General features: G+C 72.8%; 47 protein-coding genes and 3 pseudogenes. 18 read left to right on the plus strand and 32 right to left on the minus strand.

What is annotated here, in order from left to right:
* The 7 genes and pseudogenes from ACFW01_RS05660 to ACFW01_RS05690 all read right to left on the minus strand — a co-directional run.
* Positions 1-535, minus strand: a 535-nt coding sequence (locus ACFW01_RS05660) for a glycerophosphodiester phosphodiesterase family protein (protein WP_384502460.1), incomplete at its 3' end; no start/stop codon positions are given.
* A gap of 58 nt (positions 536-593) precedes the next feature.
* Entirely contained in the window at positions 594-2,819 is a 2,226-nt protein-coding gene (locus tag ACFW01_RS05665) for an alpha-N-acetylglucosaminidase (RefSeq protein ID WP_234958675.1), read from the minus strand.
* Positions 2,820-2,898: 79 nt separating this feature from the next.
* A complete protein-coding gene (locus tag ACFW01_RS05670; protein ID WP_234958677.1) occupies positions 2,899-3,243 on the minus strand; it encodes an STAS domain-containing protein in 345 nt (114 codons plus the stop codon).
* A gap of 285 nt (positions 3,244-3,528) precedes the next feature.
* Positions 3,529-4,035 carry a DoxX family protein gene (locus ACFW01_RS05675; protein ID WP_384502461.1) on the minus strand — a complete coding sequence of 169 codons (507 nt, stop codon included), beginning with the start codon at positions 4,033-4,035 and terminating at the stop codon, positions 3,529-3,531.
* Between the two features lie 146 nt (positions 4,036-4,181).
* Positions 4,182-5,033 (minus strand): annotated as a pseudogene (locus ACFW01_RS05680) (family 16 glycosylhydrolase); the annotation flags it as partial.
* A 104-nt stretch (positions 5,034-5,137) separates the two neighbouring features.
* Positions 5,138-6,331 (minus strand): glycoside hydrolase family 64 protein, encoded by a 1,194-nt coding sequence (locus ACFW01_RS05685; RefSeq protein WP_384502462.1) that lies wholly within the window; start codon positions 6,329-6,331, stop codon positions 5,138-5,140.
* A 140-nt stretch (positions 6,332-6,471) separates the two neighbouring features.
* A complete protein-coding gene (locus ACFW01_RS05690; protein WP_234958681.1) occupies positions 6,472-6,879 on the minus strand; it encodes a hypothetical protein in 408 nt (135 codons plus the stop codon).
* Between the two features lie 262 nt (positions 6,880-7,141).
* Here ACFW01_RS05690 and ACFW01_RS05695 point away from each other — a divergent pair, with 262 nt between their 5' ends.
* From ACFW01_RS05695 to ACFW01_RS05705, 3 genes are all read left to right on the plus strand, one after another.
* Positions 7,142-8,017 carry a helix-turn-helix transcriptional regulator gene (locus ACFW01_RS05695; RefSeq protein WP_125491164.1) on the plus strand — a complete coding sequence of 292 codons (876 nt, stop codon included), beginning with the start codon at positions 7,142-7,144 and terminating at the stop codon, positions 8,015-8,017.
* Entirely contained in the window at positions 8,018-8,266 is a 249-nt protein-coding gene (locus tag ACFW01_RS05700; RefSeq protein ID WP_234958683.1) for a DUF397 domain-containing protein, read from the plus strand.
* Positions 8,267-8,336: 70 nt separating this feature from the next.
* Complete coding sequence (locus tag ACFW01_RS05705; RefSeq protein ID WP_161325927.1) at positions 8,337-9,152, plus strand: SAM-dependent methyltransferase; 816 nt, start codon at positions 8,337-8,339, stop codon at positions 9,150-9,152.
* 40 nt (positions 9,153-9,192) lie between these two features.
* Here the strand turns inward: ACFW01_RS05705 and ACFW01_RS05710 are convergent, their stop codons facing one another.
* The 4 genes from ACFW01_RS05710 to ACFW01_RS05725 form a co-directional block, all read right to left on the minus strand.
* The gene (locus ACFW01_RS05710; RefSeq protein WP_384502463.1) at positions 9,193-10,803 is read right to left on the minus strand and encodes a VWA domain-containing protein; all 1,611 of its coding nucleotides are present in this window, start codon (positions 10,801-10,803) and stop codon (positions 9,193-9,195) included.
* Between the two features lie 21 nt (positions 10,804-10,824).
* A complete protein-coding gene (locus tag ACFW01_RS05715; RefSeq protein WP_384502464.1) occupies positions 10,825-12,063 on the minus strand; it encodes an AAA family ATPase in 1,239 nt (412 codons plus the stop codon).
* 93 nt (positions 12,064-12,156) lie between these two features.
* On the minus strand, positions 12,157-12,759 hold the full coding sequence (locus ACFW01_RS05720; protein ID WP_234959103.1) for a TetR/AcrR family transcriptional regulator: 603 nt from the start codon (positions 12,757-12,759) through the stop codon (positions 12,157-12,159).
* A gap of 77 nt (positions 12,760-12,836) precedes the next feature.
* Complete coding sequence (locus ACFW01_RS05725) at positions 12,837-13,217, minus strand: MerR family transcriptional regulator (RefSeq protein ID WP_384502465.1); 381 nt, start codon at positions 13,215-13,217, stop codon at positions 12,837-12,839.
* Between the two features lie 122 nt (positions 13,218-13,339).
* Between ACFW01_RS05725 and ACFW01_RS05730 the strand changes: the two genes are divergently transcribed.
* From ACFW01_RS05730 to ACFW01_RS05740, 3 genes are all read left to right on the plus strand, one after another.
* Positions 13,340-14,413: an alkene reductase gene (locus ACFW01_RS05730; RefSeq protein ID WP_384502466.1), complete on the plus strand. Its 1,074-nt coding sequence runs from the start codon at positions 13,340-13,342 to the stop codon at positions 14,411-14,413.
* A gap of 160 nt (positions 14,414-14,573) precedes the next feature.
* Complete coding sequence (locus ACFW01_RS05735; RefSeq protein WP_384502467.1) at positions 14,574-15,899, plus strand: phosphatase PAP2 family protein; 1,326 nt, start codon at positions 14,574-14,576, stop codon at positions 15,897-15,899.
* 170 nt (positions 15,900-16,069) lie between these two features.
* Positions 16,070-17,854 carry an FAD-binding dehydrogenase gene (locus ACFW01_RS05740; protein WP_234958697.1) on the plus strand — a complete coding sequence of 595 codons (1,785 nt, stop codon included), beginning with the start codon at positions 16,070-16,072 and terminating at the stop codon, positions 17,852-17,854.
* 17 nt (positions 17,855-17,871) lie between these two features.
* Here the strand turns inward: ACFW01_RS05740 and ACFW01_RS05745 are convergent, their stop codons facing one another.
* Both ACFW01_RS05745 and ACFW01_RS05750 read right to left on the minus strand, forming a co-directional pair.
* Positions 17,872-18,603, minus strand: a complete 732-nt coding sequence (locus tag ACFW01_RS05745) for a hypothetical protein (RefSeq protein WP_384502468.1) — start codon at positions 18,601-18,603, stop codon at positions 17,872-17,874.
* A gap of 230 nt (positions 18,604-18,833) precedes the next feature.
* On the minus strand, positions 18,834-20,354 hold the full coding sequence (locus ACFW01_RS05750) for a catalase (RefSeq protein ID WP_384502469.1): 1,521 nt from the start codon (positions 20,352-20,354) through the stop codon (positions 18,834-18,836).
* An 869-nt stretch (positions 20,355-21,223) separates the two neighbouring features.
* On the opposite strand from ACFW01_RS05750, the pseudogene ACFW01_RS05755 reads away from it, so the two are divergent.
* The 3 genes and pseudogenes from ACFW01_RS05755 to mgrA form a co-directional block, all read left to right on the plus strand.
* Positions 21,224-21,569: pseudogene (locus ACFW01_RS05755) on the plus strand (darcynin family protein); the annotation flags it as partial.
* 174 nt (positions 21,570-21,743) lie between these two features.
* The gene (gene rox / locus ACFW01_RS05760; RefSeq protein ID WP_234958704.1) at positions 21,744-23,171 is read left to right on the plus strand and encodes a rifampin monooxygenase; all 1,428 of its coding nucleotides are present in this window, start codon (positions 21,744-21,746) and stop codon (positions 23,169-23,171) included.
* Positions 23,172-23,219: 48 nt separating this feature from the next.
* Positions 23,220-24,266, plus strand: a complete 1,047-nt coding sequence (mgrA, locus tag ACFW01_RS05765) for an L-glyceraldehyde 3-phosphate reductase (RefSeq protein WP_234958706.1) — start codon at positions 23,220-23,222, stop codon at positions 24,264-24,266.
* Positions 24,267-24,300: 34 nt separating this feature from the next.
* Here mgrA and ACFW01_RS05770 read toward each other — a convergent pair whose 3' ends face one another.
* Together ACFW01_RS05770 and ACFW01_RS05775 are read right to left on the minus strand one after the other, a co-directional pair.
* Positions 24,301-25,482 (minus strand): anhydro-N-acetylmuramic acid kinase, encoded by a 1,182-nt coding sequence (locus tag ACFW01_RS05770; RefSeq protein WP_234958708.1) that lies wholly within the window; start codon positions 25,480-25,482, stop codon positions 24,301-24,303.
* Between the two features lie 43 nt (positions 25,483-25,525).
* Complete coding sequence (locus ACFW01_RS05775) at positions 25,526-27,094, minus strand: sodium:solute symporter (protein WP_234958711.1); 1,569 nt, start codon at positions 27,092-27,094, stop codon at positions 25,526-25,528.
* Positions 27,095-27,266: 172 nt separating this feature from the next.
* On the opposite strand from ACFW01_RS05775, the gene ACFW01_RS05780 reads away from it, so the two are divergent.
* Positions 27,267-28,202: a MurR/RpiR family transcriptional regulator gene (locus ACFW01_RS05780; protein ID WP_234958713.1), complete on the plus strand. Its 936-nt coding sequence runs from the start codon at positions 27,267-27,269 to the stop codon at positions 28,200-28,202.
* Positions 28,203-28,214: 12 nt separating this feature from the next.
* Here the strand turns inward: ACFW01_RS05780 and ACFW01_RS05785 are convergent, their stop codons facing one another.
* The 6 genes from ACFW01_RS05785 to ACFW01_RS05810 form a co-directional block, all read right to left on the minus strand.
* Positions 28,215-30,059, minus strand: coding sequence for a Na+/H+ antiporter NhaA (locus ACFW01_RS05785; RefSeq protein ID WP_384502572.1), 1,845 nt, complete (start codon positions 30,057-30,059; stop codon positions 28,215-28,217).
* A gap of 28 nt (positions 30,060-30,087) precedes the next feature.
* On the minus strand, positions 30,088-31,287 hold the full coding sequence (locus tag ACFW01_RS05790) for an alanine--tRNA ligase-related protein (protein WP_234958715.1): 1,200 nt from the start codon (positions 31,285-31,287) through the stop codon (positions 30,088-30,090).
* A gap of 371 nt (positions 31,288-31,658) precedes the next feature.
* Positions 31,659-32,273, minus strand: a complete 615-nt coding sequence (locus ACFW01_RS05795) for a dihydrofolate reductase family protein (protein ID WP_384502470.1) — start codon at positions 32,271-32,273, stop codon at positions 31,659-31,661.
* A gap of 30 nt (positions 32,274-32,303) precedes the next feature.
* Positions 32,304-34,235: a hypothetical protein gene (locus ACFW01_RS05800; protein WP_384502471.1), complete on the minus strand. Its 1,932-nt coding sequence runs from the start codon at positions 34,233-34,235 to the stop codon at positions 32,304-32,306.
* Positions 34,236-34,447: 212 nt separating this feature from the next.
* Entirely contained in the window at positions 34,448-37,582 is a 3,135-nt protein-coding gene (locus ACFW01_RS05805; protein WP_384502472.1) for a discoidin domain-containing protein, read from the minus strand.
* 138 nt (positions 37,583-37,720) lie between these two features.
* Positions 37,721-38,125, minus strand: a complete 405-nt coding sequence (locus ACFW01_RS05810; RefSeq protein ID WP_384502473.1) for a hypothetical protein — start codon at positions 38,123-38,125, stop codon at positions 37,721-37,723.
* Positions 38,126-38,177: 52 nt separating this feature from the next.
* On the opposite strand from ACFW01_RS05810, the gene ACFW01_RS05815 reads away from it, so the two are divergent.
* Positions 38,178-38,630, plus strand: a complete 453-nt coding sequence (locus ACFW01_RS05815; protein WP_234958738.1) for a MarR family winged helix-turn-helix transcriptional regulator — start codon at positions 38,178-38,180, stop codon at positions 38,628-38,630.
* Between the two features lie 288 nt (positions 38,631-38,918).
* Here ACFW01_RS05815 and tnpA read toward each other — a convergent pair whose 3' ends face one another.
* On the minus strand, positions 38,919-39,335 hold the full coding sequence (tnpA, locus tag ACFW01_RS05820; protein ID WP_384502474.1) for an IS200/IS605 family transposase: 417 nt from the start codon (positions 39,333-39,335) through the stop codon (positions 38,919-38,921).
* Positions 39,336-39,360: 25 nt separating this feature from the next.
* On the opposite strand from tnpA, the pseudogene ACFW01_RS05825 reads away from it, so the two are divergent.
* Positions 39,361-40,559, plus strand: a pseudogene (locus ACFW01_RS05825) (RNA-guided endonuclease InsQ/TnpB family protein).
* 34 nt (positions 40,560-40,593) lie between these two features.
* Here ACFW01_RS05825 and ACFW01_RS05830 read toward each other — a convergent pair.
* From ACFW01_RS05830 to ACFW01_RS05850, 5 genes are all read right to left on the minus strand, one after another.
* The gene (locus ACFW01_RS05830; protein WP_234958755.1) at positions 40,594-41,241 is read right to left on the minus strand and encodes a dihydrofolate reductase family protein; all 648 of its coding nucleotides are present in this window, start codon (positions 41,239-41,241) and stop codon (positions 40,594-40,596) included.
* Positions 41,242-41,314: 73 nt separating this feature from the next.
* The gene (locus ACFW01_RS05835; protein WP_384502475.1) at positions 41,315-42,181 is read right to left on the minus strand and encodes a GNAT family N-acetyltransferase; all 867 of its coding nucleotides are present in this window, start codon (positions 42,179-42,181) and stop codon (positions 41,315-41,317) included.
* Positions 42,182-42,316: 135 nt separating this feature from the next.
* Positions 42,317-42,712, minus strand: coding sequence for a hypothetical protein (locus tag ACFW01_RS05840; protein WP_234958764.1), 396 nt, complete (start codon positions 42,710-42,712; stop codon positions 42,317-42,319).
* Between the two features lie 32 nt (positions 42,713-42,744).
* Positions 42,745-43,584, minus strand: coding sequence for a DUF4397 domain-containing protein (locus tag ACFW01_RS05845; RefSeq protein ID WP_384502476.1), 840 nt, complete (start codon positions 43,582-43,584; stop codon positions 42,745-42,747).
* Positions 43,585-43,660: 76 nt separating this feature from the next.
* A complete protein-coding gene (locus ACFW01_RS05850; RefSeq protein ID WP_234958768.1) occupies positions 43,661-44,305 on the minus strand; it encodes a sigma-70 family RNA polymerase sigma factor in 645 nt (214 codons plus the stop codon).
* 160 nt (positions 44,306-44,465) lie between these two features.
* Between ACFW01_RS05850 and ACFW01_RS05855 the strand changes: the two genes are divergently transcribed.
* The 6 genes from ACFW01_RS05855 to ACFW01_RS05880 all read left to right on the plus strand — a co-directional run bounded on the left by ACFW01_RS05855 (position 44,466) and on the right by ACFW01_RS05880 (position 51,345).
* Positions 44,466-45,458: a MerR family transcriptional regulator gene (locus tag ACFW01_RS05855; protein ID WP_234958775.1), complete on the plus strand. Its 993-nt coding sequence runs from the start codon at positions 44,466-44,468 to the stop codon at positions 45,456-45,458.
* A gap of 117 nt (positions 45,459-45,575) precedes the next feature.
* The gene (locus ACFW01_RS05860; RefSeq protein ID WP_384502477.1) at positions 45,576-46,823 is read left to right on the plus strand and encodes an NAD(P)/FAD-dependent oxidoreductase; all 1,248 of its coding nucleotides are present in this window, start codon (positions 45,576-45,578) and stop codon (positions 46,821-46,823) included.
* A 113-nt stretch (positions 46,824-46,936) separates the two neighbouring features.
* Entirely contained in the window at positions 46,937-47,647 is a 711-nt protein-coding gene (locus ACFW01_RS05865; RefSeq protein ID WP_384502478.1) for an SDR family NAD(P)-dependent oxidoreductase, read from the plus strand.
* A gap of 97 nt (positions 47,648-47,744) precedes the next feature.
* Positions 47,745-49,010 (plus strand): lycopene cyclase family protein, encoded by a 1,266-nt coding sequence (locus ACFW01_RS05870; protein ID WP_384502479.1) that lies wholly within the window; start codon positions 47,745-47,747, stop codon positions 49,008-49,010.
* On the plus strand, positions 49,007-49,741 hold the full coding sequence (locus ACFW01_RS05875) for a methyltransferase domain-containing protein (RefSeq protein WP_234958788.1): 735 nt from the start codon (positions 49,007-49,009) through the stop codon (positions 49,739-49,741). The genes ACFW01_RS05870 and ACFW01_RS05875 overlap by 4 nt, the downstream gene beginning before the upstream one ends.
* A 53-nt stretch (positions 49,742-49,794) precedes the next feature.
* Complete coding sequence (locus tag ACFW01_RS05880; RefSeq protein WP_384502573.1) at positions 49,795-51,345, plus strand: FAD-dependent oxidoreductase; 1,551 nt, start codon at positions 49,795-49,797, stop codon at positions 51,343-51,345.
* Here the strand turns inward: ACFW01_RS05880 and ACFW01_RS05885 are convergent.
* The 5 genes from ACFW01_RS05885 to ACFW01_RS05905 form a co-directional block, all read right to left on the minus strand.
* Positions 51,294-52,301, minus strand: a complete 1,008-nt coding sequence (locus ACFW01_RS05885; RefSeq protein WP_234958790.1) for a DUF5914 domain-containing protein — start codon at positions 52,299-52,301, stop codon at positions 51,294-51,296. The two genes, ACFW01_RS05880 and ACFW01_RS05885, sit on opposite strands and share 52 nt — an antisense overlap.
* Positions 52,298-53,293 (minus strand): phytoene/squalene synthase family protein, encoded by a 996-nt coding sequence (locus ACFW01_RS05890; RefSeq protein ID WP_384502480.1) that lies wholly within the window; start codon positions 53,291-53,293, stop codon positions 52,298-52,300. The genes ACFW01_RS05885 and ACFW01_RS05890 overlap by 4 nt, the downstream gene beginning before the upstream one ends.
* Positions 53,280-54,857, minus strand: a complete 1,578-nt coding sequence (gene crtI, locus ACFW01_RS05895) for a phytoene desaturase family protein (RefSeq protein WP_234958801.1) — start codon at positions 54,855-54,857, stop codon at positions 53,280-53,282. The genes ACFW01_RS05890 and crtI overlap by 14 nt, the downstream gene beginning before the upstream one ends.
* Positions 54,854-55,996 carry a polyprenyl synthetase family protein gene (locus ACFW01_RS05900; protein WP_384502481.1) on the minus strand — a complete coding sequence of 381 codons (1,143 nt, stop codon included), beginning with the start codon at positions 55,994-55,996 and terminating at the stop codon, positions 54,854-54,856. The genes crtI and ACFW01_RS05900 overlap by 4 nt, the downstream gene beginning before the upstream one ends.
* Positions 55,997-56,097: 101 nt before the next feature.
* Complete coding sequence (locus ACFW01_RS05905; protein ID WP_384502482.1) at positions 56,098-57,606, minus strand: cryptochrome/photolyase family protein; 1,509 nt, start codon at positions 57,604-57,606, stop codon at positions 56,098-56,100.
* Between the last annotated feature and the right edge of the window lie 65 nt (positions 57,607-57,671).

The raw sequence follows: 57,671 nt of genomic DNA on the forward strand, positions 1-57,671 counted from the left end.
TGCGCAGGTGGTCGGCGAAGTCGGTGGCGATGTCGGTGTAGTGGCCGCAGGGGCTTATTTCGGCGAGGAGTCCGGTGCGGGTGCGGTCGATGTGGCGGATGACGTCGTCGACGGTGATGAGGGGTTCGCCGGTGTATTTCTTGTGGAACCAGGAGCCTGCGTCGAGGCGGCTCAGTTCCTTCCAGGTGAAGTCGGAGACGCGGTAGCGGGGGCGGTCGGGGTAGAGGTCTTCGATGTTGGTGGTGCGTTCCATGGTGCAGTCGTGGAAGTTGACGAGTCTGCCGTCCTTGGTCTGCTGGACGTCGATCTCGACGAAGTCGGCGCGTTGGGTGACGGCGAGGTCGATGGCGGCGGCGGTGTTCTCGGGTGCCATGCCGGAGGAGCCGCGGTGGGCGATGACGTTTGGGTCGCCGGGCGCGGCGTGCGCGGTGGTCGTCGTCAGGGCCAGAGCCAGACCGCTCAGCACGGCCACGACGACACCCGCACGTCTGGCCGAGCGTCTGCCGTCCGGTTCCGGGAGCACGGTGAAGCGCATGCGCGGTCCTTCCCTCGTAGCTCGGTGCGGGACTGTTCGTGACGAACGTGACGTACCGTCAGCGGCTTGCGGGGGCGGGCAGGGCGGCGAGGACCGCGGTGGCCGCGGCCACGGGGTCGCCGGAGGGGTGGACAGGGTAGCGGTGCCGCTGCTGGTTCCAGGTGTTCTCCAGCGCGAACCAGTCGATGGCGGCCGGAGGGCGGCCGGTGACCAGCGCCGTGTCGAGGGAGTCGAGGTACGTCGTCCACCGCATCGCGTAGAAGTCGCGGACGAGCCCCGACCACTCCCGGTTGGCGTAGTCGCGCAGCCCGCCGGTGTCGCTGCCGGAGCGGTGCCCCCAGGTGGTGAGGATCGAACGGGCGTCGAACTCGGCGGCGGCCCGCTCGGCCGGCGTGCGTCCCCAGGACTTGGCGTCCTCCAGCCACGGCCCGAGGAGGAACCGGGTGTCGGTCGCCAGCAGCCGGTCGAGGAGGGCAAGGTCGCTCTTCCACTCCGCGGCCCGGGCACGGAAGCCGGACAGGTCCTTGGCGTCGTAGGCCGTCTTGATCTCCGGGAGCAGGGACCGGCTGCGGTTGGCCAGCGCCTGACGGGCGACGTCCACCAGGTCGAAGCGGTAGGCGTCGGTCGCCCGCAGCGCCGGCGCGACCTTCAGCAACTCGGCCAGCGCCTCCCGCACGGTGGCCGGGTCGTAGCGCATCGCGCCGGGGCTCCAGCTGGCCGCCCTGGTCGCGTCGAGCCGGGGACGGGCGGTGAAGAGGCTGTCCTGCGACTCGCTCCAGGTGCCCGAGGGCGTGCTGTACGGGCCCGTGCGCAGCAGCTCCCAGGCGCGGGCCGCGTGCGGGTCGGAGCCGCCGTAGCGGCGTGACGCGTAGGCGGCGAACCAGCTCCGCTGGTCCACCGGGCCGGTCCGCCAGGCCAGTTCGGTGAACAGCTCGTAGGCGACCGGGTTGCCGCCGGTGCCCTCGGGCAGGTAGGCGATGCCCGAGAGGGTGCTGCCGGGCTTGGTGCGCCACTCATCGAAACGCTCCGCCCAGACGCCAGTGTTGGCGCCGATGGTGGTGTGGCCGCCGAAGTTGGGGATGGTGCCGAACGCGTAGGGCGCGCCGTGCCAGGTGGTCTCCCGGTCGAGCCCGTCGTAGCGGTCGGACAGCCCGTCGACGATGAGCAGCCTGCTCTTGTCGACGGCGTCGATGATCTCCGGCGAAGGGTTCTTCTGCCAGCCGATCAGGGTCCACACGGCACCGGGACGGGCGGTCTGCAGAGCGTTCATCACCGCTCGGGCGGCGTCCCCGACCGGCACGTTCCCCGGCCGGCCGCCCTCGTGCAGCAGGTCCATCTTGAACATCGACGAGTCGCCGAACAGCTCCCGCTGGTGGCGGTAGAAGGAGGCGGCGACCCGGCGGAAGACCTCGCTGCGCGGATCCAGCCAGTCGGGCCGCTGGAAGCCGACCCACTCGCCCTGCGGGACGACCGGCCCGGTGGGGTTCCGTTCCGTGAACCCCGGGGGCACCGTGCCGAAGTAGCCGGGCAGCACCGGGGTCATGCCGAGCCGGCGCAGCCGGTCCGCGATCCGGCGTCCGAGGTCGGCGCGGTCCTGGAGGAGCCGCTCGGAGACCGGACCGGCGAAGCCGGACATGTTCTGCATCAGCCACCACGGCTGGTGCGCCGGACCGGGGATCCAGGACCTCAGCTCCTTCCCGGAGTACCCGAACTCCTGGAACGTCTCGTGGTAGACGGCGTCGGCGCCCATCTGCACGAAGACCTCGTTCACGCCGTGCAGGGCGAGCAGGTCGATCTGCCGTTCGTACGAGGCCCAGTCGCGGTAGGCGCCGGAGTAGCCGTCGTCGGTGTCGTTGAGCGCGAAGCGGTGCGGCACCGACGCCTGCCGGTGGACGGTCCCGGCGGGCGCCGGGAGCGTGCGCGGCAGCTTCGCCGTACTCCGCCCGGGCCACCCGAGGTCCACCTTCGCCGTGTGCTTGAGGTACCAGTTGACGCCGCTGAGGATCACCGCCGGGCTGGTGCCGCTGACCCGCACACGGCCCGCTCTGCCGGAGACGCTGAAGTAGTCGCCCGACGCGGGACGGGCGGCCGGGACCAGGCTGAACTGCGAGACATGGCGGGGGAGCAGGCGGGCGAGGGCCGCCCTGGCGGGGTGCGTGGCGAAGGCGGGCCCGCCGGCCGGTGGGGAGGAGACCGCGGAGGAGGTGCCGGGGGTGAGAGCCGTGGTGAGAAGGAGGAGGGCGGTGGCCGCGTGGACGGCAGCCCAGGGTCTGAGGCCTCTCACAGGTCACCTCTGTGGGGGTTGTCGAGGGGGTGCTGGTGAATATGGGGCCGGGGAAGCCCACCGTCAAGAAGACATCCGGTCATGACGTACGTCTCGCCTGGTACACGGAGTCGTAGATGGGGAAGACGTGGCGCAGCCCGGTCAGCGCGAAGAGCTGCTTGGTGTGGGCGTCGGTGATGACGAGTTTCAATTCGCCGCGGACCGCCTGGACCCGTTTGAGGGCGCCGACCAGGACGCCCAGGCCCATGGAGTCGATGAACGTCACCCCGCGCAGGTCGATGACGAACCGGCGGAGTCCGTCCGCGAGCCGCTCGATCATGTGCTGCTTGATCGTGGGCACGGTGTACACGTCGACCTCACCGCGGATCTCCACGACGGTCCAGCCGCCGGCATCGCTGTAGTTGATCTCGATCGGAGGTTCCATACGCACCCAACGGCGATGCCATGGGCAGAGGTTGCGCCGCACATTCGTTCTGCATATGCATGAACGGTTGGCCAAAGGATCACCTGAGGTGCAGGTGAGGGCCACGGCGCGGTGTGCGGGAAGGGGCTCCGGTCACCCTCGGTACGTACGTTCGAAATGCGACGTGATCGCTATGGCCCCGACCCCGCCGTGCGCGTTCCGCCATTCGGGGTCATCCTGGTAGCCGGGCCACGAAGCCCACAGACCGACCTACCGGGAGGTCCTGTGATTCTGCTCGCGCTTCTCCTACCGGTCGTGATGATGGCCTTCCTCTTCGCCGCCGACGCGCTCGAGGACCTGATCTTCCCGCCCCCGGCGGCCCCGGAGGACGACGCCTCGGGCGCCGCCGGGGCCACGACCACCTCGCCCTGACAGGGACAGGGCACCCGGCCCGAAGAAGACCAGCAGCAGGAAGCCCCAGCAGAACAGCGCCGGGGACAGCCCGCCGTTCTGGAGCGGGAAGAGCCCGTCCGGCTGGTGCTCGGTGAAGTAGGCGAACGCCATGATCCCCGAGCCGGTGAACGCCGCGCCGCGCGTGGCCGCGCCGACGAGGACGAGGGCGCCGGTCACCAGCTCGATCACCCCGGCGTACCAGAACGGCCAGTCGCCCACGGGACTGGCCGGCCGGTCCAGCAGGCCGAAGACCGTCGCGGCGCCCTCACTGGTGAACAGCAGGCCCAGGACGATGCGGAACAGGCCGAGCACCAGGGGCTGCTGCCTGGTCAGCCGGTCGTTCAGACGTGCGGTGCTCATCGGTGGGCGCTCCCTCGGGTCGTGCGGCGTGCGGCCGCGTACGATGCGGCCGCGGGGAGTACGGGACTCCTCCCGTACTCCCTACGTGCGCGCGCGGCGATCGGCTCAACGCCGGCCCCGAAAGGTGGAACCGTCGGGCGTCAGCCGTCGCTCGTGGTCACCTTCACCTCGTCGACGACCAGCTGCTGCGGGAAGGTGGTCGAGCCGTCGGGGTCGCCCGGCCAGTAGCCGCCGACCGCCAGGTTCAGGATGAGGAAGAACGGCTTGTCGAAGACCCACTGGTTGCCGTTCAGATCGGCCGGCGTACGCGTCTGGTACACGTTGCCGTCGACCGACCAGGTGATCTTCTCCGGAGCCCAGTCCACCGCGAAGGTGTGGAAGTCGTCCGCGAAGGCCTCGCCGTTCGGCAGGGTGTAACCCGCGCCGATGCCGCCCGAGCCGGAGTAGCCGGGGCCGTGGATGGTGCCGTGGACGGTCGAGGGCTCGAAGCCGACGTTCTCCATGATGTCGATCTCGCCCGAGTTCGGCCAGCCGACCTCGCCGATGTCCTGGCCCAGCATCCAGAACGCGGGCCAGATGCCCTGCCCGCGCGGGATCTTCATCCGGGCCTCGACGTGCCCGTAGGTGGCGGTGAACTTGCCCGAGGTGTTCAGGCGCGCGGAAGTGTACTCGCACGATCCGTACCAGCACTGGTAGTTGGCCGGGTTCTCGCGGCGGGCCTCGATCACCAGGTTCCCCTGGCCGTCGAGGGTCGCGTTGTCGGTGCCGGGCGTGTAGTACTGCCGCTCGTGGTTGTTGACGTTGTCGCCGGTCTCCAGCTGCCACTTGGCGGAGTCGACGCCGGACCCGGCGGGTCCGTCGAAGGTGTCGGAGAACGTCACGGCCGCGGCGGTCTCCGCCGGGCGGTCCGCGTGCGCGGGCGCGACCGCGGCGGCGGCCACCAGGCCGACCGACAGGGTGGTGAGCAGGCAACTGCGGATCAAGCGTGGGGAGTTCATGTCTCTCCCTTTCGTGGGCCCGCTCCCACGACGCGGGAGCGGGCACTCGGGTGGGGGGAAGGTGGTGCGGGGTCGACTGTCCGGGCGCGGGTGGGGCCGGCCGGTCAGTCGAAGGACTCCAAGGTGATCGACGCGTCCTTGGGGTCGCCGTCGTGCACCAGCGACTCATGGGCCCCGACGTCGTCGAACGCGAAGGCGTACGCCTTCCCGTCCTGCATCTGGGCGTGGATCAGGCGGGCGTAGTGGTTGGTGACGCCGTCCTGGTAGAAGCCCGAGGCGTCGGCGTCCGGCTGCTCGGAGTTGGTGAGCAGCGTCGACCGGTTGTACGCGGCGCACAGGGTCCGCGAGATGGGCCCGCGCACCTGGTCGTTGGGTGCGTCGAGCTTGTTGTAGCAGCCGAAGACGGAGTCGGAGTCCGGCTTCTCGAAGGAGGTCACCACGGTGCCGGAGCCGTCGGTGAAGTCCATCCGGTCCCCGTTGACCTTGCCGGAGAACTTCGTGTCCGGCTGGTCCTTGAACGGCGTGACCGTCAGCGTGTCGGTGGCGTACTTGCTCCAGACGCGGTCGATGTAGTCGTCCATCACTCCGGCGGGCAGGTCGCCGGAGCCGATGCCGTGACCGGGGGCGAGCACGCGCAGCGGCGTTCCGTCGGCGCGGCTTTGGACCAGGCCCTCCCAGCCGCCGCCCTGCTGGGCGAGTCCGTCGGCCACGGCCTTGTAGCCCCCGGGCTTCAGCGTCCCGGTGTGCTTGGCCGACCCGTCGCCGGCGGTGAGGCCGACGGAGTAGGGGGCCGAGAACATGTCGACCTGGGTGGAGTTGATCCACAGCCCGGAGTCGTTGAGCGTGTACTCCGTCCAGTTGAACAGGGTGTCGTGGTTGGGGTCGGCCGCGTTCTGCACGGCGGGCTGCACGAGCCCGCCGTCGGCCAGGCGGAAGTCCAGCTTCTTGCCGTAGGAGAAGTAGACGCGGCCGGAGAACTTCGGGAGCTGAACGGTCTTTGACCCGCCGTTTGCGGGGCCGGCGAACGAGGCGTCGGGGGCCGGGACCGGCGGGGCCCCGCCGGCCGGCCAGGCGTGGAAGGCGCCGCTCTCGTCGGCGTATCCCTGCTTGCCGGAGGCCAGTTCGGTGCCGATCACGTACACGTAGACCTGTTCGCCGCTGCCCGAGTCGTTGTTCAGGGTCAGCGGGATCGTGTCCGGCACGGCCGAGGCCGGTTCGGCCGGCCCTGTGACGACGGCGACGGCGCCGAGGGACGCCGCGACGGCCAGGGACGCCGTCAGCTTGCGTGGGGAAAGCACACGGTCCTCCTTGGTGTGGGGGGACTTGCAACGTTGTAGCGCTTCCCTGTACATGTCAATAAGATGAACGAAATGAATCGGAAGAAGGCGCTCCAGCTTCGGAAGATGAACCGGAACCCGGCCCGGCGGCCCGCACTCCTTCAGGGGGTCGGGGACCAGCGCGGCGTCACGCCGGTGAGCCGGCAGACGAGAAAGTACAGCGGTATGGGCGCGGTGTACGGCGAGTCGCCGTCGGGCCCGTGGACCATGCGCGGACCCGACGGCGGGGTCTGTGCCCGCGCGCGGGTCCAGGAAGGGTCGCCGCTCACGTAGAGGGTGCCGTGCGGCCACGCGACCCCGATGTCGGAGCCCGACGGCACGATCCACCACCAGCGTCCCTGGTCGGCGAAGACGCAGCCCGCGCGGGGCAGACGGGCCAGGATGCGCTCGCCGTGGTCCGGTGAGGTGCCGACCGCGTCGTGCCCGAGACCGGTGCGCAGCCCGGCGGGCAGGGGCAGCGGGGCGAGGGCCGTGGACGGACGTGGATCACGGGTGTGCTGCAGGTCCATGGGGGGTGTCCTTTGGCCGGGCGGGGAGCGCGGTCTGCCGACGCGCACAACCGGCGGATCACCAGGAGAACGTTGTCATGCGAGACCGACCCGGACGTGAAGAAAAGGGGCGGTGGAACCACTGTGTCATCCGTCAGCAACCGTACGCAACCGGCAAGTTGAAAATTGCAGTTGAGTGGATGCATGCTCCTCGGACGGGGACGCCCGCCGTGGCAGACTGCGCACCCGGGGCCGGGCGCGCAGCCGCGATGAAGGAGATGGTGTGACCTCGGAGACCGATTGGGGCGGTGCCCCCTCCGTGCTGCGCATGATCCTCGGCAGACAGCTGGAGGAGTTGCGGACCCGGGCCGGTCTGTCCTTCGAACAGGCCGCCGAGTCGATCGGGGTGAGCCACTCCACGATCCGGCGCATGGAGGCGGCGAAGGTGGCCCGCCTGCGGCTGCCGGACGTGGAGAAGCTGCTCCAGTACTACGGCGTCCGCGACCAGCAGGAGATCGACACCTTCCTGAAGTCGGCCCGCGAGGCGAACAAACGTGGCTGGTGGCACACCTACCGCGACGTCATGCCGGACTGGTTCGCCGCCTACCTCAGCCTGGAGCAGGCGGCCCTGCACATCCGCGCCTACGAACCCGAGTTCGTGCACGGACTGCTCCAGACCCCGGCATACGCGCGGGCCCTGCTGAGCGCCGGCAATCCGCACGCCTCCTCCGTCGCCACCGAGCGCCGGGTCGCCCTGCGCATGCGGCGCCAGGAGATCCTCACCCGCCCCGAACCGCCCCGGCTGTGGGTCGTCATGGACGAAACGGTCCTGCGCTGGCCCGTCGGCGGCGCCGAGGTGATGCGGGAGCAGGTGGACCACCTGATCGAGGTGGGCCGGCTGCCCAACGTCACGCTCCAGATCATGCCGTTCGCCCAGGGCCCGCACCCCGCGATGCGGGCCGGCGCGTTCCACGTCTTCCGCTTCCGGGCTCCCGAACTCCCCGACATCGTCTACCTCAGCGGTCTCGTGGGCGCCGTCTACCTGGACAAGGGCGACGACGTGGTGGTCTACCGCGAGGCGCTGGACCGCCTGGGCGCCCAGGCCGTACCGGCCCGATCCACCGAGGAACTCCTCGGCGCGCTACGCAAGGAGCTCTGAATGGACCAGCACCCGCAGCACTCCGCCGGCTCCGGGACACCGTCCCCGCAACCGGGCCCCCACGAGTGGGTCAAGCCGTGGAGCGACGACGCGGGCGGCGCCTGCGTCGAGGTGCGCAGGCTGGGCGACGGGCGCATCGCGTTGCGCCAGTCCTCGGACCCGGACGGCCCCGCGCTGGTCTTCACGCCCCACGAGATGACGCGTTTCCTGGACGGTGTGAAGGCGGGACAGGCCGACTTCCTCTACTGAACGCGCCGGTTGCCGTAGGTTCCACCGAGAGATCACTGGTACCGCACGACTTGACGGAGAGGGGCGGACGTTGTCCGACAGCGGATGGCCGGCCGACCGGATCGACACCGAGCACGCGCACTCGGCCCGGATCTACGACTACATCCTGGGAGGCAAGGACTACTACCCGGCGGACCGGGAGGCGGGCGACGCGATGGCCGCGGAGTGGCCCGCGCTGCCCGTGCACATGCGCGCGAACCGGGACTGGATGAACCGCGCGGTGCGCTGGCTGGCGGAGGAGGCGGGCATACGCCAGTTCCTCGACATCGGCACCGGCATCCCGACCTCACCCAACCTGCACGAGATCGCGCAGTCGGTGGCGCCCGAGTCGCGCGTCGTCTACGTGGACAACGACCCGATCGTCCTCACCCTGTCCCAGGGGCTGCTGTCCAGCACGCCCGAGGGCCGGACGACCTACATCGAGGCGGACTTCCAGCATCCGGAGGACGTCCTCGACTCCGCCGAGTTCCGCAAGACGCTCGACCTGGGCAGGCCGGTCGCGCTGACCGTGATCGCGATCGTGCACTTCGTCCTCGACGAGGACGACGCGGTCGGTATCGTCCGCCGCCTCCTGGAGCCCCTGCCGTCGGGCAGCTACCTCGCGATGACCATCGGCACCGCCGAGTTCGCCCCGGACGAGGTCGGCCGGGTCGCACGGGAGTACGCGGCCCGCGACATGCCGATGCGGCTGCGCACCCTCGACGAGGCGCACGAGTTCTTCGACGGTCTGGACCTGGTCGAACCCGGCATCGTCCAGGTGCACAAGTGGCACCCGGACGGCGCGGGGGAGCAGGGCATCCGCGACGAGGACATCGCGATGTACGGCGCGGTGGCCCGCAAGCCGTAACGGGCGTGCGGGAGCGGTCGGGACCGGAGGTCCTGGGGCGTCAGATCACGCGGAAGAGGTCGGCGGCGGCGTGCACGTCGGTGAAGTCCTCGACCGAGCGGAGGTTGTCGCACAGGGCCTCCAGGACCGACCCGGCCGCGGCGACCCGCGGGGTGCCGATGGCGACACCGAAGACCCGGAAGCCCAGCAGGCGCTTGGCCTCGTTCCAGTCGCGCATCCACTCCTCGGTGACGCCGCAGTCGTCGTCGGTGAGCATCACGATGTCCCCGCGCCTGCGGGCGGCGTCGTCGAACTCCTCCCGCAGCAGCTCGACCGCCGCCGACAGGGGCCGCTGGTAGCTGGTGCCGCCGCCGAGGAAGGTCTCCGCGAAGTCGAGGGTCCGGCCGAGGCCGGCGGGCCCGTCGGCGGGGAAGTGGAAGACCTGGAGTCTGTCGGCGGCGGAGAAGAGGATGCCCACGAAGTCGCGCCCCGCCCGGCGGGCCTGGTCCAGCAGGGCCAGGGCGCACGCCTTCGCCCACGCCTCCCGGGTGATGCCGCCGGGCCCGGCCTCGTACATGGAGTGCGAGGTGTCCACGCACGCGATGACCGCGCCCCGGCCGGTGGCCTGTTCGCCCTGGCTGTCGTAGAGCATCAGCTCCCCGGCGGCGTAGCGTGCGGCGAACACCGCACGCAGTTCCGCCAGGCCGAGATGGGCCAGTTCGGAGGGGATGACTCGGGAGAGGTCGTCGCCGAGGGTGACACCGATCAGCTCGCCGGTCGCGTTCTCCACCTTGCGGGCGCGCTCGCCTTCGGCCATCTGCCGGAAACGGCCGATCAGCTCGGCCCACCGTGCGAGCCGACTGGTGCGCAGCCGCTCGGCGAGCCGGGCGCGCCGCTCGAAGGGCATCCGCTCCAGCTCACCGGAACCGACGCCCCAGGCCCGCATCAGCGCGGCCTCCTCCCGGGCGGCTGCCGCGGCCTTCGCCACCCCGCCGCGCGCGGTGGCCGGCATCCCGGGCAGCGGCGCCGCGAGCGCCTCACCAGCCTCTTGTGCGGTCTGCCGGGCGTGGGACCGAGCGTTGTCCAGCGCCCGTTGTACGGCGTCGGCGGCCGGACCGGGCACGGTGCCGTCCTCGTCGGCCGCGTCGGCGGCCTGCCGGAGCGCCTCGGCGACGGCGGTGGCCGCGTCCTCGGCGTCCCCGCGGGCCCGGCCCGCCCGCTCCGCGCGGTCCTGCGCGTCCCCGGAGTCGTCCAGCATCCGGCGCAGCGCACCGGCTTGGGCGAGTACGGCCATGGCGGCGGCGTACGGGTCGCCGGCCGTCTCGCGGTGCAGTTCGGCGAAGTGCGGCGACTCCAGCAGGGCTCCGACGACACGGTGGTTGACCAGCCGGGTGGGGTCCATCTCGCCGGGTTCGCGCAGGCGGGGGCCGGCTCGGTAGGCGGCCAGGAACGCGTCGGTCAGCAGGTCGCCGGCGTGCGCGTGGCGCTCGCCCAGTTCGGCGGCCAGGTCGCGCAGAGCGGGCGACTGCTCGTAGGTGTCGTGCCAGGCGATCCGGTCGAAACGGTCGGCGATCACGGCCGTGGTGTGGCGTGCGGGAGGGGTGGCCGACCCGGCCAGCCATGGCGCGGCCCGGGCCGCCAGACCCTCCAGCCGGGCCGGGATCTCGTCCATGCTCCTGATCGCCCCTCGTGCTCAGAGCCGGGACCGCACCGTGCTGGCGTCCACGCCGAGGGCCTCGGTGAGCACCCGGGCGCGGACGGCGCGCTGGCGGCCGGTGACCCGGTCGATGGCGGCGGTGGAGCGGCCGGCCACCACCGCCTCCTCCCGCAGTTTCTCCAGCCGGGTCCCGGCGGTGGCGAGCTGGTTGTGGGCCTTCTTGATGACCCACTCGCTCAGCGCCTCGCGGGACTGCCCGGCCATGGCGTCGAGCTGGGTCTCCAGTTCGTCGATGGTGTCGGCGAGGTGCAGGGCCTCGCGGGCGTCGGGGTTCACCAGGTGCAGCACCTCGCGTTCGACCGTCGGGCGTTCGGCGGGGGAGCGCCACAGCACATGGGTCAGCACCGACAGGTCACTCTCGCCGACGGCGGCGCGGCCGTCGAGGTAGGCGGAGGCCTGGAGCAGGCCCACCGCCTGCCGCCAGCGCCGGTCGGAGGCGACCAGTTCCTTGCGGCGCAGGGCCGCGCGCAGCGTGCACACCGCGTCCACTATCGCGTCGGGGACGTCGACGGCCGGGACGGCTTCGGTCACGGCGTGCTGCAGCGCGGCCAGCTCCACCGTGGTCCGCGGCGGCGGGGCCGGGCGGCCGACGGCGGAGCGGACCAGCGCGGCGAAGTTCGAGGGGTCCTCCAGGTACGAGACCTCGATCCGCACCAGGAGCCGGTCGTAGATGGCGGCCGAGTCCTCTCCGGTGGGCAGCTCGTTGCTCGCCGTGATGGCCCCGATGAGCGGGCAGTGGACGGGTTCTCCGCCGCTCTCGGGGTGGTAGATCCGTTCGTTGAGGTAGCCCAGCGTCTCGTTCAGCGCCGCCGTCGAGCACTTGAAGATCTCGTCGATGAACGCGACGTGCGCGGTCGTGGCGCGACCCTCGTAGACTTGGCGGTACTCGCCCCGGGACAGCGCGGCGACGTCGATCGGGCCGAACATCCGTGTCGGCGCCGTGAACTTCGACAGCAGGATCTCCCAGTACGACGCCCCCTCGATCCTGCCCGTGAGTTCCCGGGCCAGTTCGGACTTCGCCGTCCCGGGCGGGCCCAGTATCAGGGAGTGCCGGCCCGCCAGCAGTGTCACCAGCAACGTCCGCACCACGTCGGCCCGTTCGTAGAAGCGGTCCGACAACTCGTCGCCGATCGCGCGGAGTCGCCGGGCGGTGTCCAGGGCGGTGTCCTGCGCGCCGGGCGCGGCGGGACGGTCCCGCGCGTCCTGTGGGCCCATCGCCGACTCCTTGCCTGTCACGTCCGGGGGCTGGCAGGTCGGAGCCTATCCCGCGCCCGCGTCGAGTGATCCGGACGCCTCGGCTGGACGGCTTCAGGCCGACGGGCGCTGCGGGCGCCCGCCTTCACCGCCGGTCGGCCAGGTGCGCAGCAGGGCGTCCAGCGCGTTGAGGATCTCCGTCCAGCTCTCCTGCGCGTCGGGTGCGCTGTGGCTGAAGCCCCCGGCCGCCTCCAGGCCGACGTATCCGCTGAAGACGCTGCCCAGCAGGCGTACGGCGTGGGTCTGCTGGGGTTCGGCCAGGTCGTACCCGCGCAGGATGGCCCGCGACATCTGGGCGTGCCGCGCGCCGGCGCCGGCCGCCGCCGCCTCGGGGGCGAGGCGGAACTGCGCGGCGGCGAAACGGCCCGGGTGGCGGCGCGCGTAGTCGCGGTAGGCGTTGGCGAAAGCGGTCAGCGCGTCCTTGCCCGCGCGGCCGGCCACCGCCTCGGAGACCAGGTCGGCCAGCTCTTCGAGAGCGAACAGCGCGATGCCGGTCTTGAGTTCGTGCGCGTTCTTCACGTGCGAGTAGAGGCTCGCCGTGCGTACCCCGAACCGCCGGGCCAGCTCCGTGGGCGTGGTGTGCTCGAACCCGATCTCGTCGGCCAGCTCGGCCCCCGCCCTGAACAGGGTCTTTGTCGTCAGTCCCGCCCGCGCCACACTCGTCCTCCACGTCACCTGCCGAGCAACCGTAGAAAATTATGTGTGTGCCTAACATGATTAGGCAACCCGGGCGGTCAGTGGTGCGTCGTCGCTGCCCAGTGGGTCTCCCGGTACTCCCGCGCCGCGGCCATCAGCGCGTTGAGTGCGTCCCGGGTGTTCATGAGGTCCGCGATGTGCGCGGACAGCCGGTCGCGCTCCTGCGCCATGCGCTCCAGGGCGGCGTCGGAGTTGTCCGCGCTGGGTGCGTCGACGCACGGCAGCAGTTCGGCGATGGTGCGGCTGGACAGCCCCGCCGCGTAGAGCCGCTGGAGGAACCTGACCCGTTCGACCTCGTGGTCCGTGTAGTGGCGCTGGCCGCTCGGGCTGCGGGTGCTGGCCAGCAGCCCCTGGTCCTCGTAGTAGCGGACTGACCGCACGCTGACCCCGGCCCGTGACGCCAGCTCCCCGATGCGCATGCCGTGCTCCCTGCTGCTCGCTGTGATCCGGGACACAGACCCTTGCCTCTGACGTCGGTGTCAGGTTTTAGCGTAGCCGCCGAGCCCGACATCCGGGCCCCGCGCGACCAAGGAGTTCCGACGTGACGTCCCTCTTCGACAGCTACCCGCTCGGTGAACTGACCCTGCCCAACCGGATGGTGATGGCCCCGATGACGCGGGTCCGCGCCGCGGCGGGCGGGCTGGCCACGCCGTCGATGGCGACGTACTACGCCCAGCGCGCCTCGGCCGGACTGATCGTCTCCGAAGGCGTGCAGCCCAGCCTCGTCGGACAGTCCAATCCGGGTACGCCCGGGCTGTACACCGACGAGCAGGTGGCCGCCTGGCGCCCGGTGACCGGCGCCCTGCACGCCAACGGCGGACGGATCTTCGCCCAGATCATGCACGGGGGACGCGTCTCGCACCCGGACACCACGGGCATGCGGCCCGTCGGCCCCTCGGCCGTCCCCGCCGTCGGACAGGTGTTCACCCCGACCGGTCCCCAGGCGGCGCCGACACCGCGCGCCCTGGAGGCCGCCGAGGTGCCCGAACACGCGCTCTCCTACGCCGCTGCCGCCCGCCGCGCGGTCGACGCCGGCTTCGACGGGGTCGAACTGCACGGCGCCAACGGCTACCTCATCTCGCAGTTCCTCTCCTCCAACGCGAACCTCCGCACCGACCGCTACGGAGGCTCGGTGGCCAACCGGGTCCGCTTCGCCGTCGAGGCGGCGTCCGCGACCGCCGAGGCCGTGGGCGCCCACCGGACCGGCATCCGCCTCTCCCCGGCCGGGACCTTCTGGGGCGTCGAGGAGACCGATGTCCCCGAGTTGTACGCCGAGCTGCTGGCCGAACTGGCGCGCCTCGATCTCGCCTACGTCCACGTCGAGGCCACCGCCGAGGAGGAGGTGCTGGTCGGTCTGCGCCGCGCCTGGCCGGGCACGCTCATCATGAACCCGGTGCTGCCGATGGGGCCGAAGCAGGCCGGGCGGGACGAGGCCGACCACTGGCTCGGGCTCGGCGCGGACCTCATCAGCTTCGGCCGCGGGTTCATCGCCAACCCCGACCTGGTCGAGCGGCTGCGCACCGGGCTCCCGGTCGCACCGGTGGACGAGGACACCTACTACCAGGGCGGCGACGCCGGCTATCTGACGTACTCGGCCTACCAGCACACAGCCTGACAACCGCTCGCACGCCGGTGTGTGACGTGAATCATGCACCGGTCTGCCGGACGCACAACGGGCGATCAGGTCCCGCACAGCCTGCCGTTAGCATGTTCGAACTCGTGACGATCGCCATGAGTGACCCGTTTGTCCGTCCCCTAGCAATCAGGCCAAATAATTGAAAACCATACCGACACGAATATCCGCGCGAACGACGCTCTGGGCCGCGGCGGGAGTGGCCACCCTGGGGTTCCTCGTCGCGCTGGAGTTCGCCGCGCGCCACTACGGCGAGCCGGGACCGATCACCCAGCAGGCCCGCGAGGTGGTCTTCGCCCCGGATTCCGGGCCGCTGCTCTACGCGGGGCTCGCGCTGGCGATGGTGGTGCTCACCTGGCGGCAGCGGTTCGTCGCGGCCGGTGTGGCGATCGGCGTCGACCTCGTGCTGTGGCCGGTGCGCTGGGCGGCCGGCGCGGACATGAACTTCGGCAACGGCGCCCTGTGGGTGGTCCTGGGCTGCGCGGTCGTCGCCGTCACGCGTCGCACCGGCCGGGAGCGGGCGCTGCTGCTGAAGGGTGTCGGGCTGGGGCTGCTGCTGGTGGCCGGGCACAAGACGGGGGACACCTGGCTGCTCATCACGTCGGAGACCCGCCCGGCGGTGCTCGACCCCTATCTGGCGACCGCCGACCACGCGCTGGGCGATCCTTCCTGGCTGGCCGGCCGGCTGGTGGAGGCCACCTCGCCGGTCGGCGACGGCATCCTGCACGTCGTCTACGGCCAGCTACCGCTGGCGGCGGCCCTGGTCGGCCTGTACCAGCTGCGCCACGTGGCGGTCGAGCGACGCTTCCCGAGCCACCATCTCGTCCGCACCTTCCTCGTCATCGGCCTGCTCGGGCCCGCCGTCTACATGATCTTCCCGGTCGTCGGGCCCGTGTACGCCTACGGAGCCGAGGGCGGACAGTGGGCGGTGGCCAACCTGTGGCCGGACACCCTGCCGTCGATCGGTGCCCCGCACGCGGTGCCGTTCGACGAGATCACCCCGCGCAACTGCATGCCCAGTCTGCACACGGCGTGGGCGACGACGCTCTTCGTCCACTCGCGCGGGGGATCGCGTCCGATGCGGTACGCCGGGACCTTCTGGCTGGTCGCCACCCTGACCGCGACGCTGGGCTTCGGCTACCACTACGGGGTGGACCTCATCGCCGGCGTGGTGTTCGCGCTCACGGTCGAGGCGGCGATGCGCGCGTTCGCCCGCGGCTGGGACCGGTCGGCCGTCCGGCTGGTCGCCCACGGAGCGACGGTGTTCGCGGTGCTGCTGGTCTCGTACCGCCTGCTCCCGCAGGAGATGGCCGCCTACCCGTGGGTTGCCGGACCGCTGCTCCTCCTCGCGATGGCCTCGGTGGTGTTCGGGTACCTGCGGACCACCAGGGCGTGGGAGCCGAAGTCCGAGCCGGTGCGGCAACCGGAGCCGGCCGGCCCGATCGAGCCGCAGCCCGAACTCGTCTGATTCCGTGTGGCCCGGCAGTGCCAACGGGCCTGCGGGGAGCGGCGGTTCACGAAAACGACGCAGCGCTCTGGTCGTCGGACACCCGCTGGGCTACCGTCGGTAACACCCTGTCGGCGCAGGAGTGACTCCTGTGTCCCTCCGCCCCTCCGTACACCGTCGGAAGGCAGCCCATGCAGAACACGCCGGCACCTGCCGGGATCACTCGCCGCAACGCCCTGACCGTGACCGGGGGAGTGCTCGCGGCGGCGACACTGGCCCAGGCGATGCCCGCCTTCGCGGCCGAGGAGCAGGCGGCGGACGCGATCGTGGTCGGACACGGTCTCGCGGGGCTGGTGGCCACGGCCGAACTCGCCGCGGCGGGCCGCAAGGTGCTGCTCCTCGACCAGGAACCCGAGGCGAGCCTGGGCGGCCAGGCGTTCTGGTCCTTCGGCGGTCTCTTCTTCGTGGACTCCGCGGAACAGCGCCTGATGGGCATCAAGGACTCCCGCGAACTGGCCTGGCAGGACTGGCTCGGCACGGCCGGCTTCGACCGGGGCGTCGGCGACCCGGCCGGCCAGGACCACTGGGCGTACAAGTGGGCCGAGGCGTACGTGGACTTCGCCGCCGGCGAGAAGCGGTCCTGGCTCGCCGGGCTCGGCGTGCAGTGGTTCCCGATCGTCGGCTGGGCCGAGCGCGGCGGCGGCCTCGCGGACGGACACGGCAACTCGGTGCCGCGCTTCCACGTCACCTGGGGGACCGGCCCCGCGGTCGTCGAGCCGTTCGAGAAGAAGGTGCGGGCGGCGCGCGCCGACGGCAGGGTCACCTTCAGGTTCCGGCACCGGGTCGACGGCCTCGTGACGACCGGCGGCGCCGTCACCGGCGTACGCGGCGCCGTCCTCGAACCGAGCACGGCACAGCGCGGCAAACCCAGCTCCCGCACGGTGGTCGGCGAGTTCGAGCTGCGCGCCCCGGTCGTTGTGGTGACCTCCGGCGGCATCGGCGCGAACCACGATCTCGTCCGGCGGAACTGGCCGTCCCGACTCGGCACCCCGCCCAAGTCCATGATCACCGGTGTGCCCGCGCACGTGGACGGTCGCATGCTCGCGATCACCGAGGAGGCGGGCGGCCGGATCGTGAACCCGGACCGCATGTGGCACTACACCGAGGGCCTCAGAAACTACGACCCGATCTGGCCCGGCCACGGCATCCGCATCCTGCCCGGACCTTCGTCCATGTGGTTCGACGCCACCGGCAAGCGCTTCGGCACGCCCGACATCCCCGGCTACGACACCCTGCACACCCTGAAGTCCATCACCGACACTGGCTACGACTACTCCTGGTTCGTCACCACACAGAAGATCATCGCCAAGGAGTTCGCGCTCTCCGGCTCCGAGCAGAACCCGGACCTCACGGAGAAGAACGTCTGGAAGCTCCTCTCCCGCATCTGGCAGACGCCGGAGCCCATCGAGAAGTTCAAGAAGAACGGCGTGGACTTCGTCGTCGCGACGACCCTGTCCGAGCTGGTCCGCGGCATGAACAAGCTGACCGGCGACCACCTGATCGCGCTGGACGGCCTCCAACGCCAGATCGAGGCCCGCGACCGCGAGATCGACAACCCGTACACCAAGGACGTCCAGGTCATGGGCGTCCGCAACGCACTGGCCTACCCCGGGGACACGCTCAGCCGGACCGCCTCGGTCCACCGGATCCTGGACTCCGGCGCGGGCCCGCTGATCGCGGTCCGTCTCAACATCCTCACCCGCAAGACCCTCGGCGGCCTCCAGACCGACCTCTCCGGCCGGGTCCTGAACGCCGCGGGCGACCCGGTGCCGGGTCTGTACGCCGCCGGAGAGGTGGCGGGCTTCGGGGGTGGCGGCGTGCACGGCTACCGGTCGCTGGAGGGCACCTTCCTCGGCGGCTGCCTGTTCTCCGGCCGCGAGGCCGGACGCGCCGCCGCCGCAGCGACGGCGACCTGAGGGACGGCGGCCCCTCGCTACGTTCGGCGCATCAGCCCGAGGTCCTCGCCCCACGCGTCCAGCACCGCCGCGTGGCCGGCCGCGCGCACCGCGGGCTCCACCCGGCCGAACAGTTCCCGCTGTACGTCCGCGTCACCGGTCTCCGCGACGCGCGCGAGCGCGGACAGCAGCGCTCGCGTGTCCCATCCCGGGAGCGGGAAGCGTTCCAGTTCCCACGCCAGGTACTTGTTGTAGGGACGCGGACGACGGTCGAGCGCGAACAGCAGCTCCAGCAGGAAGCCGACGCTGTCACCCGCGTCGAGTCGCGCCGCGAGGGGATGTCCGTCCCGGGCGTTCTTGACCGACCGGTAGAGGGAGTTCACGTAGGCGTCCAGCCACTCGGCCGCCGCCCGCGACGCCTCCGCGGCGTCGAGCCGCCCCTTCGCGGCCACCATCTCGGCGACACCCCCGTCGAGCCGGTCGAGCACGACCCGGGCCCGCGCGAGCGCGTATCGCTCGAAGCCGCCGAGCCGGCGGAACTCCGTGACCGTCACCACGACGAGATCCAGCCCGGCCGAGCGGAATCCGTCGAGACCCGCGAGCCCGGTGCCGGCCGAGTCGGCCAGCAGGACGTACAGATCGTGGTCGGAGTGGCGGGTGGCCATGCCCTCGTGGGCTTGGGATCCCTTGAGAACGAGTCCGGCCACATCGGGATCGGCGGTGGCACGGGCGACGAACGCCGCGTAGGTCATGGGAAGCCGTGCGGACATGGTCCGGTCTCCAGACAGGTCTGCGGGGGGGGCATGCGGAGCCGCCCTCGAAGTCCTGTCGGCCCGAGGGCGGTGAGTCCTTCGCGACGGCCGTGACCGTCGCCCCGCAGATCAACGCACGTCCGGCACGTTAGCGGCCGATCATCGCGTCCGGCAACGCGTTTGTCCGCGCCGAGGAGGCGCCCCGTGGTGTCACGGACCGCCTCCCGGGGCCGGGCCATCTCCTGTCGTCAGGCCTTTTCCTGCATGGACCGCCGGGCCGGGTTGCCCTGCTCGGCGGCCTTCGGGTCCTTCTCGTCCGCCTTGGCCCGGACACCCTTGGCGATGCGGTCGCCGATGGTCTTGTCGATGTTCGACCAGTACTCGAAGGCCCGCTGGAGGACGGGTTCGCTCACCCCGTTGAGGAGGTGACCGACCACGTTGTCGACCAGCCGGTCCCGGGCCGCGTCGTCCATGACCTCGCGGACCAGCGTGCCCGGCTGCCCCCAGTCGTCGTCCTCGGCGTGGTCGACGTAGGCGGCGCGGGTGATGGCCCCGTCCGCCTCCCAGCTGGGCGGGGTGCCGAACCGCTCGGTGTCGGCGGCGGGACCGCCCTTGGAGTTCGGCGCGTAGACGGGGTCGCTCGTCTTCCGATAGGCCATCGCCCCGTCCTTGGAGTACGTGTGGACGTCGACGACCGGGGCGTTCACGGGGAGTTGCTGGTAGTTCGCGCCGATCCGGTGGCGGTGGGCGTCGGCGTAGGAGAAGAGCCGGGCCAGCAGCATGCGGTCCGGGCTCGGGCCGATGCCGGGAACCAGGTTGTTGGGCTGGAAGGCGGCCTGCTCGATCTCGGCGTGGTTGTCGGTCGGGTTGCGGTCCAGCGTCATGCGGCCGACCGGGATGAGGGGGTAGTCGCCGTGCGGCCACACCTTCGTCAGGTCGAACGGGTTGAACCGGTAGCCCGCGGCGTCCTCGTACGGCATGACCTGCACGTACAGGGTCCAGCTCGGGAACTCGCCGTCACGGATGTGCTCGAACAGGTCCCGCGTGTGGTAGTCCGTGTCGGCCGCCGCCATCTGGTCGGCCTCGTGCTGCGTGAAGAATTCGATGCCCTGGTCCGTCTTGAAGGTGTACTTCACCCAGAACCGCTCGCCGGCCGCGTTGATCCACATGTACGTGTGGGAGGTGTAGCCGTTCATGTGGCGCCAGGTCCGGGGGATGCCGCGGTCGCCCATCAGCCAGGTGACCTGGTGGGCGGACTCCGGTGACAGGGTCCAGAAGTCCCACTGCATGTCGTGGTCGCGCAGGTTGTTGTCCGCCCGGCGCTTCTGCGACCGGATGAAGTGCTGGAACTTCATCGGGTCCTTGACGAAGAACACCGGCGTGTTGTTGCCGACCATGTCGTAGTTGCCCTGGCTGGTGTAGAACTTCACCGCGAAGCCGCGCGGGTCGCGCCAGGTGTCGGGGCTGCCGCGCTCACCCGCCACCGTGGAGAAGCGGATGACCAGGTCGGTCGTCGTTCCCGGCTGGAAGACGGCCGCCTTGGTGTAGGCGCTCACGTCGTGCGTCACCTCGAAGTGGCCGAAGGCGCCGCTGCCCTTGGCGTGCGGCTGGCGTTCGGGGATCCGCTCCCGGTTGAACTGCGCCATCTGCTCGATGAGGTAGGCGTCCTGGAGGAGTACCGGGCCTCCCGGGCCGACGGTGAGCGAGTGTTCGTCGCTTTCCACCGGTGCGCCGGAGTCCGTGGTGGTGGCAGGCGTGATGTCCGTCATGAGACTGCCTTTCGTCGTGGAGTGGGTGACGCCCAGGCGCCGCGTGGCACGATCGCGGGGGAGGGGTGCCCTGGAGCGGTCACGCCAATCCGGTCCGGATACGTCCGGACGAGGGCCTCGCGCGTCTCGCGGCGCCTCTCGCGCCGCTCGCGGAACGACTCCGGGCCAGGGCAGGGGGCACCGCCGCTCCCGCTCCCGTGCCGCGTCCCGGCGCCGGGACGCGCCGCGTGCTCACCCATCCGTCCAGGCCTTCCGGAGTGCCGTCGTCCGTATCAGTCTCCGCCGCCGCCGAGGGCGCGCAAGCGGAGACGACAGGGCGAACGCGTGCCCTCGTACGGCGTCCTCAATCACGCGTTTGCGCCCTTTTCGCCCGGGGGTGGGTCCGTGACGGCGCCACTACGGACAGTCCTGGGACATCCGGAGGAGCCGGCGGACGGCCCCGCGCAGCCAGTGGTGGGCCCCGTCGGAGGTGTGCCGGGGGTGCCAGGCCATGCCGATGGTCACCGGCGGCAGGGTCAGCGGGATGCCGAGGAGCCGCAGGCCCAGGACCGCGGCCCGCTCGGTGAGGGGCGAGGATGCGCGCCCGGCGCGGCGGCGGGGACGAGGGCGACGCCGTCACTGCGGGCGGCCAGGGTCATCGCGGCCAGATGGCCGGGCCGGACGGCCGCCGTCATACGGAGGGTGACCAGCTCCTCGACGTGGGTCTCCGGGTCCGCGTCGTCGATGGCCCCGACCTCCAGGTCGACCCGGCGGTCGCGGAGGGCCGGCCCGGCCTCCAGTTCCTCGGCCCGGAACCGCAGCGAGCCCCCGGCGCCTCCTGGCCGGCCAGTTCCAGCAGTCCGGCGACGACGTGCGCATCACCCTCGTCGGACACGGCCTCGACGCCGGCGTGGCCCGTACCCCGGACACCGCCTCCCCGACCAGCTTCGAGCAGTGGTGCGCGCATCGACGCCTTCACCGCCCAGGTCGTCCCCACCGTCAGGGCGAGGGCCACCGGAGTACGGTCACGCTTCTACGGCACGGAGTTTTACTCCGCGCGCGTCACCGACGTCTGGGTCTGGGAGGCGGACGACCACCACGCCTACCAGCTGCTCGTCGACGCTCTGCGCGAAACACTCTTCTGACCGGTACTTCGAGGTCGTCGACCTCCTCGTCGGCACCGAGAACGGCTACGCCCGCACGTACGGCGTCGACGCGGTCACCACCGTCAGCACCTGGAGGCAACGGAAAAGGCAGGAGGACCACTCGCCTCCTGCCTGCCACTATCAAGCTATAGCTCATGGGGGGCCTTGCGGCAAGGTCCCCTCCGTGGCGCAGAATCGGCGCCCTCGGCCGCTGCCCGCGTGAGGCAGCCGGGCCGATCGGACGCCTTCTCACCATGGGGGACTCATGATCGACGTGCTCGTCGTCGGCGCCGGACCGACCGGCACGATGCTGGCCGGCGAACTGCGCCTGCACGGCGTACAGGTACGCGTGCTGGAACGGGACACCGAGCCGACCCAGGTGGTCCGCTCGCTCGGACTGCACGTGCGCAGCATCGAGGTGATGGACCAGCGCGGCCTGCTGGAGCGGTTCCTCGAACACGGCAAGCGGTATCCGGCCGGCGGCTTCTTCGCCGGCATCGGCACGTCGGCGCCCGTCGAGCTGGACACCACGCACCCCTACGTCCTCGGCATCCCGCAGCCCGTCACCGACCGCCTGCTGACCGAGCGCGCCGTCGAACTCGGCGCGGACGTCGAGCGAGGCCGCGAACTGGCCGGACTGAGCCAGGACGACCAGGGCGTGACCGCTGAGCTGGCCGACGGCACCCGGCTGCGCGCCCGCTACCTCGTGGGCTGCGACGGCGGCCGCAGCACCGTCCGCGGACTGCTCGGCGTCGGCTTCCCCGGAGAGCCCTCCCGCACGGAGACGCTGATCGGCGAGATGCGCGTCGGCGCGGACCCCGAGGAGGTGGCTGCCGTCGTGGCCGAGGTCCGTCAGACTCAGAAGCGGTTCGGCGCCGGACCGCTGGGGGACGGCTTCCACCGCGTCGTCGTGCCCGCCGCGGGCGTGGCCGAGGACCGCTCGGTCCCGCCGACCCTGGACGAGTTCAGACGGCAGCTCACAGCGTGCGCCGACACCGACTTCGGCGTGCACTCGCCGCGCTGGCTGTCCCGTTTCGGCGACGCCACCCGGCTGGCCGAGCGCTACCGCACCGGCCGGGTGCTGCTGGCCGGCGACGCCGCGCACATCCACCCGCCCGTCGGCGGGCAGGGCCTCAACCTCGGCATCCAGGATGCCTTCAACCTCGGCTGGAAGCTCGCCGCCGAGGTGAACGGCCGGGCCCCCGACGGGCTGCTGGACAGCTACCACACGGAACGGCACCCGGTCGCCGCCGACGTGCTGGACAACACCCGCGCCCAGATGGAACTGCTCTCCACCGAACCCGGCCCCCGGGCGGTACGCCGCCTGCTGGCGGAACTGACCCGGTTCGAGGACGTCGGCCGCCACCTGGCCGAGAAGATCACCGCGCTGAACGTCCGCTACGACCTCGGTGCCGGACACGAACTCGTCGGCCGGCGAATGCGCGACGTCGAACTGCGGCAGGGTCGCCTGTACGAGCTGACGCGCACCGGCCGCGGACTGCTCCTGGACCGCACCGGCCGGCTGTCCGTCACCGGCTGGTCGGACCGCGTCGATCACGTCGTCGACGCCGGTGCGAGACTGGAGGTGCCCGCGATGCTGCTGCGGCCGGACGGCCATGTGGCATGGGTCGGTGACGACCAGCAGGACCTGGTCGACCGGCTGCCCCGGTGGTTCGGGGCAGCCACCGGCTGACCCGACCGTCACGGGCCGCCCGTCCCGCTTCCCCACCGGAGAGCCACCATGAACCACGTCGCCGCCCCCGACCGCTACGACGGCACCATGCGGTACCGCCGCACCGGTCGCTCCGGTCTCGACCTGCCCGTCCTGTCGCTCGGCTACTGGCACAACTTCGGCGACGACAAGCCGTTCGAGTCGCAGCGGGAGATCGCCCTGCGCGCCTTCGACCTCGGCATCACCCATCACGACCTGGCCAACAACTACGGCCCGCCGTACGGATCCGCGGAGATCAACTTCGGCCGGATCATGCGCCAGGACCTGGCGCCGTACCGGGACGAGCTGGTGATCTCCACCAAGGCCGGGTACGACATGTGGCCCGGCCCCTACGGCCAGGGCGGCGGCTCACGCAAGTACGTGCTCGCCTCCCTCGACCAGTCCCTGAAGCGCATGGGCCTGGAGTACGTCGACATCTTCTACTCCCACCGCCTGGACGCCTCCACGCCGCTGGAGGAGACGATGACGGCCCTGGACACGGCGGTGCGGCAGGGCAAGGCCCTCTACGTCGGGATCTCGTCCTACGACGCGGAACGCTCCCGTGAGGCCGCGGCGATCCTCCGCGACCTGGGCACGCCGCTGCTGATCCACCAGCCTTCGTACAACATGCTCAACCGGTGGATCGAGACCGAGGGCCTGCTCGACGCCGCGGGCGAGGAGGGCTTCGGCGTCATCGGGTTCACCGCGCTCGCCCAGGGCCTGCTCACCGGCCGCTACCTCGACGGCGTCCCGGAGGGCTCCCGCGCCACCCAGGGCAAGTCCTTCGCGACAGACTGGCTGAACGAGGACACCCTCCAGCGGCTGCGCGCGCTGAACGACATCGCCGCCCGCCGGGACCAGACCCTGGCCCAGATGGCGCTGGCCTGGGCGCTGCGCGACCCGCGCGTCACCTCGCTGGTGATCGGCGCCTCCCGCACCGGTCAGCTGGAGCAGAACGTGGCCGCGCTGGACAACCTCACCTTCACCGCCGACGAACTCGCCGAGATCGACAAGTACGCGGTGGCCGACGGCAGCGTCGACCTGTGGCGGCAGGCCCGCACCGGCGAGATGGGCTGAGGCCCGCCCCGCCGGCACGGGCGGTCGACGGCGGTCACGACACCGGTTCGTCCGTGACGCGGAGCAGCCGGGGCGGCACCGTGGCGGGCTCGGGCAGGCGCAGTGGCTCCCGGCCCGGGGTGATGCTGCCGAGGAGCGTCGCCCGGCGCGCACCGGTTCCCGACGGAATCGCGCCGGGCAGACCGTGCACCGTGAGGAAGCCCAGGAGCGCGAAGGCGAGGGCCTCCTTCGCGTCGGACGGCAGCCCGAGCGCGTCGCTGGGGCCGAGCGGCACGCCGGGCAGTTCCTCGGCGAGCATGCCCATCAGCACCGGGTTGTGCGCCCCGCCGCCGGAGACCACGAGCCTGGTGACCCCGTGCGCCCGGCAGGCGTCGGCCACGGTGACCGCGGTGAGCCGGGCCAGGGTCGCCAGGACGTCGTCCGGCTCCGGCACCGGCGCCGAGGCCAGCGCCTCCAGCAGGTGGGGCAGGTGGAAGCGCTCCTTGCCGGTGCTCTTCGGGGCCGGCCCGGCGTAGTACGGGTCGTCCAGCAGCACCCGCAGCAGCGCCGCGTCGACCCGTCCCGCGCCGGCCCGCCGCCCGTCCTCGTCGTACCCGAGGGCACCCCCGGTGAAGTGCCGTACGGCGGCGTCCATCAGCGCGTTGGCGGGCCCGGTGTCGAAGGCCAGCGGGGCGGCGCCGGGGGCGACGACGGTGAGGTTGGCGATGCCGCCCAGGTTGAGGGCGGCCGGGGTGCCGGGCAGTGCGGCCAGGGCGAGGGCGTCGGTCATGGCCACCAACGGGGCGCCCTGACCGCCGGCGGCGACGTCCCCGCCGCGCAGGTCGGAGACGACGGGCAGGCCGGTGGCCTCGGCGATCCAGGCGGGCTGGCCCAGTTGCAGGGTGCCGCGGACGGCGCCGTCCTCGACCCAGTGGTAGACGGTCTGCCCGTGCGAGACGACCAGGTCCGCGGTCCCGTCGCACAGGTCGCGCAGGGCGCGGACGGCCACGTCGGCGAAGGCGCGGCCGATGCCGGTGTCGAGCACGGCGGCGGTGCGGGCGGTCGTGGCCGACGGCGGCAGGAACCCCGCGATCAGGTCGCGCAGTTCGTCGGGGTAGGGGGCCGAGAGATGCCCGAGGGGCCGCATCACCAGGACGTCGTCCCGGAGGACGAGATCCGCTGCGGCCGCCTCGACGGCGTCGTAGGAGGTGCCTGACATCAGGCCGATCACACGCAAGACGTCTCCTGTGAGAAGGGGTCCGGGCCCAAGGGCGGCCCGCTCACTTCCGGCCGGCCGCGGTGAGCCGGTCGGGGCCGGTACCCGGCTCGGCGCCCTCCAGGGCGCCCCCGCCGGCCGCCGGTGCCCGGTGGAACAGGCTCAGCACGCCGCCGACGACCAGGGTGATCACCACCCCGATCGGCACCAGCCACTGGGCCGCGATCGCCTGCGACACCGTCGTCCCGCCCGTCGTGACGTCGATCTCGACCACCCGCACGATGTACGTCATCACCCCGATGGTGACCAGGAAGGCCACGACGGAGTCCACCTCGTTGGCGCGGGTCACCAGCCGCCCGAGCAGGAACGCGCCGAGCAGCGCGCCGTAGGTGTAGCCGGCGATGGTCAGCCCGGTCAGGTAGACGTTGCCGGTGCTCGCGCTGAACGCGCACGCGAAGACGGCCATCAGGGTCGCCCACACCAGCGTCATCCAGCGGGCGAGCCGCAGCAGCGACTCCTCGGACGGGGTGCTGCGGAAGAAGCTGTGGATGATGTCGGCGACCGTCGAGTTCGACATGGAGTTGAGCGCCGAGGAGAGCGAGCCCATCGCGGCGCCCAGGATGCCGGCCACCAGCAGCCCGGAGACGACGACGGGCAGCCCGTTCAGGATGAACTCGGGGTAGAGGTTGTCCGAGCTGGACAGGCCCAGCTCCGAGAACGACCTGCCCTGGTTGTACGACCACAGCAGCGCGCCGACGAGCGAGAACGCGGCGAACTGGACGACGACGAAGACACCCGAGGCGATCATGGCCTTCTGGCCCTCGCGCAGCGTCCGGGTGGCCAGCACCCGCTGCACGATGAGCTGGTCGGAGCCGTGGCTGGCCATGGCGAAGATGGCGCCGCCGATGATGGCGGTGGGCAGGGCGAACGGGCTGGTGAGGACGTGCGCCAGGCTGAAGTCGGTGTCGAAGAGCGTGAACCGTCCGGCGTCCCAGGCGCGGGCGTAGCCGTCACCGCCGACGTGGGCGGACAGCACCGCGACGGCGAGGATCGCGCCGCCGAGGTACAGGCCCATCTGAATGGCGTCGGTCCAGATGACCGCCTTGATGCCGCCCAGGTAGGTGTACACCACGGTGATCAGCGTGAGCACGATGATGATCACGCGGTAGCTCGCGTGCACGCCGAACTCGTCGAGCAGCAGCTTGATGGGGATGGCGGAGGCGAACAGCCGGACGCCCTCGGCCAGCAGCCGGGTGAAGACGAACGTCACCGAGGCGAGCCCCTGCAGCTTCAGCCCGAACCGGTCGCCCAGGTACTGGTAGGCGCTGACGAACCCGCCGCGCTTGTAGAGGGGGATCAGTACGGTGGCGACGACGACGCGTCCGATGACGTAGCCCAGGGCGAGTTCGACGTTGCCGAAGCCCTGGCCGCTGTAGGCGCCGCCGGGAACGCTGATCACGGTCAGGACGCTGGTCTCCGTGGCGACGACGGAGAAGGACACCGTCCACCACGGCATGTGGCCTTCGCCGACGAAGTAGTCCTTCGCCGACTTCTGCTTGCCGGCCTTCCGCAGGCCGATCCAGGCGATCCCGATCAGATAGACCACGATCACCACGAGGTCGAGCTGGCGCACGCGTGCTCCTAGACACTGGCCGGTGGGGTCGCCGGCGTGGGGAGAGGGCCGTCCGAGTATGGGAATGCCGTACTCCGGATGTCAATAAGTAACGGCTGTTCGGACCGTACGTAAATTTTTGACCAACCCGGGTGGCCCCATTAGCCTGTGTCCACCACACTCAGGAGGGGCCATGGTCCGCCAGTCCTCGTCCGGCGCGCCGGAGCAGTCCGCACCGGACGCCCCGCTCGCCGACATCCTCACGCGAGTCCGTGCCGCACGGCCCTCCCTGCCCCCCTCTGAACGCCGGGTGGCCGACGCCGTCCTGGCCGCCCCGGGACAGGTCGCCGAACTGTCCATCAACGCGCTGGGGGAGCGGGCGGACACGTCGGCCGCCACCGTGATGAGGTTCTGCCGCACGATCGGCACCGGCAACTACCCCCAGCTGCGCCTGGCGCTGGCGGCCGCCGCCGCGCGCGAACACGCCCTGGGCGGTGAGCGTCCGGAGCGCGGCGGCACCGACATCAGCCCGACGGACACGCTGGACCGCATAGTCGGCAAGATCATCTACAACGAGGTCCGGGCCCTGGAGGACTCCGGCGCCGGACTCGACATCGAGGCGCTGGGCCGGGCGGTCGACGCGGTGGCGGGGGCCCGCAGGGTCGACATCTTCGGCGTCGGGGCGAGCGCGTTCGTCGGCCAGGACCTGCATCAGAAGCTGCACCGCATAGGCCACATGGCCTTCATCTGGAGCGACCGGCACGCCGCACTCACCGCGGCGGCGCTCCTGGGGCCCGGCGACGTGGCACTGGCCGTCTCCCACTCCGGCGAGACCGAGGACACTACCGAACCCCTGCAGGCCGCCGCCGCACGCGGAGCCACCACCATCGCCCTGACCAACGACCCCGGCTCCACGCTCGCCACCGGCGCCGACCTCGTACTGACCACCTGCGCCCGGGAGACCCCGTTCCGCTCCGGCGCGACCGTCAGCCGCATCGCCCAGCTCGCCGTCGTCGACTGCCTCTTCGTCGGCGTGGCCCAGCGTTCCTACGACGCGTCGACCGCCGCACTGGAGAAGACCTACGGAGCCGTCCAGCGCCGCCGCCGTCCGGCCCGCCGCGGCACCTGACCGGACGTCACCTCACCCTCCGGCCAGGGCCCGCCGCCTGGCTTGTTCGACCGCCTGCTTCAGGGCGTCGATGTCGAAGGCACCCCGGTGGCGCCTGCCGTTGACGAAGAAGGTCGGCGTGCCCGACACGCCGCTCAGGTCCGCCGAGTCCACGTCCTCGGCCACCCGCCGGGCGCCCCGGCGCCGCGCCAGGTCCTCGCGGAACACCTCCATGTCCAGGCCCAGTTCGCGCGCGTGCCGCAGCAGATCCCGCTCGCCCAGCTCGTCCTGGCGGCCCATCAGCAGGTCGTGCATGTCCCAGAACCTGCCCTGCCGCGCGGCCGCCTCCGACGCCTCGGCCGCCGCCTGGGCGTTCGGATGCACGTCGGTCAGCGGCAGATGGCGCCAGACGTAGCGGACGTCGGTCTCGCTGCCCAGCAGGTCGCGCACCACGCCCTCGGCCTGGCCGCAGTACGGGCACTCGAAGTCGCCGTACTCCACCAGGGTCACGGCGGCGTCCGCGGGACCGCGCACATGGTCGTGGCGCTCGTCGACCGCCACCCCGAGATCCGTCAGTGGTTCGGACGTGCCGAGCAGAGCCCGCGTCCGCCGCGCCGCGGGCAGGAGGCCGATCACCGCGGAGACCGCCCAGCTGACCGCGAACGAGCCGATGAGCGTGACGATGATGCCGATGCGCGCCTGGTTCAGCTCCTCCCCCTCGAAGGCGAGCGCGGCGATCAGCAGCGACACGGTGAAGGCCGCCCCCGCGATCGACCCGGCGGCGGTGACCGAGCCCCAGCCCACATTGGGCCGCAGCCGCCGCCCCGACAGCAGCTGCGCGCCCGCCATGGAACCCACCACACCGATGATCTTCCCGACCACACAGCCGATCAGGATGCCCAGCGTGACGGGTGAGGTGAACGCGTCGGCCAGCCGCGCGCCGCTCAGCTCGATCCCCGCGTTGGCCAGGGCGAACAGCGGCACGATGCCGAAGCTCACCCAGGGCAGGAACCGCTCCTCCAGCCGCTCGTTCGGCGAGATCGCCGAGGCCAGGCCCCGCGCCGCCGAACGCTGCAGCTCCGGCGTCGGCTGCTCCCGGAACAGCCGGAAGAGACGGCTCGCCCGCTCCAGGTCCCCGCGGGGCGCCGGGTAGGCGATGACCAGGGCCCCGACCGCCAGACCCGTCACGACCGGATCGATCCCGGCCTCGTGCAGCGCCACCCACACCACCACGGCCAGGAGGGAGCAGAACAGACCGCGACCGGCGTCCGCCAGCCGCAGCACGAGGACGACGGCCAGCAGCGCGCCCAGGGCGACGAGCAGCGCCGGAAGGTGGATCTCGTCGCTGTAGAAGACGGCGATGACGAACAGCGCCACCACGTCGTCGACGACCGAGATGGACAGCATGAGCGCCCGCAGCGAGGCCGGCAGCCGATGGCGCAGGACGGCCAGGATGCCCAGCGCGAACGCGGTGTCGGTGGACATGGCCGTGCCCCAGCCGTGCACCGAGTCGTGCCCCGCGTTGATCACGACGTAGATCACGGCGGGAACCACCATGCTGCCCAGGCCGGCCACCGCGCTGAGCAGCACCCACCGCCGGTCCCGCAGTTCCCCCATGTCGAACTCGCGCCGCGCCTCCAGCCCGACGACGAAGAAGAACAGGCTCATCAGCCCCGCGTTGATCCACTCGTGGACCGTCAGCGACAGGTGACGGGTGTCGAAGCCGACCGTGAAGTGGGCCTGCCACACGGCCTCGTAGGAGTGGAAGTCGATGTTGGCCCAGAGCAGGGCCGCGACGACGGCCACCAGGAGCAGGACCGCGCTGCCGGTCTCCGTCTGCACGAAGGTGCGCCAGCGGGTACCGCCCCTGGTGGACATCTCCTGTGCTGTCTTGTGGGACTCAGTCTCACTCACGCGGGCGATTATGGCCGCCCGGGGCCCGTTCCTCGCGCAGGCTCGTCACCAGGTCGCGCGGCAGTCCGTGGGTGTCGTGGAGGTAGTGGAAGTCGTCCTCTCCCAGCGGGCCGCGGAAACGGGGCCGGGAGAGCACGCTCCGGCCGCGCTCCAGGAGCCCGCGGAACCGGCTCTCCTCCTCCAGCAGCAGTCGCCGTACGGTCCCGGGGTCCCCCTCCTGCCGGAAGTGGCCCAGGGTGTGGGAGACCAGCTCCAGGGGGAGGTCGCCGAGGCCGCGCGACGGATCGTCCCGCCACAGCACGGTGAGGACCCGTCGCACGAGGCGGCGCAGCACGTACCCCCGTCCGGTGTTGGCCGGGCGGACCCCGTCACCGATGATGACGACGGCCGAGCGCAGATGGTCGACGGCCAGCCGCAGCGACGGTTCGTCCAGCGGCCACAGGGGCGGCACCAGGCGCCGCCACGGGTCGAAGACGTCGCACTCGAACACCGACGGCCTGCCCTGGAGCAGCGAGGAGAGGCGCTCCAGTCCGAGGCCGGTGTCGATGTTGCGCTGCGGCAGCGGCACCAGGCTGCCGTCGTCCAGGCGGCGGTGACGCATCATCACGTGGTTCCACACCTCGACCCAGCGGTCGTCGCGGGTGGGTGTCGACCGGGGCGGGGTGTCACCGGTCCACAGGAAGATCTCCGAATCGGGTCCGCACGGGCCGACCGGACCGTTGGACCACCAGTTGTCCTCCACCGTCAGCTCCACCGGCACACCCCGCTCCTGCCACAGCCGGAGCGACTCGGTGTCCGGTCCCACCTGGTCCCCGCCGCCGTACACCGTGGCGTGCAGCAGCCCCGGATCGATGCCCAGGCCCTCGGTGAGCAGCCGGTGGGCCCAGTCGAGGCTCTGCCGGCTCTCGTAGTCGCCCAGGGACCAGGTACCGAGCATCTCGAAGACGGTGAGATGGGTGCTGTCGCCGACCTCCTCCAGGTCCGTGGTGCGCAGACAGCGCTGGACGTTGACCAGCCGCCGGCCCAGCGGGTGCGGACGGCCCTCCAGGTACGGGGTGAGCGGATGCATGCCGGAGGTGGTGAACAGCACGGAGTCGCCCGGTGGGGACAGCAGGGTCGAGCCGGTGATCCGGCGGTGACCGTGTTCCTCGTAGTACTCGGTGAACGTGCGGACGATCTGCTCGGTGTCCATGGGGGTGACTCCTTCGCTGCGTGGCGGGAGGCACCGGAGAACGGGACCGTGCGAGCGGGGCGGCGAGGCGAGGGGCCGGAACGCCACGAGACCACCGACGGGCCGTTTCCGGTCGCCGGTGGGAAAGGGAGAAGGTCAGGCGGCGGCGGCCGGCGAGCTGGTCGCTCGCGCGGTCGCGAAGATGCTTCGGCCGATGACGTTCATGCGGACGACGGTAGCGCCCGCCACCGCTCGGTGCACGCGAATATCCGCGGGACGGCCGGGATCCGCGGGACGGCCGGGATCCGCGGGACGGCCGGGATCCGCGGGACGGCCGGGATCCACGGGACGGCCGGGATCCGCGGGACGGCCGAGGGCGGTGTCGGCCGGTGTCAGAGCACGTCGTAGGTCAGGTGGGTCGCGGTGGACGTCGGGGTCACGCTCCGCTGTGCCAGCGAGCGGGGAGCCCGGCCGGGGAAGAGCGGCGTCCCGGTGCCCAGCACGACGGGCGCCAGGTGGAGCGTCAGCGAGTCGACCAGTCCCGCGTCGAGCGCCGAACCGATCAGGGCGCCGCCGCCCATGAGGACGACGTCGAGGTCCCGGCCGGCGGCCGTCGAGGCCGCCTCGGCACGCTCGCGCGCGGCGGTCACCGCGTCGGCCAGGCCGGTGGTGACGAAGGTCCAGTCGAGGCCGGTGAGGCGCACCGACTCCGGCCGTGAGCCGGTGACGACGAGGAACGCCGGTCTGCCGACCTCGCCCGCGCCGTAGCCGGTCGTGTCGTCCCAGCCGCCCGGTCCGTCGACCACGTCGAAGAGGTGGCGGCCGAGGACGACCGCACCCGACCGGGCGGTGGCCTCGCGCAGGATCCGGCGGTCTTCGGGGTCGTCGGAGAACGCCCAGGTGTGCAGGGGCTCGCCGCCGGTGCCCAGGCCGTTGTCCGGGCCGGGGTCGGGTCCGGTGACGAAGCCGTCGAGGGAGACCGAGATGTCCGCGATGATGTGCGTCATGTCAGGGTGGACCCGTGCCGCCGGCGGAACTCATCGGTCGCCGTCGCCGTGGAGGGCGGCCAGGTCCTCGCCGGTCCGCAGCGCACCCGTGACCTCGGCCTCCGCCTCCCGGGGCGCCCGGACCGCCAGGGTCCGGTCGTCGCTCTCGGCCGTGACCCCACCCGTCACGCGCAGGCCCGTCACGGCGCGGCTGCCGGCGGCGAGGACGTACCAGTCACCCTCGGGGGAACGCCAGCGGGTGTCGGCCACCACGTGCTGGCCGAACCGGCTGCACGCCGCCGTTCCCCGGGCGCGTACCACCGGCTGGGCGGCGTCGCGCGTGCGCAGGTCCACGGAGACCTCGTCGGTGCCGCGCCAGGTGACGGCGCGGGCACAGGACCACACGGCACGTCCGGCGTCCTGGGGGAGCCGCTGGTCGGCGAAGTCCCAGAGATTGACGGCGCGGACCGGCTCGCCCTCGTCCAGGAGGCCGTCCAGGCCGCACGCCAGCCGGGACCAGGCCGCCAGGGCGGCGCCCCCGGTGGCCTCCCTGGGCTGGCGGGCCGGAGGAGTGCCGGCACCGGGCAGCGGCGTGTAGGTGAGGTGCACGGGGGAGAGACCGCCCCGGTCGGCCAGGAGGAACGCGTGGTCCTCGACGATGCGGGAGGACGACCGCAGTTGCAGCACCGTGCGCCGCTCGCAGGACCCGCCCGCCGGTGTCACCGGCACGGGCTCGGTGACACCGTCCGCCGAGACGTCGAGGTCGCGTGCGGCGTCGTCGGGGCGCAGCAGGTCACGGGTGCCGGCCTCGGCGATCCACGGGGCCAGCAGGTACCGGGCCGCTCCGTCGCGTTGCGTCAAGGCGACCGCGGCGGCGGTGGTGACGTCCGCGTCGTCGACCCGCGCCACGGACAGGGCGGCGGGCTCACCGCCGGAGGTGTCCGGCTCCGTGTACCGGGCGAGCCGCCGGCCGTCGTGGAGGAGGACGACCGTGCGGGCGTCCACCTCGCCCGCGTAGAGCAGTTGCGGGGAACCGGGCGGAGGGTCCGTAGGTGTGCCCGGAGCGAAGGAGACGTCCGTGTTCCCGCGTGACGGGCTCGACCAGGTCTCCAGGGCCCGGGTGAGCAGCGCGGTGTCGTCGGACCGGTCGCCGCGGGCCGGCCAGGCGGTGAAGTCCACCCGCGAGGTGTCCGCCCACAGTGCGGGGTCCGTGCGGCGCAGGTCCTGTGCGGCGGGCGCGGAGGGGGACCGTGCGACGCCGGACCCCGCCGCGTCGGAGCCCTCGGTGTCCTGGCCGGTGGCGACGAGCGCCGTCGCGGTGACGAGTGCGGCGAGCACCACCGCGCCTGCCAGCCGCGTCCGCCGCCTGCGGCGCAGCAGGTCCGTCGGCTGCGCCCGCACGGTGCACGCGTCGAACTCGCTGGGGGCCGCGGCCGACAGCACACTCGCCGCCACGGCACCGTTGCCGAGGCCGAGGCGGTCCGCGGCGCGCAGGGCCCCGGCCGGATCCTCGGCGCCGGCGGCCCGCAGCATCTCCAGGACCTCCGGCTCGGACAGCCCGTCCACGTGCCGCAGGACGAACGCGCCCCGGGTGGCCGGTTCCGCGCCGGACAGCACCCGGCCCAGGGCCATGTCGTCGGCGTCGCCCGACCGGGGGAACAGCCGCAGCCCCAGCACGATGGGCAGCCGGCGCGGCGGCCACACCGCCGCCGCCCGGCCCGCCCAGCTGCCCGCGCGCCGCCCGTCCTTGAGCGCGGCGCGCAGGACGGCGACGCGCAGGTCGTTGCCGATGAGGGCCGCGACCGGCTCGGCACCGGCGCGCGGAGCCGGCACACCGGGCGTCGGCCGTGCTCCGCCGCCGGTCCGGGGCAGGGCCCGCTGGGCGAGGGAGTGGGCCCTGAGGACCCTGCGGTGTCTGCCCAACGAGGCAGGCAGCACCAGGTACGCCAGGCGTACGAGGCCGCCGTACTGCTCGACCAGCACGGACTCGGCTCTCTGAACACGCCCTTGGGCCGGGCGACTTCTCTCACGGAACCGACTGACGGGCATAGGCGGTGCCCTCCACGACCGAGGATCTGCTGTTGCTGATCTCTCAAACGAGTGAATCGCGTGATGGTCACACGACGGTCGTGGCCCGGTTCCACCCGAAGGGGTCGGCACGGCGTCCCGGGCGGCGTCCCGCCACCCGGTCCTCCTCACTTCACTGAGAGCCGCACCAGCCCTTCGTGCGAGCGGGGCGTACCGTCCACCGTCACCGCGACGTAGCGGGCCGGGCCCCGGTACGCGACCGTGCGCACCCGCCCGTGACCGGTCAGCGTCCCCACCCGCCGGTACCGCACGCCGTCGGTGCTGAACTCCACGCGGGCCGCCGGGGCCGAGCCGGTCGTCCACTCCGCCTCCACCCGGCGGACCTCGGTGCTCGCGCCGAGGTCGACCACCATGCGGCCGTCCCGGCCCGGCCGCCACGCCGTGTCGGGGGCACCGTCCACGGCGGCACCCGGGCCGGACATCCCCGGTGGCAGCGGATTGGTGGGGAAGGTGTTCCGCCCGAGGGCGTGGTCGTCGTGCGGGAAGGGCCGGGCGCCGCGCAGCGTGACACGGACCTCGTGCCCATGGCGCACGGTCGCGACGGTGCTGCGCCCCTGGGCCTCGATCCGCACCCGGCAGCGGGGGCCCGACAGGTGCAGGGTCGCCCCGTCACTCACCCTGACCCGCAGCCCCGGCGGCAGGCTCCCGCCCAGGAGCGGCATGAGCGTGAACCGGGGCGGGAGCAGCAGCGCGGACGCGGCGTCCAGGCGCGCCGTGTAGCCGATACCCTGCCGGGTCACCGTCTGCTCGCCCTCGTACACGTGCCGGTGACGCCCCTCCTGCGGCACCTCTACCCCGGTGTGGACCGCGTCCGCCGAGAGGTTGAACAGGCTCAGGTGATCGTCCACGAGGGCCGCACGGACCCGGGCGTCCTCGGCCACGGGGGCCGGCCGGCCCGCCAGCGCGCGCAACTCGGCGGGGGACGCAGCGCAGTGCCCCTCGATCACGAGAGCGTCCCGCGCCCCTTCGGCCGGCACGATCGTGTCGCCGTACACCGCCACCGTGTGCGCGCCGCCGCCACGGACGACCAGACCGGCGCGGCCGTCGATGTCGAGCCAGCCACCCTCGCTGCGCAGCGCCGGGGCCGGTCCGGTGGCCAGGTCCGTCCACCGCTCGCCGTCGGACGAGCCCTGTATCAGGTAGGAGCGTCCGGCGGCCGCCTCCCAGCGCAGGGTGACCCGGTCGACCGCACGGGCGGCGCCGAGGTCCACCGCCCACCAGCTGTCCGCGCGCTTCCTGTCCTCGCGGGAGACCGCCCAGCGGGTGCCGGGGTCGCCGTCCGCCGCCAGGCCGGCGGTCATCCCGGCCGACTGCGAGGACGCCGTCGCGGCCCTGCCGCGCGCGAGGTCCTCGGTGCCGTCCCCGGCGCGGACCTCGACGGCGTACAGCGAGTACCCGTACGTCGGGTCGGGCCGCACGCCCAGCATCCTGACGTGGCGCACCGTCGCGGCCAGGAAGGCCAGTTCGTCGACGCGTCCCTTCGCCGCGGGCGAGGCGTCCTGCGCGCGGACCGTGGCCGAACCCTCCGCGAACCGGTAGGTGCGGCTGCCGTCCAGGCCGGCCACACCCGGCATCGTGAGGTTGTGCACCTCCAGCCGCGAGCCGCCCGCTCCCGCCCCGTCACAGGCGTAGACGACACCGCCCGAGGGGAGGGTCGCGTACCCCGCGAAGCCCTCGCCCAGCCGCAGCACGGTGGCGCTGCCGTCGAACCCGTCGCGCAGGGCGGTGTGCACGCGCACCTGCCTGCCGGTGACCTTCGCGGCCGTCGAGGGCAGGAACATCGGTGTGCCGCCGCTGAGCCGGAACAGCCAGTCGTCGTGCCCGGGCTGCCAGCCGAACTTGACGAACCCGGGCTTCGTCACCACGCCCGCCCAGGCGGCGGGGGACTGGTGGGAGACCAGACCCGGTCCGGTCCCGAAGTCCGTGACGCCCGCCGCGTGCGCGAACAGCTCCTCGCGCGACATCGGGCGCACCCCGCGGCCGGCGGTCGGCCACACGTGCAGCAGGTAGCTGATCGCGAGTTCCGCGCGTGCCTCCGGCTCGTACTTGGGCTCGCCCGAGAACTTCGCGAGCCGGTACTCCGGCGGATACTTCTGGTACGCCTCCAGCCGCTCGGCGAGGTCCGCCTCCGCGCGGGCCGCCGCCCGGTCCCCGGCCACCCGGGAGAGGAAGGCCAGCGGGATCACGTCCCTGCCGTACAGGTGCTCCCGGTCGTTCACCATGGGCATCAGCGGCTCGCCCGCGTCCGACATGACACCCAGCAGCGTGCGCCACAGCGGTTCCGCGTTGGGCTGCCTGGTCAGGACCTCGGGCAGCGGCTCGCCCGCCGCGAGGAAGTGCGCGGCGTTGCGGCCCGAGGTGCGCCACATCTCCGCCTGGTAGTGCGGGCCGAACGAGCCGTGGTTCTCCACGATGAAGGTGTCGTACGCGTTGTGCGCGGTGTTGCGCGAGACCGGGACGCCGTCCACGCGTGCCGGGTTGGCCAGGTCGGCGGCGGGCAGCCCGCCCTCGTTGCGCGACCAGGTTCCGTAGTCGGTGGCCCAGCCGGCCCGGCGCCGGTCGTCCGGTGCCCAGGCCAGCGCAGGGGCGAGGGTCTGCGCGTACAGGCCCATCTCCTCCAGCTTGGTGTCACCGACGTGCCCGCCCTCGAGGCCGTTCGGGGTCCAGTCCCCGGAGGCCGGGTCGTCGCCGGTGCCCAGGGAGTGGGTGTACGCCGCCTGTTCGCGGGTGATGGTGTCGACGGCGGCGCGGGTGCCCGCGTCCAGCTCGTCCCAGAGCAGGTGCGCGGCGAGGATGAAGTACGACTGGAACGTGGTGTCGAAGAACAGGGTGCGGCCCCACTCGGTGCCGCCGGTGAGCCGGTTGGAGGAGGCGAAGTGGCGCAGGGTCGCCAGGGTCCGGCGCCTGAGGGTCTCCCGGTCGACGCCGGCCTCGCGCTCGTCGAAGGTCCCGTGGGTGAGCAGCACGGCGTGTCCGAGGACGACGGCGAAGCCGAAGTACTCATCCGTGTAGGTCCCCTTGGCCTCGTCCCACTGCGTCTCGGACCAGCGGGTGTGCTTCAGCAGGACGCGGTGGTACGTGGCGGCGACCTCGTCGGGCGGATCGACGGACCGGGCCGCGGCCGAGCCGGAGGCGGCGGCCGGGGACGCGCCCAGCACCGGCTGGAGCGCGGCCGCGGCGCCGCTCGCGCCGAGCAGTTGGAGCAGGAGCCTGCGGCCGACAGGGAGGGAAACGGGGCCCATCACGGTCCTTCTTCACCAGGCGACAACGTTGTCAACGAAGGTCATCCTTGAACGTTCCGGAGAGGCGTGTCAATGGTCGTGCGTTCATCCGTCCCGGCGGGGCGCGGATGGGGCGGCGGCGACGTGGAGGGGCCGGGGTCAGGTCGTCCGCGGGGTGAGCAGCTCGGCCCGGGCCCGCGCCCAGACAGCTCTGGGGTCGAAGGTGTCGGAGCTCCAGGTGGCCGAGGTCAGCTCCCCCCTGCCGTGGTATGCCCGCATGATCTTCACGTGCGGCGGCCAGCCGACGAACCCGCGCAGCGCGGCGTGATCGCGCCAGACGGCCACGGCCCCGCATCTGCGGCCGGTGCGCTCCGCCCACAGCCACATGCCGTGCGCCCCGTCCAGCTCCTGCCAGTCGGAGGCGAGGTGCCGGGCCGCCCGGTAGATCCCGGGCAGGTCCGTGATCCTGCGGGGGGCGAAGTCGGTGATGCTCACCAGGACGGGGCCGGGCCGGCCGCTCGCCGGTCCGGCAGTCCAGGAGGATCTCAGAATTTTAGTAGGCATGTGCTTACGATCTGCTTGTGCCTACTGATTGTCAACGGGTAGGTTCGGCGCCGTGAACGCTGCCGCTGGAGACGCGCCCAGACCCGACCTCGCCGCGATGGTCGTCCCCCTCGGCCGCGCGCTGATGGCCGCCGAGCAACCCGTCCTCGACGCCCACGGGCTGAGCATGTGGGGGTATGTCGCGCTGTCGGCCCTCGGGGACACACCCCTGCGCACCCAGGCCGCGCTGGCGGCGGCCATCAACGCCGACAAGACCCGCATCATCGCCGTGCTGGACGACCTGGAGTCGCGCGAGCTGCTCACCCGCCGGCCCGACCCGGAGGACCGCCGGGCCCGGCTGCTCTCCCTCACTCCCGAAGGCCGCCGGCTGCGGGACTCCGTGCGGGACGAGATCCAGCGGCGCGAGGAGTCCTGGCTCGGACAGCTGGCGGACGCCGACCGGGAGAGCTTCCTGCGGAGCCTGCGCACGCTCTTCGAGCTGAGTCGCCGGAGCCCGGAGCGGTAGCCGCGCCACGGTGGGGCCGTCGGCTCGACGGGTTCGGGGGCGGTTGGCGCCGGGCCGGGGTGGTCGGAGGCACTGCGGGCGAAACTGAACCGGCTCGCCGAGCGGGGCTGGCTGCGCAAGCTGGCCGACGGAAAGTTCACCACACGCTGTGAGCACCGGACCCGAGCGCAGTCCTGCTGTCGGGACTATTCGCAGTGCAGCGGGCTTCAGCCCGGTGGTGAAGCGGATCTGAGAGCTGCTCTGACCTCAGCTGTGTGCACGGATCCGCACTGTTCACCTCAGCCCAGGTCAGAGCGGCCGGTTCTGCTGCTCGATGTACTGCTTCACGGTGCTGAGCGGTGCGCCGCCGACGGAACCGGCGAAGTACGAGCCGGACCAGAGTCGTTGTGCCCGCCAGTAGTGGCGGACGAGGTCGGGGAACTCCTGGCGCAGCCGCCGGGAAGAGACGCCCTTGAGGCTGTTGACCAGCTTGGACACGGCGACCTTCGGCGGGAAGTTCACGAGCAGGTGGATGTGGTTGTTCTCGCCGTTGAACTCGACCAGCTCGGCCTCGAAGTCCTCGCACACGGCCCGCATGATCTCCTCGCACCGCGTCAGGTGTCGATCGGCTAAGACCTTGTGCCGGTACTTCGTCACGAAAACCAAGTGGACATGCATGCGGAAGACACAGTGACGACCAGTACGAACGTTCTCATCAATACCCATAAACCAATTGCGTATCATGATCCGCGTGCAGCTTCGGTACAGCTTCCGTCTGTACCCGAGCGCCGGTCAGCGCAGCGCGTTGGCGAGGGCGTTCGGGTGGTCTACAACGACGCGCTCCGCGCTCGGGAGACCGCCCGCAGCGAAGGCACGCCGTTCCCGAAGACCGGGGACCTGTCGAAGGCGCTCATCACCGAGGCGAAGAACACCCCGGAGCGGGCCTGGCTCGGCGAGGTCTCCGCGGTCGTCCTCCAGCAGTCCCTCCGCGACCTGGACACCGCGTACAAGAACTTCTTCGACGGGCTCAAGGGCAAGCGCCCCCGTATGGGCGCACCCCGGTACAAGTCGCGGAAGGACACCCGGCAGGCCGTCCGGTTCACCGCGAACGCCCGCTGGTCGATCACTACCGGCGGAAAGCTGCGTCTGCCGAAGATCGGCGACGTCAAGGTGACGTGGTCGCGGACGCTGCCCTCCGTGCCGTCGACGGTGACGGTGGTCAAGGACAGTGCGGGCCGGTACTTCGCGAGCTTCGTCGTCGAGACCGGCACGGAGGAAGCCCTTCCCGAGGTCACACCCGGGCTGGGCATCGATCTCGGGCTCGGGCACTTCGCGGTCCTCTCCGACGGGACGAAGGTCGACAGCCCGCGCTTCCTGCGCCGCGCCGAGAAGCGCCTGAAGAAGGCACAGCGCGCCCTCTCCCGCAAGGAGAAGGGCTCCAGCAACCGGAACAAGGCCCGGATCAAGGTCGCTCGCGCACACGCGAAGGTGGCCGACGCACGCCGCGAGTTCCACCACCAGCTCTCCACGAAGCTGATCCGCGAGAACCAAGCGGTCGCCGTGGAGGACCTGGCGGTGAAGGGACTCGCCCGCACGCGCCTGGCCAAGTCCGTCCACGACGCCGGATGGTCGGCGTTCGTGAACATGCTGGAGTACAAGGCCGCACGGTACGGGCGCACCTTCGTGAAGATCGGCCGCTTCGAGCCGACCTCCCAGGTGTGCTCGCAGTGCGGCGTGAAGGACGGCCCGAAGCCGCTGCACGTCCGTGTGTGGACGTGTGGGGCGTGCGGGTCGGTCCTGGACCGGGACATCAACGCGGCGGTCAACGTCGCCAAGGCGGCCGGACTGGCCGTGTCAGCCTGTGGAGCGCAGGTAAGACCGGGACTCGTCCCGGCACCGCGCAGCGAAGCAGGAACCCACCCGACACCGCAGCCTTCAACGGCGCGGTAGGCGGGAATCGCCGTCCTTCAGGGCGGCGAGGATGTCAATTGCGCCAGAACAGGTGGTGCACCACTCCGCTCGAGCTGGGGACCACGTCGAGGTGGAAGCGGTCGGTCAGCTCGTCCGGGGACTCCCACAGGCGGGCACCGGAGCCGAGCGTGATCGACGGGTTCACCACCACGTGCAAGGTGTCCACCAGGTCCGCGTCCAGGAAGGCGCGGATGGTCGTGGCGCCGCCACCGACGCGGACGTCCTTGCCCCGGGCCGCCTCCTTCGCCTTCTCCAGGACCTTGGCGGGGTCGTCGTCGACGAAATGGAAGGTCGTGTCCGACAGGGAGAAGGACGGGCGGGTGTGGTGGGTCATGACGAAGACCGGGGTGTGGAAGGGCGGTTCGTCGCCCCACCAGCCCTGCCACTCCTCGTTCTCCCAAGGGCCGCGCTGCGGGCCGAACTTGTTGCGTCCCATGATCTCGGCGCCGATGTTGTGGTCGTAGTCGCGGATGAAGTAGTCGTCCAGTCCGCGGCTGCCGCCCGGCTCCGTCCGCATCTTCCAGCTGGCCGTGGCGCCTGCCCAGCTCAACAGGCTCATCGGATCGGCGTGGCCGAAGGGCCGCTCCAGGCCCTGCCCCTCGCCCGCGCCGAATCCGTCGCTCGAGACGGTGAAGTTCTGGACCCGCAGCAACTGAGCCATGGTGCTCCCTGCTCCCGTTCGGTGATCTCTGATCATCGCTGTCGGAAGGGTAGACCCGCGGGCCCGGGAAAACTCATCGCAGCCGGCCGAGGTCGTAGCCGGTGAAGTCGGCGTACGGCAGGTAACCGATGCGCCGGTACAGCGCGTTGCTCGTGAGGTTGGCGGGGTCGGTGAACAGGACGACGTCGGTCGCACCCGCGTTCAGCGCGGCCCGGGTCACCGCGACGGTCACGGCGCCCGCGTAGCCCCGGCCGCGGAGCCGGGCCGGGGTGTAGACGGGATCGATGCGGACCTGGCCGCCTACCAGGGGATTGGCGCCCGCCATGGAGACGGGGGTACCGTCCGCGTCCTCCCAGTAGGTGTAGCGCTTCTCGGCGAAGCGGGTGCCGGCCCAGGTGCCGGCGTCTATGGAGACGCTCTCCCCGACGTCCGCCGCGAAGTCGCGGCACCATCCCATGAGGTGCTCGTGTTCCCGCTCCTCCACCGACCGTCCCCGGCCCGCCGGAACCGGCTCCGGCGGGGTCAGCGTGCCGAGACGGTGCAGCCGGCCGCGCCAACCGTGCACGGCGGCGGCGCCGGTGTGCCGCTGCCAGGCCTCGGCGAACCCGGTGGCGGTGTCGTGGTCGGCGAGCACGCCGGCGACGGTGAGACCGAGGCCGGTGAGGCGGCCGGCGAGGACGTCGGCCTGCTCGGGGGAGAGGGCGGTGAGGACGACGCGGTGGGACGGGAGGCGGTAGAGGGCCGCGTGAACCTCGCCCCCCGCCTCCAGCAGCCCGAACACGACGGGGCCGGGGCCGAACGCGGCCGTGCCCCGGGTGCGCATCTTCTCCAGGGTCGTCAGTTGCGTGGTGTGCAGGGCGGGCCGTGAGCGCAGGAAGTCTCCGGCGCGGGCGAGGAACGTGTCGAGGTCTTCGGTGAAGTGCCAGTCGTCCGGTCGCATACTTCATGATCTACGACGCGGGCGGGTCCGGGGGAGTGCTGTGCCCGAAGTGCGTGCGATCGACGCCCCGGCCGCGCGGCGCGCTCGTCGGCGCTCGGCGCGAGGAGAGCGCGTACCAGGAAGGCGCTCGGGCGCTCAGCGGCCGCGCCGCCGCCATCGGACGACCGCGACCCCCGCGAGGAGCCCCAGGGCCAGCGCGGCGGCGCCGGGAGCGGGGGAGCGGCCGCGCGTGCGTTCTCGCGCGGCCGTGTCCACGGGCGGGGGGCCTGCCCGGTGCTCCGGTGCCGGTGCGGCGGGTTCGTCCGACTCGGACAGGCCCTGGGCGATGCGCTGCCACACGTGCGCCGGAGGGGCGCTCGGGAGGTCCGGCTCCTCGACTCCGCGGGCCGCCATGACGACGCGGGTCATGAGGTGCAGTTCCTCCCGGCAGCGCCCGCAGGCGGCGAGGTGCCGGAGGGCGTCGGCGTCGTCGTGCGTGACGTCGTTTCCGAGTGCCAGTTCCACCAGCTGCGCGGGGTCGACGTGTGGCACCGCTGCCCTCCTGCCGGTGTGCCGGGGCCGGTTCACCCACGGTGCTCCGCGGCCCGGCGGATCACCAGGACGCCGGTCAGGGTGACCATGCCCGTCACGGCCGCCCAGGCCAGCCACTGCTCCGAGGAGTTCGGGCTGAGGCCGGCGGCGTTGGCGCCCGAGTAGCCGGCGCCCGGTGAGGCCTGCGTGGTGTCGAGCGTCTGGGTCGCCAGTGCCAGGTTCTTGTCGGCCGCGCTGCCCCAGGCGTAGGCGACGTTGCTCGTGCCGTTCGCGAGGTTCAGGTCGGCCGGGCCGATCGCCACGGTGTCGGTGCCGGCGAGCACCACATCGGCGGAGACCGTGCCGGCGTCGACCACGGCGGTGTCCTGCTTCGGGTTCTCCAGCCCCTTGAACACGGGCTGACCGTCCGCGCGGACGTCCACGGCGGGCGCGGCGGCGACGTGGCGTACCGTCAGCCGCGACTGGCCGTCGCCGACCGCGGAGACGTCGTTGGTGAAGGCCGTCAGCTGGGGTGTGCCGTCGGCGGACAGGTGCGCGGCGAGGGTGGCGTTCCCTCCGGCGGGTACCTCGACCTGCTTCTCGATGGCCGGAGTGCCGTCGGGACCCTGGCCGGCCTCGAAGACCTGGATGTCGTAGGTACCTGCCTTCAAGGACTGCGGGTCCGTCACCGTGCCGGGCTTGAAGTCGCTCAGCAGCTCGTCACCGTTGGCGTAGACGTCGACGGTGAGTCCGGGAACGCCGTGGAAGACGGACACCATGGCCGAGTCGTCACCGCCGCCCGCGGGCGCGGACACGGCGGGTGCGGCGGCGGTGAGGGCCAGGGCGCAGGCTCCGGCCGACGCGCCGAGGATGAGCGGGATTCGGGAAGCCATGAGGATCATCCCTTCTTCGAGTGGCGCCCGTCGGGGCGGTCTCGTTGGTGGCTCGTATGTGGTTCCGGCACGGGCGTCACGACGGATGCGCCGTGCGGTGCGCTTTCTCCTCGCGGGCCGCCGCCCGCTCGTCGGCGCGGCCCTGTTCGATCCCCTCGCGCAGCCGGTGCAGACCGCGGCGGGTGTGGCTCTTGACCGTGCCCAGCGGCGTGCCGGTGCGCTCGGCGATCTGGACCTGGGTGAGGTCCTCGTAGAAGGCCATGCACAGGACCTCACGCTGGCCGCGGGGCAGCCGCGACAACGCGTCGACCAGCAGCACCCGGTCCAGGACCTCGTCCACGCCCGCTTCGTGGCGGTGCCCGTCGGCGTCGTACGCCACCGATTCCACCAGGGCGAGGCGGCGCGTCCTGGCCGCCAGGGCGTCGACGATCTTGCGGCGCGTGATGCCGACCAGCCAGCTGCCGAGCGGCCCCCGCTCGGGACGGTAGCCCGCCCGTCCGCGCCAGGCGCCGATGAACACCTGCTGCGTCACGTCCTCGGCCTCGTGGGGATCTCCGAGCGAGCGGCTGGCCAGGGTGTGGACGAGTGAGCCCCAGCGCCGGTAGACGGCCGCGAAGGCGATCTCGTCGGACGCGCACAGACCACGGGCCAGCTCCTCCTCGTCCGGCGGGCTCGCCGGCGGACCGGCGGGGACGTCGGAGTGTCGCGCTTTCGTGCTCATGATCTGTTCCTCCTGCCGTCTGCGCTGTCCGAGGCGGAGAGCCCTCCGCGCGCGGGTTCCGGACGGTGCGGGATGCGTGGGCAGCAGCCCTTGGGAAACAGTCTTGTGAGACCGAACGACGCACACAACATGCATCGTTTGTGCGTCGTAAGGTGGGAATATGCGTCTGCACGGGGACGATGAGACCGATGCCGAGGCGGATGCCCGGCGTGGTGGCGGGCTGACCACCGGCGAGGTGGCACGGCGCCTCGGGGTGGCGCCGACCACCGTCCGGTCGTGGGACCGCCGCTACGGGCTCGGTCCCGCCGCGCACACCGGCGGCCGGCACCGCCGCTGGACCGCCGACGACCTCGCCCGGCTGGAACGGATGTGCGCGCTGACGGCGACCGGGCTGCCACCCGCCGAGGCCGCCCGCCTGGCCCTCGGCGAGACCGCCCCCGACACGCCCCCGCGCCGGACCGTTCCCCGGCCGCCGCCCCCGCAACGCAGCCGCGCCGGCACCGGCATGCGGCTCGGTGACGTACGTCAGGAGTGCAAGGGCATCGCCCGCTCGGCCCTGCGACTCGACGCCGCAGCCCTCGACACACTGCTGGAGGACGCCATCGAGGAGCACGGCCTGGTCGCCGCCTGGACGGAGGTGATCATGCCGACGCTCCAGGCCGTCGGACGCAAGTGGGAGACCGCGGGCGAGCGGTACGTCGAGGTCGAGCACTTCCTGTCCTGGCACGTCTCCGGCGCCCTGCGCCGCCACGCGCCGCCCGTGGTCGCCGACCGGCCCGGCGCCACCACGGTGCTCGCCTGCGTGCCCGCGGAGAACCACACGCTGCCCCTGGAGGTCCTGGCCGCCGCGCTGGCCGAACGGGGCCTGCCGGTCCGCATGTTCGGCGGCGCCCTGCCCGTCGAGTCGCTCGTGGCCGCCGTCCGCAGGACCGGCCCGGCCGCGGTGGGGCTGTGGGCGCAGTCCCGCACCACGGCAAGCCGGCCGCTCGCCCAGCACGTCTCGGCGATCGAGTGGGGCGTGCGCGGCGCCCGCAGGAAGCCCGTGGTGCTGACGCTCGGCCCCGGCTGGGCCGGGCAGACCTCACCGGGGCTGCCGCACCCGCCGGGCCTGTCGGAGGCCGTCGCGGTGGTGGAGTCGGTCGTACACAGGTGACGTCGCTCGTCCTCTCGGGTACCCGACGGCGGTGCCGCCTGGCCTCACCGGGCGGAACGTGCTCGGGTGGATCCGGTCTCCCGGCGGGCGGAGGCCGCTGTCGAAGGAGGGGCGCGCATGACGACTCACCACCACGGCACCCCGGACACGGTCGTCGTCGGAGCGGGGCTCGCCGGTCTGGCCTGCGCGCTGGACCTGTGCCGGGCCGGACGGCGGGTGGCGCTGCTGGAGGCGTCCGACGGGGTCGGCGGACGGATGCGCACGGACCGGCGGGACGGGTTTCTGCTGGACCGCGGCTTCCAGGTGTTCAACACCTCGTACCCCCAGGTCAAGCGGCGCCTCGACCTGCGCGCCCTGCGCCTTCGGCCGTTCACCCCGGGCATCGTCGCGCACACCCCGGCGGGTGCCGTCCGCCTCGCCGATCCGACCCGGCGTCCCCGGGCGGCGGGAACGCTGCTGCCCGGGAGGGTGCTGGACGCCCGTGACCTGGCCGCCCTGGCCGCGCTCACCGCCCGGGACACCCTGCTCCCCGCCGGTCTGCTCAAACGGGGTCCCGACCGGTCCACCGCCGACGCACTGTCCCGCGCCGGAGTCTCCGACGCGGTGGTCACCGGCATCCTGCGGCCCTTCCTGTCCGGGGTGTTCCTGGAGGACCGGCTGGAGACCTCCGCGCGCTTCTTCCACCTGGTCTGGCGCAGCATGGTCAGGGGGACCCTCTGTCTGCCCGCCGGTGGTGTCGGCGGCGTCCCCGCACAGCTGGCCGACGGCCTGCCCGAAGGAGTCCTCCGGCTGGAGACGCCCGTCGAGGCGGTCACCGCCTCCGGAGTACTCCTGGCGGACGGCCGGGAACTGCGGACCCCGTCCGTGGTGGTGGCGACGGACGCCGCTACGGCCGCACGACTGCTGCCGGGCCCTCGGGTCCCGGAGACCCGCACCGTCACCACCTACTACCACGCCGCGCCCCGCACCCCCCTGGCCGAACCCACGCTGGTCGTGGACGGCACCGGCGCGGTGCTGAACAGCTGCGTCCTGACCGAGGTCGCGCCCTCCTACGCGCCCCCGGGCACCTCGCTGGTCTCCACCTCCGTGCTCGGCCCCGACCGACCCGGAGCGGACGGGACCGTCCTGCGCCGCCTGGCCGAGCTGTACGGCACCGACACCGGCGACTGGACACCCGTCGCCACGTACACCGTCCGGGGAGCACTGCCCGCGATGACGCCGCCCTGGCCGACGAGCCGCACGACCCGTGTCTCCGTGGGCCGCTACGTCTGCGGCGACCACCGCGCGACCGGCAGTGTGCAGGGCGCCCTCGCCTCGGGCACCCGGGCCGCCCGGGAACTGCTCGCCGACCGGGCCGGCGACTGACCGCCCACCGGACGGCATCCGCCGCATCCGTCACGGGCCGGGACACGGAATACCCGGAGGACACCGACGACGGGCGAGACCGCCGCCCTGACCCCTGCGATCGGGAGTGGACAGTGAACCTCGAAGGCGCGCGTGTGCTGGTGGCCGGTGCCACCGGCGTCCTCGGCGGTGCCCTCACCGCCGAACTCGGGGCCCGGGGAGCGCGGCCGGCCCTGGCGGGACGCGACCCCGCGCGGCTCGCGTCGGCCGCACGGGCCCATCCGGGCGCCCCGACCGTCACGTTCGACGCCTACGACCCCGCCTCCTGCACCCGCGCGGTCGACGGCGCGGCGACGGAACTGGGCGGGCTGGACGCCGTCGTCACCGCCTTCGGGTCGGTGGCCTTCGGTCCGGCGGCGGAGGTCGGCGACGAGATCGCGGAGCACCTGACGGCCGTCAACGTCCTCGCGCCCACCGCCTTCTTCCGCGCCGCCTTCACCGTCCTGGGTCCCGGCTCGGCGATCGCCGCCTTCACCGGCGTCGTCGCGCGGCGCCCCCAGGCGGGCATGGCCGACTACAGCGCCTCCAAGGCGGCGCTGAGCGCCTGGCTCGACGCGGCCCGCCGCGAGGCACGGACCGGCGGCATCCGGGTCCTGGAGGTCCGGCCGGGACACCTCGACACGGGCTTCGCCGACCGGCCCGTCGCGGGCACCGCCCCGCCGATGCCGGCCGGAGGCGACCCGCACCGGGTCGTGGCGGCCGTCGCCGACGCGCTGGAGGCGGACGCCGAACTGGTCCGCACCGACCAGGACGGAACACCCGTCGTCGAACGGCACACCAGGTGAACCGGCCCGCCCCCGCCCCCGCCCCCGCGCTCGAGGCGGACGCCGAACTGGTCCGCACCGACCAGGACGGAACACCCGTCGTCGAACGGCGCACCAGGTGAACCGGCCCGCCCCCGCCCCCGCCCCCGCGCCCGACGTGACGTCGGACGTCGTCATCGTCGGCGGCGGTGCGGCCGGACTCAGCCTCGCGCTCCGGCTGACGGCCTCCGCCTCCCCGACCGTCACCCTCGTGGAGGCCCCGGACGGCCCACTGCGACCCCCCGAACGGACCTGGTGCTACTGGGATCAGGACACCGATGACCCTCATGCCCCCCACGGTGCCGACGACTTCGGCGCGGCGGTCGGCGCCTCCTGGTGCCACCTGCGCGTCCACGGCAGCGACGGCCGAGCCGTCACCGTCGACCCGGCACCCCTGCGCTACCGCATGCTCCGGTCCACGGACTTCGAACGGCTGGTGCACGCGCGGCTGGCGCGCTCCCCCGGCGTACGCGTCCTGCGCGCCACGGCTGACACGGTGCGCAACGCCGCCGACGGCACGGCGGAGGTACGCTGCACCACCCCCGACGGCGGCACCCGGCTGCTCCGGGCACGCCATGTGTTCGACTCCCGCCCCAGGCCCGCCCTGCCCCCGGCCCGGACCCGGCTGGCGCAGCACTTCCGGGGCTGGTTCGTGCGCACCGGCGCACACCGGTTCGACCCCGGCGTGGCCGACCTCATGGACTTCCGCGTCCCGCAACCGCCGCACGGCCTCGCCTTCGGCTACGTACTGCCCCTGGCACCGGACCGCGCGCTCGTCGAGTACACCGAGTTCTCCCGCACCCCGCTGACCACCGAGGCGTACGAGGCCGCGCTGGCGCACTACACCCACGACGTCCTGAAGCTCGGGGCGTTCACCGTGGAGTCGGCGGAGCAGGGGGTCATCCCGATGACCGACGCGCGCTTCGCCCGCCGGGTGGGCCCCGCCGTCTTCCGGATCGGCACCGCGGGCGGCGCCACCCGGCCCGCGACCGGATACACCTTCGCCGCCGTCCAACGGCAGAGCCGCGCGATCGCCGCGGCCCTGCACCAGGGCCGCGCCCTGGTGCCGCCTCCGCACGGGCGGCGGGCCCTCGCCATGGACGCGGTGCTGCTGCGGGCCCTGGACACCGGCCGGATCGACGGCCCCGACTTCTTCACCGGCCTCTTCCGGCGGATCCCGCCGCACCGGCTGCTGCGCTTCCTCGACGGCGACACCAGCCCGTGGGAGGAATGGGGCATCGGCCTGCGTACCCCCGTGGGCCCGATGCTCCGCACCGCCCTCGAACTCCCCTTCCTGCCCCGGCGCCCGCACCGCCCCCCACGAACCGGAGACGACCACCGATGACACTCCTGCGCGACCACGACCTGGCACGCGCCTTCGACCACGCCTCGCACACCTACGACCGGCTCACCTCCCTCAACCCCGGCTACCGCACCGACCTCCTGCGCTCCGCGCGGCGGCTGCGGCTGCCCCGAGCCGGCGCCGGCCTGCACGTCCTGGACCTCGGCTGCGGCACCGGCACCTCCACCCGGGCCCTGCTGCGGGCCGCACCCCGCGCCCGGATCACCGCCGTCGACGCCTCGGCGGGGATGCTGCGGCGCGCCCTCGCCAAACCCTGGCCGGCCCGCGTCCGTTTCCGGCACCTGACCGCCGAGGAAGTCGTCACGACCGACGAGGGACCGTACGACGCGGTCTTCGCCGCCTACCTGTTCCGCAACGTCACCGACCCGGACGGCGTCCTCGCCGCCGTCCGCACCCTGTTGCGGCCGGGCGGCCGGCTCGCCGTGCACGAGTACAGCCTCAGTGGCTCGGCCGCCCACCACGCCCTGTGGAACGCCGTCTGCCGAGGCCTCATCATTCCCGCGGGCACCCTGAGCGGCGACCGCGCCCTGTACCGGCACCTGTGGCACAGCGTCGTCCACTTCGACACCGTTCCCGCCTTCACGGCGCGCCTCACCGACGCCGGGTTCACCGGCGTACGCGCGGCCCCCGTCGCCGGGTGGCAGACCGGCATCGTGCACACCTTTCTGGCCCGCAACGGTGCCGCCGCCCCACCGGTGGAGGTGGCCCGTTGAGCGCCGGCCGGCCGGCGGCCAGGCGCGGACGCGACCGCAAGGCCGAGATCACGATGCCCACGCCGGGCCGGGACCGCCTCGACCCCGGGGACGCTCCGGCGGTCGCCGTGGTCGGCGGGGGAATCGCCGGACTGGCCGCGGCCACCCTGCTCGCCGAACGCGGCGCCCGCGTGACCCTGTACGAACGCGAGGACACACTCGGCGGACGGCTGGCCGGCCGGCCCACCCGCCTGGCCGACGGGTCCCGGGCCACCATGAGCCGCGGCTTCCACGCCTTCTTCCGCCAGTACTACAACCTGCGCGGCCTGCTGCGGCGGACCGACCCCGGACTCGACCGGCTGCGCCCCCTGCCGGACTACCCGCTGCGGCACAGCGGAGGGCTGACCGACAGCTTCGCCCGGGTCCCGCGCACCCCGCCGCTCAGCGCGCTCGGCTTCGTCGCCCTGAGCCCCACCTTCGGCTGGCGCGACCTCGCCGCCATGGACGCCGGGGCCGCCCTGCCGCTCCTCGACGTCCGGGTGCCCGAGGTCTACGACCGGTTCGACTCCATGAGCGCCACGGAGTTCCTCGAACGCGTCCGCTTCCCCGAGGCCGCGCACCATCTGGCCTTCGAGGTGTTCTCCCGCAGCTTCTTCGCGGACCCGCGGGAACTGTCCGCCGCGGAACTGCTGCTGATGTTCCACATCTACTTCCTCGGCTCGGCCGAGGGCCTGCTCTTCGACGTGCCGGACGAGCCGTTCCCCCAGGCCCTGTGGGACCCGCTCGGCGACTACCTCCAGCGCCTCGGGACCGACCTCCGCAGCGGCACCCCCGTGCGCGGCGTCCACCCGGACGACGACGGAGGAGTGGAGGTGCGCACCGACGACGCCTTGGACCGGTACGACGCCGCCGTGCTCGCCCTCGACCCCGGAGCCCTGCGCGGACTGACCGCCGCGTCACCCGGGCTCGGCACACCGGCGTGGCGCGAGGACATCGCCTCGCTCGGCACCGCGCCGCCCTTCCTCGTCTCCCGGCTCTGGCTGGACCGGCCGGTCCACGCCGACCGCGCCGGGTTCCTCGGCACCAGCGGCTACGACGGACTGGACAACATCAGCGTGCTGGAGCGCTACGAGGGCGAGGCCGCCCGCTGGGCCGCCCGGACCGGAGGCTCGGTGGTGGAACTGCACGCCTACGCGGTCCCCGCCCACGCCCACCCCGAGACCGTGCAGAACCGCCTCCTCGACAGCCTCCACCGGGTCTACCCCGAGACACGGCGGGCCCGGATCGTCGACGCCCGGCACGAATGGCGCGCGGACTGCCCCCTCTTCCCGGTCGGCTCCTACTCCCGGCGGCCCACCGTCGTGACCCCCCACCCGAACGTGACGCTGGCCGGCGACGCCATCCGCTGCGACCTGCCCGTCGCCCTGATGGAACGCGCGGCCACCACCGGCTTCCTGGCGGCCGGAGCCCTCCTCGCCGGCTGGGGAGTGCGGGGCCAGGTGCTGTGGACAGTGCCCCGGACCGGCCGGTCACCCGTACTGCGGGCACTCGGCCGGGCCGGGAACCGCCGTGCTCAGCCCGGGAACCGGCCCGTGCTGCGCAGCGCCCACCGCCGCTCCGCGTAGGCGAGGTCGTCGCGCCACAGCCGCCCGGCCGTCCGGCGCATCAACGGCCGCAGCACCGGCGCGGCGGCCCGCGCCAGCGCGAAGCCCCGCCGGTCGGAGGCGGCGACCACCGCTTCGACGACGGCGGTCCGCGGACGCGCGGCCCCCTCGGCGGTCAGCGGCGTGGCATGGGTCTCCACGACGGACGTGGACCCCTCACCCTCCGTGATCCGCATGACGACCGTACGCGGCTCCGGCGCGGTGAACTCCGCCCGGACCGGCACCACCAGACGGCCCGTCACCCGGAACGACACGTCCACCACGAAGGCGTCGTCCGCGTCGCCCAGCGGCGGCCGGGCCACCGTCAGATCCACGAACGAGTACGGGTGGAACCACGAGCCGTGCCACGGATCGAGCCGGTTGGCGACCACGTCCTCGGGCTCGCACCGCCCGACGGCCGTGAAGACGGCGTCCACACCGCCGCCCGGCGCGGGCCGCTCCGGGACCACGGGACGCTCCGACGGCTCCTCGCCGCCGACCGCGTCCAGCCGGACCCACACCAGGACGCCGTCGTCGTGGACCGGGAACGGCTCCCACCCGGCGAACGGCCCGCCGTCCAGGGCCAGACCGTGCCAGTGGCACACCAGCGTCCCGCACACCACCCGGCTCTCCCGCAAGGGCGCGCCCAGATGCGGGCACGCCCCCGGGCCCGCGCGCAGCTCACCGGTCTCCGACCGCCACAGCACCACCTCGGTGCCGCCCACGGTTCGCCCACAAGGGCGGCCACCGGTGCGCACGTCCCGGGAGGCACCGACGACGAACCAGTTGCCCGAGGGACGCGCCGAGGCCCGTTTGAGGGCGTCGTCGATCAGTGCCGGGCGCGCCTCCCGCCAGGTCGGGGTCTGGGCCGCCCAGTCCGACCGGCCGCGCCGCCGCAGCGGCGGGGTCCAGCCCGCCCGGTCCGCTCGGTCGCTCACTGCACGGGTCCTTTCGTCCGGGGCGCCGCATCGCCCGTCCGCGGCGCCGGGTGCGTGCCGCGGGCACGTCGGCGCGCGCGTACGACGCCCACCACTCCGGCGGCGGCCGTGGCCGCGCGACGCCCGCGCGAGACCACGGCACGGCGGTGCACCACGGTGTAGTCCTGCTCCGCGATCGCGTCGAGAATCCCGCCGTAGAGCGTGAACGCGGTGCGGATGCAGGGACGCACCCGTGGATCGAGCATGGCGATGCCCGGCTCCGCAGCCCGGTACACCTCCCGCGTCATGGCCTCGGCGGCGACGAGCGCGGCGCGGATCCGCGGATCCCGGCGTCCCGTGCGGCGGCTCCACTCCAGCAGCGGCCGGTCCACACCGTGCGCGGCGAGCAGGTCGGCCGGCAGGTACACGCGGCCCCGGTCCAGGTCCTCGCCGACGTCCCGCAGGAAGTTGGTGAGCTGGAAGGCGACCCCGAGGTCGGCGGCGTGCGGGGCGGCCTCCTCACGGGGGACGACCGTGCCCAGCACCGGCAGCATCTGGAGGCCGATCACCGCGGCCGAGCCGTGCATGTAGGCGCGCAGGTCGGCATAGGTCGGGTAGTCCGTCACGTGCAGATCGCCGCGCATCGACACGAGGAAGTCGGCGAACAGCGAGTGCTCGATGCCGTGCCGTGCGGCGGTGTCGGCGACCGCCCGGACCACGGGCTCGGTCCCCTCACCGGTCCGCAGCCCGTGCGCCAGGTCGCTCTCCAGGACCCGCAGCAGCCGGTCGCGTTCCGCCGGTGTGCGGTGCCGGTCCAGGTCGTCGACGATGTCGTCGGCCCAGCGGGCGAAGCCGTACAGCGCGTGCACGCGGGCACGGCGCTCCAGCGGGAGGAGCCGGGTGGCCAGGAAATAGGTCTTGCCGTGCCGGGCGTTGAGCCGTCTGCACAGGGTGTAGTCGGCGCGCAGGCCGGGATCGGTGATGTGTGCGGCATCCAGTTCACGACGGGCCATGGGAGCCTTCCGCGGTCGGGGCGACATCGGCACGCTCGGCTCGTGGCGCCGGACGGGGGTGCACGGTACGGGCGGCGGCACGGGCCCCGCCGGTGACCCGTGCGGCGGCGAGCCTGCCGCTGATCAGCACGGTCGGCACGCCGACGCCCGGGGTGGTGCCGCAGCCCGCCAGAACGACGTTGTCCACGCCGCGCACCAGGTTGCGGGGGCGGAACGGGCCGGTCTGGGCGAAGGTGTGGGAGACCGAGAAGGGGCTGCCCGCCGCGTGCCCCTGCGCCGTCCAGTCCAGCGGGGTGACCAGCAACTCCTCCTGGACACCGGCCGCGAACCCGTCCAGTCCCCGCCGCTCCAGCTCGCCGACCAGGTCGTCGCGGTAGCGGGGCCCGAGGTCCCGCCAGGCGGCGGCGGAGGGCCCCACGTCGGTGTTCGGACACGGTGCGAGGACGTAGTGGAGGTGCCGGCCCGGTGGTGCGAGGCCGGGGTCGTGCGTCGTCGGCCGGGTGATCAGCAGGGACGGGTCGCTCATCAGCCGCCCCGTGCGGGTCAGTTCGTCGAAGGTGGCTTCCCAGGCGCCGCCGAAGGACAGCGTGTGGTGGGCGAGACCGGGCCACGTCCGGTCGGTTCCGGCGTGCAGGACGACCGCCGAGGGGGAGTGCCGCAGCCGCACCGGACGCCTCGGCGCGCGCCCCAGCAGCCGGTGCGCGGCGGGCAGTTCGCAGGTCAGCACCACGGCGTCGCACGGAATCCGCTCCCCGGAGGCCAGCCGCACGGCCCGCACCCGGCCCGCCGACCGCTCCAGCGACGTCACCTCGGACGACCAGCGGAACCCGGCCCCCGCCTCGCCCGCCGCGTCGGCCATCCCGCGGGGCAGCGCGTGCATGCCGCCCTTGGGGAACCAGACGCCGGCCACGGTGTCCATGTAGGCGATCACCGCGTACGCCGCGAGGGCCCGGGCCGGGGCCACACCCGCGTACAGCGCCTGGAAGGAGAAGACACGGCGCAGCCGCGGGTCGGCGATGAAGCGGCCGATCCGCCGGTCCAGCCGCCCGAAGCCGCCCAGCGCCGCCAGCCGGGCCAGGTCGGGGTGGAGCAGCTGGAAGGGCGAGTCGAAGTTCGTGTCGATGAAGCGCCGCATCTGGGCCCGGTACAGCCGCTCCAGCCAGTTCCGCAGTCCGCGGTAGCCCGCCGCCTCGGCGGGACCCGCGAACCGCCTCACCTCCGCCTCCATCGCGTCGCCGTCGGTGTGGACGTCGAGGGCGGTCCCGTCGGCGAAACTCGCCCGGTACGCCGGATGCAGGGGTGTCAGCTCGACATGGCGGTCGAGGCGGTCGCCCACGGCGGCGAACGCCTCGTCGGCCAGATGCGGCATGGTCAGCACCGTGGGCCCGGTGTCGATCTCGTAGCCGCCCAGGCTCACCCGGCCCGCCCGGCCGCCCGGCCCGTCGTCCCGCTCGACGACCGTCACCCGGCGGCCCGCGCCCAGCAGGTGCAGCGCGCAGGCCAGCCCGGAGAGGCCGGCGCCCACCACGACCACGTGATCCGTCGGACCCGTCACCGTCCTCACGCGGCCTCCCCGGTGGTGCGCCCCGCGACGACACCGGACGCCCGCTCCACCAGGGCGGTGAACTCCAGGCTCACGGCGGGCTCGGCGCCGGTCCGGGCGAAGTGCCGCAGACTCTTCGCGGCCAGCTCCGCGATGGTCGCCTCGACGACCGCCCGTGCCCCGGTGCGTTCCAGCGCGTCGCGCATCCGGCGCACCTCGTCCGGGCCGGCCCCCGCCCCCGGGGCGAGCGCGGCGGCGGCGTCCGCGTCGCCGGCGGCCTCGGCTCTCCTGAGGCCGACCGCCAGCAGACACGTCAGCTTGCGCGTGCGCAGGTCGTCGTCGGCCGGCTTGCCCGTCACCGCCGGGTCGCCGAAGGCGCCGAGCAGGTCGTCGCGGAGCTGGAAGGCGAGCCCGGCACACCGTCCGGCGGCCCGCAGCGCGTCCAGGGCGGGCCCGTCGGCACCGCCCAGCACCGCGCCCAGCGCCAGCGGGCGTTCGACTGTGTACAGGGCGCTCTTGAGGGTGGCGACGCTCAACGCCTCGTCGACGCCCGACGCCCCGGTGGCCTGCGCGTGCAGGTCCCGGTACTGGCCGGCGACCATCTCGCCGCGCATGTCCTGCCACTCCTGGTGCAGCCGTTCACCGTACGGCGAGCGGAGCGCCGTCTCGGTCAGCAGGTCGTCCGCCCACGCCAGGGCCAGATCGCCGACGAGTACGGCGGCGGACGCGCCGAAGGCGTCGGCGGAACCGCTCATCCCCGCGCCGAGGTGCGCGTGGGCGAGGTCGACGTGGACGGCGGGCGCGCCGCGGCGCAGCGGTGATCCGTCCATCACGTCGTCGTGGACGAGCGCGCACGCCTGGAGGAGTTCCAGGGCGGCGCCCGTGCGCAGGACCGCCGTGACGTCCCCGGCTCCGCCGGCAGCCCGCCACCCGCACCACGCGAACGCCGTGCGCAGCCGCTTGCCGCCGCGCCGTACGAAGGCGGCGACGCGCTCGGCGACATCGCGGGCGTACACGGGATCGACGTCGCGTGCCTGCCGCAGCCTGGCGTCGAGGACGGCGTCGAGTTCCGCCTCGGCCGCCTGGACGGCGGCACGGGCCGTGAGCGGGCCGTCGGCCGGTCTGACCGGCTCGGTCACCGTGGACGGCGGTCCCAGCATGCACAACCCCTTCTCACTCCCGGTCATTTGCACACCCATGCTTCCGCCGGGCGGACCCGAACGGATGCGCCGGATCCCCGCCCGTCGCTCAACGACGTCGCTCAAGGAGGCGCGTCGCCGCGGGCCCGTTCCTGGCGGCGCACGTCGGCCAGGTCGGTGAGCCGCTCCAGCTGTCGCACCGGACGGGCGGTGCGGTGGTTGTGGCCGAGCCGTTCCCGGTGCCGGTCGAGGAAGGTCCAGTAGCCCGCGGTGTAGGGGCAGGCGTGCTCGCCGGTCCGGTCGCCCGGCCGGTAGCGGCACGGTCCGCACAGGTCGCTCATCCGGTGCACGTAGGCGCCGCCGGACGTGTAGGGCTTGGTCGTCATCCGGCCGCCGTCGGCGTACTGGGACATGCCGACGACGTTGGGCACCATGACCCAGTCGTAGCCGTCCACGAAGCAGCGGTGGAACCAGTCCGTCACCGCGGCGGGGTCCCAGCCGCGCTGGAGGGCGTGGCTGCCGAGGACCATCAGCCGGGGAATGTGGTGGGTCCACCCCGTGTCCCTTACCTGGGCCAGCACCGTGTGCAGGCAGCGCGCCCGCACCGCGTCCGCGTCCAGCTCGCTCCACCAGTCGGGGAGCGGGGCGGTGTGGCGCAGCTCGTTGGACCGCCGGTACTCCTCACCGAAGTACCAGTACAGCTGCCACACGTACTCGCGCCATCCGGCGATCTGCCGGACGAATCCCTCCACGCTGCCCAGCGGCGCCCGCCCGGCGCGCCACTCGGCCTCCGCGCGCTCCACGCACTCCACGGGGTCGAGCAGGCCGAGGTTGAGCGAGGACGACAGCAGGCTGTGGCTCATCACGGGGTCGGCGGCGAGCATGGCGTCCTCGTACGGCCCGAAGCTGCCCAGCCGACGTGCCAGGAAGCGTTTGAGCGCGGCCCGCGCCTCGGTGCGGGTGGCAGGGAACAGCCGCGGCCCGTCGCGTCCGACGAAGGAGACCCCGCCGTCCTTCTCCCACCGGTCGAGGTCGTGGCGGACCTCCTGGTCGATCTCGTCCTCGCGCGGCCGGTAGGGCGCGGGAACCGGCAGGGTGTCGGCCTCGCGCGGGGGCGGCCGCCGGTTGTCGTGGTCGAAGTTCCAGCGACCGCCCGCGGGGCTGTCGGCGTCCATCAGCAGCTCGTGCCGCCGGCGCACCCAGCGGTAGAAGTCCTCCTGCCGCAGCCGCTTGCCGCCGTGTCCGTCCGCCCACGCCGCGAAGTCTTCCGCCGGGACCATGAACCCCCGCGCAGGGCCGACGGTGACCCGGGACAAGGAGCGCACGAGCCGGAGGGCGGCGTACGAGGTCGGGTGGTGGACGGTGACCGGCCGGCCGCGGGCGGCCCGGTCCAGACCCTCCCGGTAGGTGTCGGCCCGCACATAGGTCACCCGGTCGCCCAGTTCGGCGGCCCGGTGCCGCATGGCGGAGAGCACCAGGTGCGCCTTGGCCCGGTGGAAGCGGCGCCGCCGGAACACCGACCGGGCCTCCACCATGAGCAGCGGTGTGTCCCGGCCGGGGCCGTGTGCGCCCGGCGCGAGGAAGTGCGGCCCGAGCTGGTCCCCGAAGAGCCAGTGCACGGTGCTTCCCATGACCGCTTCCTCCCGGCGCTCACTCCGATTCGTCCCTGATACGAGATCATGAGGGCAACGGCGCG

The sequence above is a fragment of the Streptomyces sp. NPDC058985 genome (assembly GCF_042740985.1).
In the GTDB taxonomy this organism is placed as follows: Bacteria; Actinomycetota; Actinomycetes; order Streptomycetales; family Streptomycetaceae; genus Streptomyces.

Bases quoted from the DNA above. Each gene is read 5' to 3' on its own strand.
- ACFW01_RS05715 (WP_384502464.1), bottom strand. From the start codon at position 12,063: ATGGGCCCACAGGACGCGCGGGACCGTCCCGCCGCGCCCGGCGCGCAG.
- ACFW01_RS05675 (WP_384502461.1), bottom strand. From the start codon at position 4,035: ATGAGCACCGCACGTCTGAACGACCGGCTGACCAGGCAGCAGCCCCTG.
- ACFW01_RS05900 (WP_384502481.1), bottom strand. From the start codon at position 55,996: ATGCTGGGACCGCCGTCCACGGTGACCGAGCCGGTCAGACCGGCCGAC.
- ACFW01_RS05700 (WP_234958683.1), top strand. From the start codon at position 8,018: ATGGACCAGCACCCGCAGCACTCCGCCGGCTCCGGGACACCGTCCCCG.
- ACFW01_RS05810 (WP_384502473.1), bottom strand. From the start codon at position 38,125: ATGCCTACTAAAATTCTGAGATCCTCCTGGACTGCCGGACCGGCGAGC.
- ACFW01_RS05740 (WP_234958697.1), top strand. From the start codon at position 16,070: ATGCAGAACACGCCGGCACCTGCCGGGATCACTCGCCGCAACGCCCTG.
- ACFW01_RS05850 (WP_234958768.1), bottom strand. From the start codon at position 44,305: ATGAGCACGAAAGCGCGACACTCCGACGTCCCCGCCGGTCCGCCGGCG.
- ACFW01_RS05875 (WP_234958788.1), top strand. From the start codon at position 49,007: ATGACACTCCTGCGCGACCACGACCTGGCACGCGCCTTCGACCACGCC.
- ACFW01_RS05860 (WP_384502477.1), top strand. From the start codon at position 45,576: ATGACGACTCACCACCACGGCACCCCGGACACGGTCGTCGTCGGAGCG.
- ACFW01_RS05725 (WP_384502465.1), bottom strand. From the start codon at position 13,217: ATGCGCATCGGGGAGCTGGCGTCACGGGCCGGGGTCAGCGTGCGGTCA.
- ACFW01_RS05890 (WP_384502480.1), bottom strand. From the start codon at position 53,293: ATGGCCCGTCGTGAACTGGATGCCGCACACATCACCGATCCCGGCCTG.
- ACFW01_RS05780 (WP_234958713.1), top strand. From the start codon at position 27,267: ATGGTCCGCCAGTCCTCGTCCGGCGCGCCGGAGCAGTCCGCACCGGAC.
- ACFW01_RS05805 (WP_384502472.1), bottom strand. From the start codon at position 37,582: ATGGGCCCCGTTTCCCTCCCTGTCGGCCGCAGGCTCCTGCTCCAACTG.
- ACFW01_RS05750 (WP_384502469.1), bottom strand. From the start codon at position 20,354: ATGACGGACATCACGCCTGCCACCACCACGGACTCCGGCGCACCGGTG.
- ACFW01_RS05795 (WP_384502470.1), bottom strand. From the start codon at position 32,273: ATGACGCACATCATCGCGGACATCTCGGTCTCCCTCGACGGCTTCGTC.
- ACFW01_RS05830 (WP_234958755.1), bottom strand. From the start codon at position 41,241: ATGGCTCAGTTGCTGCGGGTCCAGAACTTCACCGTCTCGAGCGACGGA.
- ACFW01_RS05845 (WP_384502476.1), bottom strand. From the start codon at position 43,584: ATGGCTTCCCGAATCCCGCTCATCCTCGGCGCGTCGGCCGGAGCCTGC.
- ACFW01_RS05835 (WP_384502475.1), bottom strand. From the start codon at position 42,181: ATGCGACCGGACGACTGGCACTTCACCGAAGACCTCGACACGTTCCTC.
- ACFW01_RS05690 (WP_234958681.1), bottom strand. From the start codon at position 6,879: ATGGACCTGCAGCACACCCGTGATCCACGTCCGTCCACGGCCCTCGCC.
- ACFW01_RS05855 (WP_234958775.1), top strand. From the start codon at position 44,466: ATGCGTCTGCACGGGGACGATGAGACCGATGCCGAGGCGGATGCCCGG.
- mgrA (WP_234958706.1), top strand. From the start codon at position 23,220: ATGAACCACGTCGCCGCCCCCGACCGCTACGACGGCACCATGCGGTAC.
- ACFW01_RS05905 (WP_384502482.1), bottom strand. From the start codon at position 57,606: ATGGGAAGCACCGTGCACTGGCTCTTCGGGGACCAGCTCGGGCCGCAC.
- ACFW01_RS05670 (WP_234958677.1), bottom strand. From the start codon at position 3,243: ATGGAACCTCCGATCGAGATCAACTACAGCGATGCCGGCGGCTGGACC.
- ACFW01_RS05880 (WP_384502573.1), top strand. From the start codon at position 49,795: ATGCCCACGCCGGGCCGGGACCGCCTCGACCCCGGGGACGCTCCGGCG.
- ACFW01_RS05785 (WP_384502572.1), bottom strand. From the start codon at position 30,059: ATGTCCACCAGGGGCGGTACCCGCTGGCGCACCTTCGTGCAGACGGAG.
- ACFW01_RS05790 (WP_234958715.1), bottom strand. From the start codon at position 31,287: ATGGACACCGAGCAGATCGTCCGCACGTTCACCGAGTACTACGAGGAA.
- ACFW01_RS05745 (WP_384502468.1), bottom strand. From the start codon at position 18,603: ATGTCCGCACGGCTTCCCATGACCTACGCGGCGTTCGTCGCCCGTGCC.
- rox (WP_234958704.1), top strand. From the start codon at position 21,744: ATGATCGACGTGCTCGTCGTCGGCGCCGGACCGACCGGCACGATGCTG.
- ACFW01_RS05710 (WP_384502463.1), bottom strand. From the start codon at position 10,803: ATGGACGAGATCCCGGCCCGGCTGGAGGGTCTGGCGGCCCGGGCCGCG.
- tnpA (WP_384502474.1), bottom strand. From the start codon at position 39,335: ATGGGTATTGATGAGAACGTTCGTACTGGTCGTCACTGTGTCTTCCGC.